The sequence below is a fragment of the Gordonia mangrovi genome (assembly GCF_024734075.1).
In the GTDB taxonomy this organism is placed as follows: domain Bacteria; phylum Actinomycetota; class Actinomycetes; order Mycobacteriales; family Mycobacteriaceae; genus Gordonia; species Gordonia mangrovi.
This window is the reverse complement of the sequence record NZ_CP102850.1, coordinates 1,721,820-1,779,490: the sequence shown is the minus strand read 5'-3', so window position 1 is coordinate 1,779,490 and position 57,671 is coordinate 1,721,820. Positions and strand designations below refer to the sequence as shown.

52 protein-coding genes and 1 tRNA gene (2 of these 53 cut by a window edge) are annotated in these 57,671 nt (G+C 67.7%); 29 read left to right on the top strand and 24 right to left on the bottom strand.

All coding sequences use genetic code 11. The annotated features are described in order from the left end of the window. Positions 1-71, top strand: partial view of a type I DNA topoisomerase gene (gene topA, locus NWF22_RS08115; RefSeq protein WP_160903907.1) — the final stretch only. The gene continues 2,932 nt to the left of window position 1, outside the view; 71 of the gene's 3,003 nt are visible here — the last part of the coding sequence; the start codon falls outside the window, past its left edge; the stop codon is at positions 69-71. Between the two features lie 149 nt (positions 72-220). Here topA and NWF22_RS08110 read toward each other — a convergent pair whose 3' ends face one another. Further along, positions 221-1,678 (bottom strand): adenylate/guanylate cyclase domain-containing protein, encoded by a 1,458-nt coding sequence (locus tag NWF22_RS08110; RefSeq protein ID WP_233751873.1) that lies wholly within the window; start codon positions 1,676-1,678, stop codon positions 221-223. Between the two features lie 171 nt (positions 1,679-1,849). On the opposite strand from NWF22_RS08110, the gene NWF22_RS08105 reads away from it, so the two are divergent. Next, entirely contained in the window at positions 1,850-3,172 is a 1,323-nt protein-coding gene (locus NWF22_RS08105) for a DNA polymerase III subunit delta' (protein WP_160903906.1), read from the top strand. A 40-nt stretch (positions 3,173-3,212) separates the two neighbouring features. Here the strand turns inward: NWF22_RS08105 and NWF22_RS08100 are convergent, their stop codons facing one another. Beyond that, complete coding sequence (locus tag NWF22_RS08100; protein ID WP_160903905.1) at positions 3,213-4,850, bottom strand: acyl-CoA synthetase; 1,638 nt, start codon at positions 4,848-4,850, stop codon at positions 3,213-3,215. 171 nt (positions 4,851-5,021) lie between these two features. On the opposite strand from NWF22_RS08100, the gene NWF22_RS08095 reads away from it, so the two are divergent. From NWF22_RS08095 to NWF22_RS08080, 4 genes are read left to right on the top strand one after another with little or no spacing between them, the layout of a single operon-like run. Beyond that, the gene (locus NWF22_RS08095) at positions 5,022-5,858 is read left to right on the top strand and encodes an ABC transporter ATP-binding protein (RefSeq protein ID WP_160903904.1); all 837 of its coding nucleotides are present in this window, start codon (positions 5,022-5,024) and stop codon (positions 5,856-5,858) included. Beyond that, positions 5,851-6,627 carry an ABC transporter permease gene (locus NWF22_RS08090; protein ID WP_160903903.1) on the top strand — a complete coding sequence of 259 codons (777 nt, stop codon included), beginning with the start codon at positions 5,851-5,853 and terminating at the stop codon, positions 6,625-6,627. The genes NWF22_RS08095 and NWF22_RS08090 overlap by 8 nt, the downstream gene beginning before the upstream one ends. Beyond that, positions 6,624-7,421 carry an ABC transporter permease gene (locus NWF22_RS08085; protein ID WP_160903902.1) on the top strand — a complete coding sequence of 266 codons (798 nt, stop codon included), beginning with the start codon at positions 6,624-6,626 and terminating at the stop codon, positions 7,419-7,421. Before NWF22_RS08090 ends, NWF22_RS08085 begins: the two co-directional genes overlap by 4 nt. Before the next feature lie 38 nt (positions 7,422-7,459). Continuing rightward, positions 7,460-8,536: an ABC transporter substrate-binding protein gene (locus tag NWF22_RS08080; protein WP_160903901.1), complete on the top strand. Its 1,077-nt coding sequence runs from the start codon at positions 7,460-7,462 to the stop codon at positions 8,534-8,536. Between the two features lie 17 nt (positions 8,537-8,553). Here NWF22_RS08080 and NWF22_RS08075 read toward each other — a convergent pair whose 3' ends face one another. The 7 genes from NWF22_RS08075 to NWF22_RS08045 form a co-directional block, all read right to left on the bottom strand. After that, on the bottom strand, positions 8,554-9,462 hold the full coding sequence (locus NWF22_RS08075) for a LysR family transcriptional regulator (protein ID WP_160903900.1): 909 nt from the start codon (positions 9,460-9,462) through the stop codon (positions 8,554-8,556). Positions 9,463-9,468: 6 nt separating this feature from the next. Then, a complete protein-coding gene (locus tag NWF22_RS08070; RefSeq protein ID WP_160903899.1) occupies positions 9,469-9,666 on the bottom strand; it encodes a hypothetical protein in 198 nt (65 codons plus the stop codon). A 352-nt stretch (positions 9,667-10,018) separates the two neighbouring features. After that, on the bottom strand, positions 10,019-11,206 hold the full coding sequence (locus NWF22_RS08065; protein ID WP_160903898.1) for a Fic family protein: 1,188 nt from the start codon (positions 11,204-11,206) through the stop codon (positions 10,019-10,021). 257 nt (positions 11,207-11,463) lie between these two features. Continuing rightward, positions 11,464-11,539: transfer RNA gene (locus tag NWF22_RS08060), tRNA-Thr, on the bottom strand. A gap of 90 nt (positions 11,540-11,629) precedes the next feature. After that, a complete protein-coding gene (locus tag NWF22_RS08055; protein WP_160903897.1) occupies positions 11,630-12,061 on the bottom strand; it encodes a VOC family protein in 432 nt (143 codons plus the stop codon). 60 nt (positions 12,062-12,121) lie between these two features. After that, positions 12,122-12,577 carry a helix-turn-helix domain-containing protein gene (locus tag NWF22_RS08050; protein WP_160903896.1) on the bottom strand — a complete coding sequence of 152 codons (456 nt, stop codon included), beginning with the start codon at positions 12,575-12,577 and terminating at the stop codon, positions 12,122-12,124. Positions 12,578-12,584: 7 nt separating this feature from the next. After that, positions 12,585-13,181: an ASCH domain-containing protein gene (locus tag NWF22_RS08045; RefSeq protein ID WP_160903895.1), complete on the bottom strand. Its 597-nt coding sequence runs from the start codon at positions 13,179-13,181 to the stop codon at positions 12,585-12,587. Between the two features lie 45 nt (positions 13,182-13,226). Here NWF22_RS08045 and NWF22_RS08040 point away from each other — a divergent pair, with 45 nt between their 5' ends. Beyond that, positions 13,227-13,895 (top strand): 4a-hydroxytetrahydrobiopterin dehydratase, encoded by a 669-nt coding sequence (locus NWF22_RS08040; protein WP_160903894.1) that lies wholly within the window; start codon positions 13,227-13,229, stop codon positions 13,893-13,895. A gap of 52 nt (positions 13,896-13,947) precedes the next feature. Here NWF22_RS08040 and NWF22_RS08035 read toward each other — a convergent pair whose 3' ends face one another. After that, the gene (locus NWF22_RS08035) at positions 13,948-14,811 is read right to left on the bottom strand and encodes a type IV toxin-antitoxin system AbiEi family antitoxin domain-containing protein (RefSeq protein WP_258321358.1); all 864 of its coding nucleotides are present in this window, start codon (positions 14,809-14,811) and stop codon (positions 13,948-13,950) included. A gap of 110 nt (positions 14,812-14,921) precedes the next feature. Next, positions 14,922-16,142 (bottom strand): NAD(P)-dependent malic enzyme, encoded by a 1,221-nt coding sequence (locus NWF22_RS08030; protein WP_258321357.1) that lies wholly within the window; start codon positions 16,140-16,142, stop codon positions 14,922-14,924. Between the two features lie 248 nt (positions 16,143-16,390). Here NWF22_RS08030 and NWF22_RS08025 point away from each other — a divergent pair, with 248 nt between their 5' ends. From NWF22_RS08025 to NWF22_RS08015, 3 genes are read left to right on the top strand one after another with little or no spacing between them, the layout of a single operon-like run. Next, the gene (locus tag NWF22_RS08025; RefSeq protein WP_160903893.1) at positions 16,391-17,038 is read left to right on the top strand and encodes a GntR family transcriptional regulator; all 648 of its coding nucleotides are present in this window, start codon (positions 16,391-16,393) and stop codon (positions 17,036-17,038) included. Beyond that, positions 17,035-18,312, top strand: coding sequence for an MFS transporter (locus tag NWF22_RS08020; protein ID WP_160903892.1), 1,278 nt, complete (start codon positions 17,035-17,037; stop codon positions 18,310-18,312). Before NWF22_RS08025 ends, NWF22_RS08020 begins: the two co-directional genes overlap by 4 nt. A 39-nt stretch (positions 18,313-18,351) precedes the next feature. Continuing rightward, positions 18,352-20,388, top strand: coding sequence for a DUF6541 family protein (locus NWF22_RS08015; RefSeq protein ID WP_160903891.1), 2,037 nt, complete (start codon positions 18,352-18,354; stop codon positions 20,386-20,388). 34 nt (positions 20,389-20,422) lie between these two features. Here the strand turns inward: NWF22_RS08015 and galE are convergent, their stop codons facing one another. After that, positions 20,423-21,442, bottom strand: a complete 1,020-nt coding sequence (galE, locus tag NWF22_RS08010; protein ID WP_160903890.1) for a UDP-glucose 4-epimerase GalE — start codon at positions 21,440-21,442, stop codon at positions 20,423-20,425. An 86-nt stretch (positions 21,443-21,528) separates the two neighbouring features. On the opposite strand from galE, the gene NWF22_RS08005 reads away from it, so the two are divergent. Next, a complete protein-coding gene (locus NWF22_RS08005) occupies positions 21,529-22,416 on the top strand; it encodes an alpha/beta hydrolase (protein ID WP_160903889.1) in 888 nt (295 codons plus the stop codon). A 13-nt stretch (positions 22,417-22,429) separates the two neighbouring features. Here NWF22_RS08005 and rfbB read toward each other — a convergent pair whose 3' ends face one another. Beyond that, on the bottom strand, positions 22,430-23,434 hold the full coding sequence (rfbB, locus tag NWF22_RS08000; protein ID WP_160903888.1) for a dTDP-glucose 4,6-dehydratase: 1,005 nt from the start codon (positions 23,432-23,434) through the stop codon (positions 22,430-22,432). A gap of 82 nt (positions 23,435-23,516) precedes the next feature. On the opposite strand from rfbB, the gene rfbA reads away from it, so the two are divergent. Together rfbA and NWF22_RS07990 are read left to right on the top strand one after the other, a co-directional pair. Beyond that, the gene (gene rfbA, locus NWF22_RS07995; protein ID WP_160903887.1) at positions 23,517-24,392 is read left to right on the top strand and encodes a glucose-1-phosphate thymidylyltransferase RfbA; all 876 of its coding nucleotides are present in this window, start codon (positions 23,517-23,519) and stop codon (positions 24,390-24,392) included. A 1-nt stretch (position 24,393) separates the two neighbouring features. Further along, positions 24,394-25,011: a dTDP-4-dehydrorhamnose 3,5-epimerase family protein gene (locus NWF22_RS07990; RefSeq protein ID WP_160903886.1), complete on the top strand. Its 618-nt coding sequence runs from the start codon at positions 24,394-24,396 to the stop codon at positions 25,009-25,011. A 213-nt stretch (positions 25,012-25,224) separates the two neighbouring features. On the opposite strand, the gene NWF22_RS07985 is transcribed toward NWF22_RS07990, so the two are convergent. Together NWF22_RS07985 and ppgS are read right to left on the bottom strand one after the other, a co-directional pair. Then, complete coding sequence (locus NWF22_RS07985; RefSeq protein WP_160903885.1) at positions 25,225-25,566, bottom strand: DUF2304 domain-containing protein; 342 nt, start codon at positions 25,564-25,566, stop codon at positions 25,225-25,227. 7 nt (positions 25,567-25,573) lie between these two features. Continuing rightward, complete coding sequence (gene ppgS, locus NWF22_RS07980) at positions 25,574-26,278, bottom strand: polyprenyl-phospho-N-acetylgalactosaminyl synthase PpgS (RefSeq protein WP_160903884.1); 705 nt, start codon at positions 26,276-26,278, stop codon at positions 25,574-25,576. Positions 26,279-26,327: 49 nt separating this feature from the next. On the opposite strand from ppgS, the gene NWF22_RS07975 reads away from it, so the two are divergent. Then, positions 26,328-27,197 carry a glycosyltransferase family 2 protein gene (locus tag NWF22_RS07975; protein WP_160904000.1) on the top strand — a complete coding sequence of 290 codons (870 nt, stop codon included), beginning with the start codon at positions 26,328-26,330 and terminating at the stop codon, positions 27,195-27,197. On the opposite strand, the gene NWF22_RS07970 is transcribed toward NWF22_RS07975, so the two are convergent. Next, positions 27,140-28,402, bottom strand: a complete 1,263-nt coding sequence (locus tag NWF22_RS07970) for a polysaccharide biosynthesis protein (protein ID WP_160903883.1) — start codon at positions 28,400-28,402, stop codon at positions 27,140-27,142. The two genes, NWF22_RS07975 and NWF22_RS07970, sit on opposite strands and share 58 nt — an antisense overlap. A gap of 52 nt (positions 28,403-28,454) precedes the next feature. Then, entirely contained in the window at positions 28,455-29,810 is a 1,356-nt protein-coding gene (locus NWF22_RS07965) for a M1 family metallopeptidase (protein WP_160903882.1), read from the bottom strand. A gap of 193 nt (positions 29,811-30,003) precedes the next feature. On the opposite strand from NWF22_RS07965, the gene NWF22_RS07960 reads away from it, so the two are divergent. Beyond that, the gene (locus NWF22_RS07960; protein ID WP_160903881.1) at positions 30,004-30,426 is read left to right on the top strand and encodes a DoxX family protein; all 423 of its coding nucleotides are present in this window, start codon (positions 30,004-30,006) and stop codon (positions 30,424-30,426) included. 162 nt (positions 30,427-30,588) lie between these two features. On the opposite strand, the gene NWF22_RS07955 is transcribed toward NWF22_RS07960, so the two are convergent. After that, entirely contained in the window at positions 30,589-34,506 is a 3,918-nt protein-coding gene (locus NWF22_RS07955; RefSeq protein ID WP_160903880.1) for a Pls/PosA family non-ribosomal peptide synthetase, read from the bottom strand. 253 nt (positions 34,507-34,759) lie between these two features. Here NWF22_RS07955 and NWF22_RS07950 point away from each other — a divergent pair, with 253 nt between their 5' ends. The 4 genes from NWF22_RS07950 to NWF22_RS07935 all read left to right on the top strand — a co-directional run bounded on the left by NWF22_RS07950 (position 34,760) and on the right by NWF22_RS07935 (position 36,915). Continuing rightward, positions 34,760-35,734, top strand: coding sequence for an alpha/beta hydrolase (locus NWF22_RS07950; protein WP_160903879.1), 975 nt, complete (start codon positions 34,760-34,762; stop codon positions 35,732-35,734). Positions 35,735-35,837: 103 nt separating this feature from the next. Next, complete coding sequence (locus tag NWF22_RS07945; RefSeq protein WP_309249738.1) at positions 35,838-36,110, top strand: DUF202 domain-containing protein; 273 nt, start codon at positions 35,838-35,840, stop codon at positions 36,108-36,110. A 15-nt stretch (positions 36,111-36,125) separates the two neighbouring features. Continuing rightward, complete coding sequence (locus tag NWF22_RS07940; protein WP_160903878.1) at positions 36,126-36,371, top strand: hypothetical protein; 246 nt, start codon at positions 36,126-36,128, stop codon at positions 36,369-36,371. A 127-nt stretch (positions 36,372-36,498) separates the two neighbouring features. Continuing rightward, a complete protein-coding gene (locus NWF22_RS07935; protein WP_160903877.1) occupies positions 36,499-36,915 on the top strand; it encodes a TIGR03668 family PPOX class F420-dependent oxidoreductase in 417 nt (138 codons plus the stop codon). A gap of 112 nt (positions 36,916-37,027) precedes the next feature. Here NWF22_RS07935 and NWF22_RS07930 read toward each other — a convergent pair whose 3' ends face one another. Further along, positions 37,028-38,935 carry an ABC transporter ATP-binding protein gene (locus NWF22_RS07930; RefSeq protein WP_160903876.1) on the bottom strand — a complete coding sequence of 636 codons (1,908 nt, stop codon included), beginning with the start codon at positions 38,933-38,935 and terminating at the stop codon, positions 37,028-37,030. A gap of 184 nt (positions 38,936-39,119) precedes the next feature. On the opposite strand from NWF22_RS07930, the gene NWF22_RS07925 reads away from it, so the two are divergent. The 7 genes from NWF22_RS07925 (at position 39,120) to NWF22_RS07895 (ending at position 48,829) form a co-directional block, all read left to right on the top strand. After that, on the top strand, positions 39,120-39,563 hold the full coding sequence (locus NWF22_RS07925) for a Fur family transcriptional regulator (RefSeq protein WP_160903875.1): 444 nt from the start codon (positions 39,120-39,122) through the stop codon (positions 39,561-39,563). Then, a complete protein-coding gene (katG, locus tag NWF22_RS07920; RefSeq protein ID WP_160903874.1) occupies positions 39,560-41,821 on the top strand; it encodes a catalase/peroxidase HPI in 2,262 nt (753 codons plus the stop codon). The genes NWF22_RS07925 and katG overlap by 4 nt, the downstream gene beginning before the upstream one ends. A gap of 163 nt (positions 41,822-41,984) precedes the next feature. Continuing rightward, positions 41,985-43,001 (top strand): glucose-6-phosphate dehydrogenase (coenzyme-F420), encoded by a 1,017-nt coding sequence (fgd, locus tag NWF22_RS07915; RefSeq protein ID WP_160903873.1) that lies wholly within the window; start codon positions 41,985-41,987, stop codon positions 42,999-43,001. Positions 43,002-43,131: 130 nt separating this feature from the next. Next, positions 43,132-43,680, top strand: a complete 549-nt coding sequence (locus NWF22_RS07910) for a TetR/AcrR family transcriptional regulator (RefSeq protein ID WP_160903872.1) — start codon at positions 43,132-43,134, stop codon at positions 43,678-43,680. A 122-nt stretch (positions 43,681-43,802) separates the two neighbouring features. Next, positions 43,803-45,425 carry an FAD-binding oxidoreductase gene (locus tag NWF22_RS07905; protein WP_160903871.1) on the top strand — a complete coding sequence of 541 codons (1,623 nt, stop codon included), beginning with the start codon at positions 43,803-43,805 and terminating at the stop codon, positions 45,423-45,425. An 87-nt stretch (positions 45,426-45,512) separates the two neighbouring features. Beyond that, on the top strand, positions 45,513-47,621 hold the full coding sequence (pta, locus tag NWF22_RS07900; RefSeq protein WP_160903870.1) for a phosphate acetyltransferase: 2,109 nt from the start codon (positions 45,513-45,515) through the stop codon (positions 47,619-47,621). Beyond that, the gene (locus tag NWF22_RS07895; protein WP_160903869.1) at positions 47,618-48,829 is read left to right on the top strand and encodes an acetate kinase; all 1,212 of its coding nucleotides are present in this window, start codon (positions 47,618-47,620) and stop codon (positions 48,827-48,829) included. Before pta ends, NWF22_RS07895 begins: the two co-directional genes overlap by 4 nt. Positions 48,830-48,913: 84 nt before the next feature. On the opposite strand, the gene NWF22_RS07890 is transcribed toward NWF22_RS07895, so the two are convergent. From NWF22_RS07890 to NWF22_RS07880, 3 genes are read right to left on the bottom strand one after another with little or no spacing between them, the layout of a single operon-like run. Beyond that, on the bottom strand, positions 48,914-51,451 hold the full coding sequence (locus NWF22_RS07890; protein WP_160903868.1) for a serine/threonine-protein kinase: 2,538 nt from the start codon (positions 51,449-51,451) through the stop codon (positions 48,914-48,916). Positions 51,452-51,478: 27 nt separating this feature from the next. After that, positions 51,479-52,486: a glutamate ABC transporter substrate-binding protein gene (locus NWF22_RS07885; protein ID WP_160903867.1), complete on the bottom strand. Its 1,008-nt coding sequence runs from the start codon at positions 52,484-52,486 to the stop codon at positions 51,479-51,481. After that, on the bottom strand, positions 52,483-53,928 hold the full coding sequence (locus NWF22_RS07880; RefSeq protein ID WP_160903866.1) for a GlnX family signal transduction membrane protein: 1,446 nt from the start codon (positions 53,926-53,928) through the stop codon (positions 52,483-52,485). The genes NWF22_RS07885 and NWF22_RS07880 overlap by 4 nt, the downstream gene beginning before the upstream one ends. A 431-nt stretch (positions 53,929-54,359) precedes the next feature. Between NWF22_RS07880 and NWF22_RS07875 the strand changes: the two genes are divergently transcribed. Continuing rightward, positions 54,360-54,842, top strand: a complete 483-nt coding sequence (locus NWF22_RS07875; protein ID WP_160903865.1) for an NUDIX hydrolase — start codon at positions 54,360-54,362, stop codon at positions 54,840-54,842. A gap of 22 nt (positions 54,843-54,864) precedes the next feature. Here NWF22_RS07875 and NWF22_RS07870 read toward each other — a convergent pair whose 3' ends face one another. Continuing rightward, positions 54,865-55,332: a 2-isopropylmalate synthase gene (locus NWF22_RS07870; RefSeq protein ID WP_309249737.1), complete on the bottom strand. Its 468-nt coding sequence runs from the start codon at positions 55,330-55,332 to the stop codon at positions 54,865-54,867. Between the two features lie 232 nt (positions 55,333-55,564). Further along, the gene (thiE, locus tag NWF22_RS07865; protein ID WP_258321355.1) at positions 55,565-56,239 is read right to left on the bottom strand and encodes a thiamine phosphate synthase; all 675 of its coding nucleotides are present in this window, start codon (positions 56,237-56,239) and stop codon (positions 55,565-55,567) included. A gap of 189 nt (positions 56,240-56,428) precedes the next feature. Between thiE and thiO the strand changes: the two genes are divergently transcribed. Together thiO and thiS are read left to right on the top strand one after the other, a co-directional pair. Then, complete coding sequence (thiO, locus tag NWF22_RS07860; RefSeq protein WP_160903863.1) at positions 56,429-57,550, top strand: glycine oxidase ThiO; 1,122 nt, start codon at positions 56,429-56,431, stop codon at positions 57,548-57,550. 2 nt (positions 57,551-57,552) lie between these two features. After that, positions 57,553-57,671 carry the 5' portion of a sulfur carrier protein ThiS gene (gene thiS / locus NWF22_RS07855; RefSeq protein WP_160903997.1) on the top strand. Its footprint extends 79 nt past the window's final position, so only the first 119 of its 198 coding nucleotides appear in the window; it begins with the start codon at positions 57,553-57,555; the stop codon falls past the right edge of the window.

The following is a 57,671-nucleotide window of genomic DNA, read 5'->3' as shown; positions in this document are numbered from 1 at the left end:
CCGCCGCCAAGAAGACGACCGCGAAAAAGACCGCGGCAAAGAAGAGCACGGCGAAGAAGACCGCCGACTGATCTCGATACGCCTGCTCGCCTAGCGGCTCGCCCGCCACTCGATCAGCGGGGTGGAGTGGCGCAACCAGTCGGTGGTCGAGTAGGTCCGAGCCGCTAGGCGAGGAACGTATCGAGACCACGCATCCCACATGAACCCACCGCCGTGACCCTCAGATGCCGGTCGGTTCGAGCATCGGCCGCGCAAGCAGCGTCTCGATACCGCGTCCGCGCAGTTCGACGCCCTCGCCGATATCCCAATGCTCGGCCTCGGCCTGCGACGAGAGGAACACCGCACGCGCGGAACCGAGCACGCGTGTCGGTTCGTCCTTGGCCAGTTCGGTGAGTCGGGCCGCCTCGTTCACCGGGTCGCCGATCACCGTGTACTCCAGCCGTTGCTCGGAGCCGATGTGACCGGCGATGGCCTTGCCCGCCGACACCCCGATGCCGATGTCGGTGTCGCCCAGGGTGCGGTACAGCTCGGTGCGCAGTTCACGAGCCGACGCCAGGGCGCGGCCGGCGAAGTCGTCGAGATCCAGCGGCGCACCGAAGATGGCGAGTGCCGCATCACCCTGGAACTTGTTGACGAAGCCGCCGTGGCGGCCGACCACCGCGACCACCACGCGGAAGAACTCGTTGAGCAGATTCACCACTTCCCGCGGTGGCCGGTTCACGGCCAGGCGCGTGGAACCCACGATGTCCACGAACAGCACCCCGACGTACCGCTCCTCGCCGCCGAGTTCGGTACCGGTCTCGATGGCACGGCGGGCGACGTCCTCGCCGACGTATCGGCCGAACAGGTTGCGCAGTTCCTGCCGCTCCCGCAGATCCGACACCATGTCGTTGAAGCCGGCCTGCAACAGGCCCAGGTCGCTGCCGTCGTAGATCTTGACGGCGACGTTCAGATTGCCGGCCGAGACCTCGCTCTGCGCCTTGCGTAGCTGTTTGATCGGGTCGTTGATGGCCGCCACCACCCGGACGATGGCGATGACGCTGAACGCCAGCGCCGCGCCCGACATCCACAGGATGGGTCGCTGCAGACCCTCCGGGTCGGTTTCGATCCAGCCCAGACGTTGCAGGATGATCAGTCCGATGATCACCGCGAGCGGAGCGACGACGCTCACCACCCAGAACACCGCGATGCGGGCGGTGACGCTCGGCGCGACCGCCGCATCGGGTTCGTTGGCCATCGCCGCGACGGTGATCGGCCGCAACACCTTCTCGGCCTGCAGGTAGGAGAGCACACAGGTCACCAGCGCGCCGACCGCGCTGGCCATCGCCACGATGAACGCATTTTTGTGCGAGACGGAGAAGTTCACCATCGTGAACAGCACGCCGCCGACCGTCCACAGCCCGAGGTTGACCACCGACAGCACATACGGCAGCTTCAGCGCCCGGCGCCGCGCGTTCGCGTTGTCGAGGCGGGTGCGCCGTCGGTGCCAGATCAACACGGGTAAGGACAGCTGGATGCTGAGGAATCCACCCACCAACATCGCGACCACCAGGTAGATCGCGAAGATCACCTGGTTGAGCGCGGTGATCTCGTCGAGGCTGTAGGAGTCCTCCAACGGCATGCCGAACCGCAGGAACGCGAAGGTGAACAGTGCGCCCACGACGTTGGCGCGCAGCATGTCCAACGCAAGGATCGGCCACGGCGTATGCACCAGCCAACGGGCCAGATGCAGGCCCTTTGACCACCGAGACCGACGTTTGATCACGCTTCAAAGGTAGCGGGATGCTTGCAATTGTTAAACACGCGCGGGTCCGTGGGACGTGTCCGAACTGCGCATTACGCTGGCACTGTGACAAATGTCTTCGATCGGATGATCGGCCAGGCGGCGATTGCCGAGGAACTGCGGTCGGCGGCCCGGGCGGCGCGGGCGGTCGCAGCACGTCTCGACGAGGGCGACGCCGGGGCGATGTCCATGTTCGCGCCGCCCGACGACCCGGACGGTGACACGCTGGCCGGGGCCGTGCGGGCCTCGATGACTCATGCGTGGCTGTTCACCGGCCCGCCCGGTAGCGGGCGCTCGGTGGCTGCGACCTGCTTCGCCGCGGCCCTGCAGTGTCAATCGCCTGATGGTCAGTCGTCCGATGGTGGCGAGGTCGGCTGCGGCGAGTGCCGCGCGTGCGTGACGGTGATGGCGCAGACCCATGCCGATGTGCGCCACGTGGTCCCGCAAGGGCTGAGCCTGTCGGTGCTGGAGGCTCGTGACGTGGTCCAGGCGGCCGCACGCCGGCCTGGGACCGGGCGCTGGCAGATCGTCATCGTCGAGGATGCCGACCGACTCACCGAGCAAGCCGCCAACGCATTGCTGAAAGCAGTCGAGGAGCCGCCGTCGCGGACGGTGTTCCTGCTCTGCGCTCCGTCGGTCGACCCCGACGACATCTCGGTGACGCTGCGCTCACGGTGCCGACATGTCGCGCTGGGCACCCCGGCCGTCGCCGACATCGAGCGGGTGCTGATCGACCGCGACGGCATCGATCCGCAGCGCGCCGCGTGGGCGGCAGGGGTGTGCGGCGGCCATGTGGGCCGCGCCAAGCGGCTGGCCACCGACGACGAGGCGCGCGTACAGCGGGAGAAGGCGCTGGGTCTGGCTCGGGCCGCCACCCGGGATTCGACCGCGTATGCGGCGGCCGAGGCGCTGGTGCGCTCGGCCGAGGACGCGGCCAAGGCGATCAGCGCCGAGCTCAACGAATCCGAAACCGAGGAGATGAAGACCGCGCTCGGCGCCGGTGGCACCGGCAAGGGCACGGCCCGGCCGCCGCGCGGCACCGCCGGGGCGCTCAAGGAACTGGAGAAGCGGCAGAAGTCGCGCGCCACGCGGGTGCAACGCGACATGCTCGACCGTGCGCTGGTGGACCTGGCGGCGTTGTTCCGGGATGCGCTGGTGATCTCGGTGGGTGCGCAGGTGGCCGCGATGCACCCCGACAAGACAGACGACATCGCGATGCCGATGGCCGGTTACGCCGCGCCCGAGCAGTTGCTGCGCTGCGTGGAGGCCGTGTTGGACTGTCGGACCGCCCTCGACGTCAACGTCAAACCCAAGTTCGCCGTCGACGCGATGGTGGCCACCATCGGGCTGGCGATGAACGACCGGCGCCGCGTGGGCGCCGGCCGCTGACACCGGTTGCTGACGCCGGGGCGCCCGGCAGGCGCTCTACTCAGGTGAGCGGGCCCGTCGGCAGTTTCCGGCGGACCAGTTTGCCGGTGGCGTTGCGTGGGAGGTCTTCGATGAAGACCACGTCGCGGGGCACCTTGTAGCGCGCCAGGTTCGACTTCACGTGCAACTTCAGGTCGTCGATCTGCGGGTCGGCTCCCTCGGCACGAACGACGAACGCGCGCAACCGCGTTCCGAACTCGTCGTCCTCGACCCCGACCACCGCGACGTCGGCGACGTCCGGATGTTCGGCGAGCAGGTTCTCCACCTCGAGGGGGTAGACGTTCTCGCCGCCGGACACGATCATGTCGTCGTCGCGGCCCTCGATGAACATGAGGCCGTTGTCGTCGAACCGCGCCATGTCGCCGGTCGACATGTAGCCGTCGATGACCTGCTTGTTGCGTCCGTCGGTGTAGCCCTCGAACGGCGCACCGTTCTTCACGAACAGTCGGCCGCGCACGTTGGACGCGGTGATCCGCTGATCGTTGTCGTCGTACAACGCGAGGTGGCTGCTCACCGGCGCACGACCCACGGTCCCCGGCGCCTGCCGGAGCTCGCTGGGCGTTGCCACCGATGCGATGGCGACCTCGGTGGAGCCGTACATGTTGTAGAGGACATCGCCGAACGCGTCCTGCACGGCCTCCGACAGGGTCGGCGACAGCGCGGAACCGGCGAGAACGATGATCTTGAGTGAGGAGAGGTCGTAGGACTTGATGACGTCGGGTCCGAGCGCCACCATCCGGTGCAGCATCGTCGGTACCGCCACCAGCACCTCGGCCCGGTTGTCGGCGATGGCCGCCAGGGTCTTCTCCGCGTCGAAGCGACGCATGACGACGGTCTTGTTGCCGAGCGCGGTCGCCACACCCCACACCGCGAAACCGGTGGAATGGAAAATCGGCGACACGATCACCGCGGCGCCGTTCTGCGGGATCGGGATGCGATCGAGCAACAGCGCACTCGTGAACGGTGAGAACCGCCCGCGCTGGGCGCCCTTCGGCAGGCCGGTGGTGCCACTGGTCAGGATGACCAGACCGCCCACCTCTTTCGGCTCCGGCGGCAGGCTGGTGTCACCGTCGGCGATCACCTCGTCGAGCGTGCGGACGCCCTCCGGGACGGGCCGGTCGTCGTCGACCCAGGTCAGGTAGCGCGTAAGACTGTCGGGCAGGCCGTCGAGCAGGTCGATGAACTCCTCGTCGTAGAACATCACCTGCACCTTCTCGCGTTCGGCGACCTCCGCGAACTGGGTCTTGCCGAAGCCGGTGTTCATCATCGCCAACCGCACACCCGCGAAGCCCGCAGCGGCCAGCACGGTGAGCAGTCCACGGTGATCGCGGGCGAGCACACCGATGACGCTGCCCGGGGTGACCCCGATCGCGAGCAACTCGTTGGCCAGCGCCTTCGCGTTGTCGTTGAGTTCGCCGAAGGTCAGCGTTCCGCGTTCGTCGGTGAGTGCCGGCGCATCGGGATGCTCTTCCGCGCCGTGCAGCACGATGGTCGCGGGCGCACCGAGCGTCTTACTGCGTTTGACCGCGGTCGCCAGCTCACGCGGTTTGGTGAGGTCGAGGGCGCCGGAGCGTTGCAGGACGCGCACCGCGCCGACCGTGTCGGTCAAGGTCTGAAGATGATCGCGGATCGATGCCATGCTCGGCGGCCTCCCGTTGTCTGTGTTACACACCACGTGCTCTGGTGACACTCTAAGGGGTCTGACAAACGGTGTGATCAGATTCCCCCTGTGAACGGCCGCCGCGGAGAGCGGCCAGTGATAATTCGGCGGTAATCAGCAAGCAACACCTGGCTCCTAACGTCACGCTGCATGAGTGCTGCCGCGTCACGGCCGCCGGGAACCGGCATCGACATCTCCGGCTTGACGAAGACCTTCTCGACACGGGCCCTGCGTGGCAGGTCGACGGTGACCGCACTCGATGACGTGTCGATCGCGACGCCCGAGGGCTCGTTCCTGTCGCTGCTCGGGCCGTCGGGCTGCGGGAAGTCGACCGTGTTGCGGATACTGGCGGGGCTCGAGGAGCCGACTGCGGGGACCGCGTTGATGAACGGCCAGTCGCCGGCCGATCTGCAACGCAATCATGAGCTGGGCATCGCCTTCCAGGATTCGGCGCTGTTGCCATGGCGGTCGGTGGAGGCCAACATCAAGTTGCCGCTGCAGGTCGGCCGGCTGCCGGCCGACGACGACCTGGTGGCCGACCTCATCGATCTCGTCGGGTTGGCGGGTTTCGAGAAGTCCAAGCCGGCCACCCTGTCCGGCGGTATGCGCCAGCGTGTCTCGATCGCCCGCGCGCTGGTGGTCAAACCGACCGCGCTGCTGCTCGACGAACCGTTCGGCGCGCTCGATGACATGACCCGGCAACGACTCAACGTCGAATTGCTGCGCATCTGGACCGAGAAGCCGGCCACCACGCTGATGGTCACCCACGGCATCGCCGAAGCCGTGTTCCTGTCCGATGTGGTCGCGGTGATGAGTCCGCGTCCCGGCAAGGTCGTGGAGATGGTGCGCATCGACCTGCCGCGACCGCGAGTGCCGGAGATGATGCGCACCCCCGAGTTCCACGAGATCCACGATCATCTGTCGGGGTTGCTGTTCGGTGGTGCCGACGACGGCAGGCGAGCGACCGCAGAGGCGACACGTGGCTGATCTCGGCGGTGCCAACCGCTGGTACGCCGGGCTGCTCGGACTTCTCGGGCTGATCGCGCTCTGGTGGACCGCCGGTGCGCTGGATTGGTTCAGTGGCACGATTCCCACACCGGGCGAGGTCATCTCGACAATTGCCGACACCGGTGTCGCGTTCTACGTCGACAACTTCTCGTCGACCGTCGAACTCGCCACACGAGGATTCCTGTGGGGCAACGGATTGGCCATCGGGCTGGCTGTGCTCGTCGTGCTGATCCCGCCGATCGAAGGCCTCGCCACCCAGCTCGCGATCATCTCCTATTGCACCCCGATCATCGCGGTGGCACCGATCATCCAGGTCGCCTTCGCCGAAGTGCAGACCATGATCGTGTTCCTCGCGGCGATCTCCGTGTTCTTCACCACGATGATCGGCACACTGACCGGGCTGCGGTCGCCGCATCAGAGCAGCCTGGATCTGGTCAAGGTCTACGGCGGCGGTCGCGGCGCCCAACTGTGGCGTGTCCGCTCGGTGTCGGCGATACCCAACACGCTTGCGGCGGTGAAGATCGCGGCCCCCGCCGCGGTGCTGGGTGCGGTACTCGGGGAGTTCCTGGCGATGCCCGACACCGGTGCGGGGCCGGCGATGATCGTCGCGCAGCAGCGCGGCGACATCCCGGAGGTGTGGGCGATCGCGCTGATCAGCGGCGCCATCGCGGGTGTCGCCTACGCGCTGATCAGCGTGCTGGCGCGGTTCGCCACCCGGTGGTCGGCGGGGATGGCGGTGCTGCGATGACCGCGACCGGGTTGTGGAGCATCGGCCGATTCCTCGGGTCGTTGCTGATGTCGTTCGTGCTGATTCTGGTCATCTGGTGGCTGTTCCTGCTCGCCTTCCCCGACATCGGTCCGATCATCGGCCGTACCCCGGTGGATGTGTTCGAGTACATGTTCACCGCGCCGGACGCCGCGGAGTCGCGCGCGGAGATCCTCGACAACCTGTGGATCACCTTGACCGACGCGGCGATCGGATTCGTCGTCGGGATGACCGCAGCGATCCTCACCGCCGCGCTGTTCGTGCTGTCGCGGCCGGCGGCGCAGACGTTCATGCCGATCGCGATGCTGCTGCGGTCGGTGCCGTTGGTGGCGATGACGCCGCTGATCACGCTCATCGTCGGACGCGGTGTCGCGGTGGTCGCGGTGATGGGCGGCATCGTGGTGTTCTTCCCAGCCCTGGTGATGATCATGACCGGGTTGGCCAATGCGCCGCGGCAGATCAACGACGTGATCACCGTGTACGGCGGGTCGTCGGCGACCGCGTTGCGGATGGCGGCCATCCCCGCGGCGGTGCCGTCCTTGTTCAGTGCCGCAAAGGTTTCCGTGCCCGGGGCCATCGTCGGTGCGACAGTCGCGGAATGGCTCGGCACGAACAAAGGGCTGGGTGCCACTCTGCAGCAGGCGCTGCCCGCCGCCGCCTACGACGAGTTGTGGGCGTCGGTCCTGGTCATCACGGTGGCCTCGATCGTCGTCTACGCGGTGGTGGGGGTCGCCGAGACGGTGGTGCTCGCGCGGATGGGCATGCAACAGAACTGATCTCCGGATCATCCGGGGGGAACATGGAAAGGGAACAGATGAGCAACTCGTTTTCTCGCGCCACCTTCGACCGGCGGTCGTTTCTGCGGTACACGTTGACCGCCGGTGGAGCTGCCGGCGCTCTCGGCGCGACCGGGGTGTTGGCCGCCTGCAGCAGCGGGAGCAGTGATTCGGGCACCGCGTCGTCGATGAATCCGAAGGTTCAGTTGTCGTGGCAGAAGAACATCGAATTCGCCGGTGAATACTGGGCATTGGAGAACGGCTACTACGAGGCCGAAGGGCTCGGAACCCCGGAGTTGCTGACCGGGGGTGGCGCCGGCACCGGAGTGGAGACCGGCTTGACATCCAACAAGGTGTGGATCGGTATGACCGCCCCGCAGCTCACCGCGCCGGTCATCCTGCAGGGCGCCGAGCTGATGACCGTGGCCGCGACCTTCCAGAAGAACCCCTTCTGCATCGTGTCGTCGGCGGAGAATCCGATCCTGTCGCCGGAAGAGATGAAGGGTCGCAAGATCGGCGTGCAGGCATCCAACGAGAACGTCTTCAAGGCCCTGCTCACCGCCAACGGGATGACCGAGACCGACGTGGAGAAGATCACCGTGCAATACGATCCCACGCCGCTGACCACCGGCGATGTGGACGGGTGGGTCAGCTACGTCACCAACGAGCCGATCACCCTGGCCGCCAGCGGATTCGCCAATGAGAATTTTCTGTTCGCCGACTTCAACCTGCCGCTCGTCGCGGAGACACTGGTGGTGCGTCAGGAGACGATCGACAACGAGCGCGACAAGGTCAAGGCGTTCCTGAAGGCCGACATCCAGGGCTGGTACGACGCCGTGGCCGACCCGGCCGGTTCCGCCCGCCTCGCCGTCACCAAATACGGTGCCGACCTCGGCCTCGAGGAAGGTGAGCAGACCCAGGAGGCCATCGCGCAGAACGGGCTCGTCGTCTCCCCGGACACCGAGGCCAACGGCCTGCTGACGATGACCGATGCGTTGATCGAGGAGAACATCATCGCCCTGGAGAAGGCCGGCTACTCCATCAAGCCCGAGGAGATCTTCGACATGTCGCTGATCGACGAGGTCTACGCGGAGAACCCGGATCTCAAGCGGTGAGGTGGTCGGACGGGCCGTCAGGCGGGTCGGCCGTGCTGGCGGGCGATGTCGAGCAGCTCGCGGGCCGGACCACGCAGCCGGATGTTGGACGACCACACCGCGCGCAGCGGCCGCACCATGCGCAGGCCGGCCACCTCGACGCGCACCAGCCGACCCGCCTCGATGTCGTCGTCGACCGACAGCCGTGACAACACGGCGACGCCCGACGAGGTCAGCACCGACGAGCGGATCGCCGTCACCGACCGTAGTTCGATGAGCGGTTCGGCCGGGCTGACGCCCGAATCCTGCAGGGCCGCTTCGTAGGTGACGCGCGTACCGGAGCCGGGTTCGCGTTGGATCAGCGGTGTGGCAGCGAGTTCGGCGATGTCGACGGTCCGCCCGTCCGACCACGGGTGGCCGGGTGCGACCACCACGACAAGTTCGTCGCGGGCGACCAACGTGTCGGTGAGATCGCCGGTGCCGCCGGGACTCTCGATGAACCCGAGGTCGGCGTCGCCCTGATGGACCGTCTCGATGACCTCGGCCGAGTTCATCGGGCGTACCGAGATCTTCACGTCGCTCTGGTGGGCGAGAGAGGTGATCCAGCGGGGCACCAGGTACTCGGCGACGGTCTTGGAGGCGGCGACCACGAGCGTCGCATGCCGGGCGTCGATCAGGGTGTCCACACCGGTCATGAACTGTGCCGCGCGTTCGACCAGGGCGTTGGCCCATTCGAGCACCGCCATGCCGTTGGCGGTGACGTCGACGCCGCCGGCGGAGCGGATGAAAATCTCGACGCCGAGTTCGCGTTCGAGTCCGCGCACCCGGGCGCTGACCGCTTGCTGGCTGATGCCGAGGTCGCGTGCGGCTGCGCCCATGCTGCCCAGGCGTGCCACGGTGACGACGATGTCGAGCGCCGCGAGGTCGGGCAGTCGACGGGCGACCACGCGGGCCTACTCCTTGGTGGGGGTTCCGCCGCCCTCGGTGTCGTCGGAGGGGGTGTCGGCGTCGGTGTCCTCGGCGTCTGACGCCTCGTCCTCGTCGCGCAGCGGGTCATAGCCGTCGACACCTTCGAGGACCGTCAGTTCCTGATCGACCGCAGCGGAGAAGGCCTTGGCTTCTTCTTTGATCTTGTTGATGAAGTCCGACATGTTCGCTCCTCGCCGCTCGTGCGGTGTACCGCAGAACCGATGGTCTGAGTCCACTATAGGAGAGGACCGGAGTCGTCCGGATGGCCGATATCGCAAGTCGCCCGTGGTCGCCGTCCCAAGACGCTGAACACGGCGCCGAGTGGCTGCCGGGCATGCCGTTGGTGAAGGTGCTGCCGAGGTATCCGTAAGGCGTCTTGCAATAGTTGGTGCGGCCGAGCCACAACGACACCGGATCGTTGCCGTTGCTGACGATGCCACCGAACGTCCTCGGACGGATCTTCGTACCGCCCCCTGGCGGCCCAGAACCTACAGCGGTCCGATGAAATAAGCTAGCGCGCAACGCAATTGCGCTCTATGAGGAACGTGAGGTGATGGCGCGGTGCACCTCCTGTGCGATGTAGACCTTGCGATAGGTTCCGTATGGTCCTTTCAGAACTCCGACCTTCACGAGTCTCTGCACAGCCTGGTCGACTCCTTGGGGGGACTTTCCGAACCGCCGCGCGAGATTGGGCACACGCACAATCGGCGATTCAACCAGTATCTCGACGATGTCGCGTGCCAGACCGCCACGGTAGCCTGAGTCTTGTAGCCGCTGGGAGTAGTCCCGCTGAGCGTCGAGCATGAGGTTGACACGGTTCGCGGTATCGATAGCGGACGCCTCCACGGCAGCGCTGAAAAACTGAACCCACGAGTCCCATTCGCCGGAGATCGATACGTTCGCCAGTTCGTCCTGGTACTCGCTCCGACGTGTTTCGAACCACGGCGACACGCTCAGGAGCGGTTCTTGTAGCAGGCCGTCGACCATCAGTTGCAGGACGATGAGTAGACGGCCGATACGGCCGTTACCGTCGTTGAATGGGTGAAGGGTTTCAAACTGATAGTGGGACATGGCAGCGGCGACCAGTGGGTCGCGTGCGGCAGTGGAATCGTTCATCCATGTGACCAGGTCGCGCACCGATGCTTCGAGATCGGGTCCGGGAGGCATCGGAACGAAGCGCGAAGACTCGATAGTCCCATCGGGGCTGCCGATGGCTACTTGGCAGCGTCGCACCCGCCCCGCATCGCGGGTCTCGGACTCTGTGCCGTCGACAAGCTGTTTGTGGGCTGTTTCGATCAGCGACGTCGTGATAACGCGTTGCTCTGCAACGAAATCGAACGCGTCGTCCGCCGCGCGGATGTAGTTGATCACTTCAATCAATTCTGCGCTGTAGCCCGCGGGGTCGCTCTCGTCCGCCGCCAAGACTTCATCGATCGGTGCAAAGGTCCCTTCCAGCGCCGATGTGCTCTGAGCCTCGCGAGTCAGCGTCGGACGGCGGAGGATGCGGGGGTTCGGTACCTGCCGTGAAGCTTGATCAAGCTGCGCGAGGGCCCTGCTGGCACTGGTGACTGCACGCCAGGTCTGCCCTGATAGAACGGGCTCGGTCGACAGGGGGTGGGCTACATAGGCGCAGTGTTCGTAGGTTCTTCCGTTGCGTCCATCGGTCCCGGAGATCGGTCGCAGGTCCCCGATCGGACTACTAGCGAAGCGCTCTAACTGCACAAACCAATGATAGACGGCTTTGGGTTGAAGTCACATCCATGAAACTCAACGTCTCTTGGTGTTGGCCGCAAAAGATCAACTGAAGGCCGCGCTTGCTTGTCATCACAAGGTGCCATCCCAAAGGCTGAGTTTGCCACAGCACACATGCAGACCGGCCAATGCGGAGCTGGAAAGCCTGTGCGTGCTCGCCGCGCTTTGTGCGTCGGTGTGAGGTGCCGACCTAGCATCAGGAAGAGTACTTGAACTGCACTTATTAGTGGAGCCGCCCAGGGGAATCGAACCCCTGACCTATTCATTACGAGTGAATTGCTCTACCGACTGAGCTAGGGCGGCGTGCTGCGCGAGGCAGCGCCCACGAGTCTAGCGAGCCGGTCGCGCGCGACCAAACCGGGCCCTGGTGGGGGCCCGGTTCGATGCGTGACCTCAGGCGTTGGCCAGTTCCGGGGCCAGCTGCGTCAGTCGGATGCTGTTGCCGGACGGGTCGCGGAAGCCGGCGTCGATCCCGTAGGGGCGCTGCTCCGGTGTCTCGGTGAACTCCACCCCGCGCTCGGCCAGCTCCTCGTAGGCCTTCTGGCAGTCGTCGGTGGTGAGGAAGACGGTGCCGGCGAACCCTTTGGCGGTCAGGTTGGCGATCTCGTCGTGGGTGCCGTCGTCGACCATCGGGGGGCCGGGGATGGCCATCAGGACGAGAGCCACGTCGTCCTGCCCGGGCGGGCCGACGGTCAGCCAGCGGAAGCCGCCCATCTCGGGCAGCGAGACGTCCATGCGGACCTCGAGTCCGACCTTGGTGGTCCAGAACTTGAGTGCCTCATCCTGGTCGTGAACCCACAGTTGGGCTCGTGCGATGCGAATCATGATGTTCACCTTTCGTTTTCGGCGCACTATCCGCGCCGCTCGATGCTGATGACATTCACGCTACGAGCCGCTCAGATGCTCTTCTTCTCCCCGTGTGCTGTGTTTGCCCGTACGTGTCGTGGGGCTCGGCCGGTTGTAGAGCCGCATGACACAGGTGGGCACCGGAACATACGCGCTCGGCGGCGGGTACGACGCCCGATAGGCGGTGGGGGACTGGCCGAATGCCCTGGCAAAACTGGTGGTGAACGAGCCGACACTGCTCAGCCCGACCGCCATGCAGATGTCGGCGACGGATCGGTCGGTGTTGCGCAACATCGCCGCAGCACGCTCGAGTCGCCTGGTCTGCAGGTAGGCGTGCGGCGATTGGCCGAAGGTGGCGCTGAACGCCCGGGTGAAGTGAGCCCGCGACAGCTTGGCGGCAGCGGCCATGTCCTCGACGGTCAGCGGTTCGGCGAACCGCGCGTCGACGAGGTCTCGGGCCCGAAGCAGGTGGCGGGCCGGTGGCGCGCTGGGCATGGCTTGATTATGCGCCGCCCGGTGGGGTTTCATCGAGCAGCGACAGCAGTGCGCGGCCACGCGGCGACAGTTCGTACCCGACGTCCAGACTCCGGGTCAGGCCGAGTTTCTTGAGCTTGCGCACATCGAGCTTGAAATCCGCCCGCGGCCTGCCCAATTCGGCTGCGAGTTCGGTCGAGACGACAGCGGGGCGGCGGCCGATGAGCTGCAGGGTCGCCCGAGTCCAGGGGCCGTGTGACGACCGATCGTCGAGTCGCTGCAGTCGGGTACGCAGGTCGGCGACGTCGTCGTCGGACAGTTCGTCGTAGGCACGCAGCGCGATCCGTGGGTCCGGGCCGGCCCACCTCAGCTCGATCCGAAAGACGGGGTCGTCGGTGCGGCGGAGTTTTCCGATGCTGGCCGCTGCGGTGGGGAACCCGGCGCGGCGCGCCTCGTCGTCGGAGATTTCGTCGACGTCGACCTGCCGGACGGAGCGGATCTCGATCACCCCGACCGAACTCAGGAACGTCGATCCGGCGCGCACCCGCGCGACCTTCCACCGGCGGAAGGCCAGGTCGACCGAACCGTCCGCCACACCCTGCGCCACACGCGCCGGAAGGAGCACCTCGACAGGGTACCGAGCGCGACGCCATCGCCGTAGGGTCGAATCATGACCGGATCCAGCGGAACCCCAGTCAGCGCGGCAGCGGCCACCGAAGCCCTCTCGGACCCGTGGCGGGTTTTGGCAGACACCGTCTACGCCGCCTTCCGGACCAAGAACATGGTGCGCGGCGGCGAGTTCGTCGCCCGGATCATCGAGGCCGCCGAAGCGGCCGGGCATCATCCAGATGTGGAACTGCGGTACGGCTCAGTACATCTGGCGCTCACCACGCACAGCGCGCACCGACTCACCGAAGCCGACGTCGCGCTGGCCAACCGGATCTCGTCGATCGCGGCCGACCTCGATCTGGAGCCGGCGGCCGCCCCGCCGGGACGATTCGAGTTGGGCATCGACGTGCTCGACGCCGACAAGGTCCGGCCGTTCTGGAAGGCCATCCTCGGCTACTACGACGAGCCCGAGCAGACGTCGATCGACCTCTCCGACCCGGCGGGCATCCTCCCCGGGGTGTGGTTTCAGCAGATGGACGAACCGAGGTCGCAGCGCAACCGCGTCCACGTGGACCTGTGGCTCCCACACGACGCGGTGGAGGAACGGATGGCGGCCGCGATCGACGCCGGCGGTCGGCTGGTCACCGACGAGTTTGCGCCGGAATGGTGGGTGCTGGCCGACCCCGAGGGCAACGAGATCTGCCTGTGCACGTGGCGCGGACGGGAGTGACTGAAATCGGCCTCCACAGGCCCATCCGAGGGGATATCCCCTCGGTCGTTGCTCAGGTGTCTGATTTCCGTCGCTTCCGGCGCGGACGGTGCCGATCTGCGTCGGTGACGGCCCGGATGTCGGCGAGAGTCTCCTCCCAGCCGTAGAGCACGTCGTCGTACGTGACCCGGATCGTCAGCAGTTGCTGCGCCAGCGACTTACGGTCGCGCCGCCTGTCCTTGAGGTAGTTCTCTCTGCTCGTGTGATGGAGTTCGCTGTCGCACTCGATGAGAAGGCGGCCGACCTTGAGGTCGACGTACCCGACCTCGTCGACCCTGGGCTGCACCTCGACGTGGAACCCGCGGGCCCGCAGACGCACCCGAACGGCTGTCTCGGTACCCGACTGCGACCTCGGGTCGCATTTCGCGAGCATGGTCTCGATCTTGGCGTTCACCTGCGGAAGCTCGGCTCTCAGGCGCTCGACGGTCCAGCCCCACGTGTTGAGCACCGAGTCGGTGACGATGATCCAGTCCTCGGCGGTCATGCACTGCGCGGCGCAGACCAGTGCGGTCGGGACGGGATCGAGGGACGTGGTGACCGGCAGCGGTCCGCCGGGTGTGGAGCAGAAGTCGCGTCGTTTCGCACGATTGTGTCGGGAGGGGCGAACGTGCAGCTCGTGATATCCGGGCGGCACCCAGAACCCATGCTTGCGTAGCGCGGACACGCAGCTCACGCAGCCGCCGCGGCGAGCCGCCTCGACTGCGTCGTCGTCGGCGGCCGGCGTGGCGTACCAGCCGCGACCCGGCCGCGTCAGTGCACCCACGCGGACCAGCCGGCGTAACGCGGCGTCGCCGTAACCCAGTGCCGACATCTCCGCTGTGCTGTAGACGGCGTCGGCGAGATCGGTGCGATCGAGTTCCATGTGTCTTGGACGCACGGGCAACTCGATAGGCTCCGCGGAAACTGAAATCGGCCTCCTCAGGCCGATCCGAGGGGATATCCCCTCGGCCCGACCTGAGGAGGCCGATTTCAGGAACGGTCGACTGTCTAGGCGACGCCCTCGGCCTTGGCGGCGGCGGCGACGGCCTTGGCGACCGCCGGGGCGACCCGGTCGTCGAGCGGGCTCGGCACGATCTTGTCGGCCCGCAGGTCGTCGGAGACCACCGAGAAGATCGCTTCTGCGGCAGCGAGTTTCATCCGCTCGGTGATGCGACGCGCACCGGCGTCGAGCGCGCCGGCGAAGACGCCCGGGAACGCGAGGACGTTGTTGATCTGATTGGGGAAGTCGCTGCGGCCGGTGGCCACGACGGCGGCGTACTTGGCCGCGACCTCCGGGTGGATCTCCGGATCCGGATTCGACAGCGCGAACACGATCGCGTTCTCGCTCATCGAGGCGATGGCCGCCTCGGCGATCTGACCGGCCGACACCCCCAGGAACACATCGGCGCCGTCCAAGGCCTCGGCGGCGCCGCCGGAGAGGCTGCGCGGGTTGGTGCGCTCGGCCAGTTCCTGCTTGATCTCGTTGAGGTCGTCGCGGTGGAAACTGACGATCCCCTTCGAGTCCAGCACCACCACATCGCTCACCCCGGCGTGCTCGAGGATGTTGGCGCACGCCACCCCCGCGGCGCCGGCGCCGGAGATGACCACCTTGAGGTCGCGCAGGTCGCGGCCCTGCAGCGCCATCGCACCCTTGAGAGCGGCCAGCACGACGATCGCGGTGCCGTGCTGGTCGTCGTGCATCACCGGGCAGTCGAGGGCCTCGATGACACGCCGTTCGATCTCGAAGCACCGGGGTGCGGAGATGTCCTCGAGGTTCACGGCACCGAAGCTCGGCCGTAGCCGGATGAGGGTCTCGACGATCTCGTCGGGATCCTTGGTGTCGAGCACGATCGGAATGGAGTTGAGGCCGGCGAAGGAGCGGAACAGCGCCGACTTGCCCTCCATCACCGGCAGCGATGCGCGCGGGCCGATGTCACCGAGACCGAGCACGGCCGATCCATCGGAGACCACGGCCACCAGCCGCTGGGTCCAGGTGTACTGGTTGACCAGCTCGGCCTTGTCGTCGATCGCCCGCGACACCTGCGCCACGCCGGGGGTGTAGGCGATCGACAGATCGCGCTGGGTGTCGATCGGCGCGCGCAGCTCCACCGAGAGTTTGCCGCCCACATGCGCCATGAAGATCTCTTCATCGGTGATCGGCAACTCCGCGAGCGACGGCTCGTTGAACGGAGTGCGATGGGTGGGGGCGTTGTTTGCCGTGCTGGCCACGGTTGTTCCTCCTGGATCACCCGCATCGAACGGCGGGTTTCTACGGTGGCGCCACAACGGTGGGGCGCCCCTACAACTGCCGGTCCGTGGCGCGGAGTGTGTGCGCTCCGGCACTACGGCGAACCGTCGCGACCCGGATCACTTTTGTGCCCGGGCTGCGGAACCGCCTCAGTGTCGCACCGTGTCCACAGCCCGGGCAAGGTACCCCCCGATTGATCGATCGGGTCGATAAGGTACAACTTGTATCTATGTCGTCCGCAAGCGCCGAATCAGCAGCTGAACGCGTGTATCGCGAGGTCAAGGCGCAAATCCTCACAAACGAGATCGTTGGCGGTGAGCTCATCAGCGAAGGTGAGGTCGCCACGAAGTGTGATGTGAGTCGCACTCCGGTGCGCGAGGCGTTCCTCCGGCTGGAGGCCGAGGGCTGGATGCGCCTGTATCCGAAACGGGGTGCGTTGGTGGTTCCGGTGGCTGATCGTGAGGCCCACGATGTGGTGGAGGCGCGCATCCTGCTCGAGGAGCACGCCGTGCGATCGGTCGCCGAGGACGCCGCCGGCCGCGCCGATCTCGCCGCCCGCCTGGAACGCAACCTGGCTGCGCATCAGGCCGCCGACCCCGGCGACATCGCGGAGTTCTCCCGCATCGACGCGGAGTTCCACCAGCTGATCGTCGCCGCCGGCGACAATCAGCTGCTCGCCGACTTCTTCGTCGGTCTCGGCGAACGTCACCGGCGGATGACCACCACGAGTGTCCGGCGCGACGACACCGTCGCGGCCCGCATCCTCGCCGATCACCGGGAACTGCTCACCGCCGTCGCCCGCGGGGACGCCGCCGCGTTCACCGCCGCACTGTCGGCCCACCTGGCGTCCGTGCACGACCTCGGGCGGCCATCATGACGCTCGACATCACCGACGAGACGTCGGCCGGTCACACCACACCGCTGCGTTCCGCCCGCTGGACGCCGGTGGCGGCGGCGTTGTTCACCGCCGCGTGGGGCGGCAACGAGTTCACCCCGTTGCTGGTGATGTACCGACAGCAGGGGGAGCTGTCGGCCGTCGCCGTCGACAGTCTGCTGTTCACCTACGTGCTGGGCATCGTGCCGGCGTTGCTGATCGGTGGTCCGCTCTCGGACCGGTTCGGTCGCCGGCCGCTGATGCTGCCGGCCCCGGTGTTCGCCGGACTCGGCTCGCTGCTGCTGGCGTTCGGACCGCATTCGCTGGGTCTGCTCAGCGCCGGCCGAGTCGCCAGCGGCGTGGCGCTGGGACTGTCGATGGCCGTCGGTGGCAGCTGGCTGGCGGAGATCAGTCACCGCAACGGCGAACGTGCCGGTGTCGGAGCGCGGCGTGCGGCGATGAGCCTGACCGCCGGTTTCGGCGTCGGCGCCGGTGTCGCGGGCGTCCTGGCCCAGTGGGGACCGTGGCCGACGGTGACGCCGTACGCGGTCAACATCGTGCTCGCGGTGGTCGCCCTGGCGGCCCTGACCGGGGCGCCCGAGACGCGCCGGCGGGTCGCCGGCGGCAGCGTGGTCGACGGCCTGCGCATCCGGGGGGTGAGCAACCGGCGCTTCCTACTGGTCGTCGTCCCCATCGCGCCGTGGGTCTTCGGTGCCGCGGCATCGGCCTACGCCGTCATCCCGGCGCTGATGTCGGCCCGCACCGCCGGTGCGCCGATCGCCTTCGCCGCACTGTGCTGCGTCCTGGGTCTCGGCGCCGGCTTCGGTATCCAGTCGCTCGGCCGGCGGCTCGACGACCCCGACCGTGCGCGCGGCCCCGTCCTCGCCCTGATCGTGCTCGCCGCCGGAATGGCACTCGCCGCCGCAGCCGCCCACACCCTGACCATCTGGGTGTCCCTGGTGGCCGCGATCGTGCTGGGCTGCGGCTACGGCATGGCGATGATCGCGGGGCTGTTGGAGGTCCAGCGCATCGCCGGTCCGCGCAACCTCGCGGGCCTCACCGCCGTCTTCTACTCGGTGACCTACCTCGGGTTCGCCGTGCCGGTGATCCTCGCCTGGATCTCCGAGGCACGGCCGACGATCACCTACACCACGATGTTCGGTGTCGGAGTGATCGCTGCGCTGGTGTGCCTGGCGATCGTCGTCGTCGGACATCGGATCTCCCACCGTGCTCAGCGCGCCACGCCGTCGCAGCCCCGCCGAGAGGCCGCCCGGTAACCTCATCTCCGGTTCGCAGGCGACGGGAGGAATCGGGCGATGATGCTGGGGGCATGGGTCACGGTCGTGACGGCCCTGATGCTGGTGGTTCCCGGCGCCGTCGTCGGACGACGCATGCTGCTGCCGTGGCCGGTCGCGATCGCCGCCGGCCCGCCGATCACCTTCGCGGTGGTCAGCGTCTTCACCGTGACGTACTCGGCAATCGGGTTCGAGTGGAACATCGTGACCGCGCTCCTCGCGCTGGTGATCACGCTGCTGTTCGCGTGGGCGTATGCCGCCGTGCTCGCCACCCGCCGATTCGCGGGACTGGCGCCGCAACCCGCCGCCGACGACCCGCCGCTGCGATGGCGGTCAACGCTGCCGTTGATCGCCGGTGCCGGCGTCGGCGCCATCATCATCGCCGTCACCTGTATCAGGCCGCTGGTCAAGACCGCCTTCGCCGGCCTGGGCAACATCTCGCAGGTGTGGGATTCGCTGTGGCATGCGAGTTCGCTGCGCTGGATCGACGAGACCGGCGTCGGCTCGGCATTGCGCATGGGCGAGCTGATGAACTACGACACCCACGGCTTCAACTACTACCCGAACACCTGGCATGCGCTGGGCGCCATCCTGTTCCCGCTCACCGGCGCCGACCCGGTGGAGCTCTACAACACCTATTCGCCGGCCGTGCTGGCGATCACCGTGCCGTTCGGGGTCGCGTCGTTGGCGTACTGGTTCGCCCGCCACCGCTTCGACACCACCCGTTCGGCGGTGCTGGCCGGTGCCGCCGCGGCGGTCTCGGCGCTGTTCCCGTCGTTGCCGTATGTGGAGGTGCAACTGACGTCGGTGCCCAACGCGGTGGGGGTGTCGATGGCCCCGATCGCCGCCATACTGGTCATCAGCGCCGTGCGGGACCGTCGGCGGGTGCTGGCCGCCGCGGCCGCGATGTCGGGGGTCACCGCGACGCATCCGTCCGGGCTGATCCTCGCCGGCGTCATCGTCGTGTTGTGGTTGCTGTTGGAGGGGCTGTGGCGCCCGGCGTACGGGCGGCTGCGCGATCTCGCGACCCTGGCGGTCACCGGTGTCGTCACCGTGGTGGGGATCGCCCCGGTGGTGTACGGCACCATCAAGGTCGCCGACACCAACGAACTGCCCTTCTTCGACTTCCGCGAAGAAGGTGTCGGGGTGCTGTCCGGTCTGGCGCAGGCCGCGTTCAACGGCACCATTCCACTGGAGAAGCACTATCCGATCTGGGCGCTCATCGTCCTCACGGTGCTCGGTCTGGCGGTCCTGGCCTGGATGCGGTGCTGGGCCGGGCTGGTCGGCTGGCTGGTGTTCGTGCTCGTCACCGCCAACTCGGTCGTCTCGCTGGGTGTGCTGTCCTATCCGCTCGGCGCCATCGGTGGCTATTTCTACAACTCACCCCATCGACTCACCTTTGTGGTCGCGATGTTCTCCGCGGCCGCCGCCGGATGTGCGTTGGGTGCGGCGGCGCTGGCGGTCGCCGGGTGGGTCGGTGGGCGTGACCGGTGGTCGCCGGGACTGCGCCGGTGGGCGTTGCCGGCCGTCGTCGCCGTACTGCTCGCGCTGATAGCCGCCGCCGGCGTGATCCGGTACCCGGCCGACGCGCAGATCGCGTCCAAGGAACGCGGCGGCAAGTACATCGGGCCCGACGACCTCGCCGCCTATCACTGGCTGGCCGAGCAGCCCGACGCCCAGGACGTGTTGGTCCTCAACAACCTGGATCAGGGCACGGGCTGGCTGTATCCGGTCACCGGGGTCACCCCGATGTTCCCGTTCTATCGGGCCAACGACTTCTCCCAGCGGCAGCGCGACCTGTTCTGGGGTGTCTCCGAGATCGGTGCCGACCCCTACCTCGACGGCATCGTGCGCGATATGAACGTGCACTACGTCATCGACAGTCCGCCCAGCTATTGGGAGTTCCAGAACGGTGTGCCCGACCCGGAGAACGGGGTGCAGGGCGACCCGTTCCTGGCGCTGCGCGAGAACGGCGCACCCGGTCTGACCGAGGTGTTCCGGCAGGGGAATGTCACGATCTATCGGGTCAACGAACGGGTCTACACGCCGACCGGCTGATCGTCCGCCGCTCTGCATGGTGGCGGAGTCCGCCTCAGGCGTCGGGGTAGCCGTTCGGGTTCTTCGACTGCCACCGCCAGGTGTCGGCGCACATGTCGTCGATGGTCTTCGTCGCCCGCCAGTCGAGGTCCGCGTTGGCCTTGGACGGGTCGGCGTAGGAGGCGGCGATGTCGCCGGCCCGCCGCGGCGCCACCTCATAGGGAATCGGCCGTCCGCTGGCACGCTCGAACGCCTTGATCACCTGCAGCACCGACACGCCCTGGCCGGTCCCGAGGTTCCACACCGACATCGGCTGGGACCGGCTGTTGACGGTGTCGAGGGCGGCCACATGTCCGGCGGCGAGGTCGTCGACGTGGATGTAGTCGCGCACGCCGGTGCCGTCGACGGTGTCGTAGTCGTCGCCGAACACCGACAGCTTCTCGCGTCGGCCGACCGCCACCTGGGCGACGAAGGGCATCAGGTTGTTGGGGATGCCGCTGGGGTCCTCGCCGATGTCACCGCTGGCGTGCGCGCCCACCGGGTTGAAGTAGCGCAACGCCGCGATGCGCCACCGGTCGTCCGCCGCCGCGACGTCGGTCAGCACCTGCTCGATCATCACCTTGGTCCAGCCGTACGGGTTGGTCGCCGACGTCGGTAGATCCTCGGTCATCGGCAACTGTGGTTCTGCGCCGTACACCGTCGCCGACGACGAGAACACCAGTGTGCGCACATCGTGCCGTCCCATCGCGCGCAGCAGGGAGAAGGTGGAGTCGAGGTTGTTCTGGTAGTAGTCGAGCGGTTTGGCCACCGATTCGCCGACCGCCTTGAACCCGGCGAAGTGGATGACGGCGTCGATCTGTTCGTGGGCGAAGAGATGCTCGGTCTTGTCGGCGTCTGACACATCGAACGCATGCACCGGGATGGGCCGACCGCTCAACGCCTCCAGCCGGCCCACCACGGTCGGCTTGGCATTGCTGAAATCGTCGACCACCACCACATCGTGGCCTGCCTCGACGAGTCGGATGACGGTGTGCGAGCCGATGTAGCCGGCACCACCGCTGACGAGTACGCGCATGCGTCCACCGTATGCGGTGGACCTGGTAGCCGGCCCTTCGGTTGCTGTGTGTTGTCCGCCTCTTGCGCAGCGGATAACGTCGGCGTGTGGCGCGGTCAGATGTGGAGTTCAGATCCGGGGGAGTGGTGTGCAGGGCCTGGCTGTACCGACCGGACGCCGACGATCCGGCGCCGATCATCGTGATGGCACACGGCCTCGGGGCGATCAAGGAGATGCGTCTCGACGCTTTCGCCGAGCGGTTCTGCGATGCCGGCTATGCCTGTCTGGTCTTCGACTATCGGCACTTCGGCGCAAGTGACGGACAACCGCGCCAGTTGCTGTCGGTGCGTCGGCAGTTGGGCGACTGGGCGGCCGCGATCGCATTCGCCCGCAGCCTCGCCGAGGTGGACAACCGTCGAGTGATCCTGTGGGGCACCTCGTTCAGCGGTGGCCATGTGCTGGCGGCGGCCGCCCGCGACGGCGACGTCGCCGCGGTGATCGCACAGTGCCCCTTCACCAGCGGCACCGCGTCGGTGCTCGCGATGGCGCCGGCCACGGCGGTCAAGGTCACCGGACGGGCCATCGCCGATCTCGCCGCCAAGGTCGCTCGCCGTGACCCGGTGATGGTCGCGTTGGCGGGCGAGCCGCACGACACAGCGTTGATGACCGCCCCCGATGTGGTGCCGGGGTACCTCTCGCTGGTGCCCGATGGGCAGCCGTTCACCAACGAGGTCGCGGCGCGGGTCGTGCCGGAGATCGCGCTGCACCATCCGGGGCGGGCGCTGGCCCACCTCACCTGCCCGGTGCTGGTGTGCGTGTGCGAGAAGGACTCCGTGGCGCCGCCGCGCCAGACGATCCGGTACGCGCAGCGCGGCCCGACGACGCAGCTGAACCGCTACCCCGAGGGTCACTTCGACATCTACGTCGGCGACGCCTTCGAGGAGGTCGTCGCCGATCAGGTGGACTTCCTCGACCGGGTGGTGCCGCTGGGGTGAGACCAGCCTCCGCTCAGCCGATGACCCGCTCGGTGCCCGCGTAGTTCTGCTCGACGGCCTGCTTGTGCGGTTGCCACCAGTCGGTGTGCTCGCGGTACCAGTCGATGGTCGCCGACAACCCGGATCGGAAATCCACATACTGTGGCTGCCAACCTAACTCGGTGCGCAGGCGGGTGGAGTCGATGGCGTAGCGGCGGTCATGGCCGGGACGGTCGGTGACGAAGTCGAAGGCGTCGGCGGGTTGGCCGAGCAACTCCAGAATGCTCTCCACGACGGTGCGGTTGTCCACCTCGCCGTCGGCGCCGATCAGATACGTTTCGCCGATCTCGCCGCGGTCGATGATGGTCCACACCGCGTCGTTGTGGTCGTCGACGTGAATCCAGTCGCGCACGTTGCGGCCGTCGCCGTACAGTTTGGGTCGCACCCCGGCCAGCACGTTGGTGATCTGGCGGGGGATGAACTTCTCGATGTGCTGATACGGCCCGTAGTTGTTGGAACAGTTCGAGATCGTCGCGCGCAGCCCGAACGAGCGCACCCACGCCCGCACCAGCAGATCCGAGCCGGCCTTGGTCGAGCTGTACGGACTCGACGGGTTGTAGGCGGTCTGTTCGGTGAACCGGGCCGGGTCGTCGAGGTCGAGGTCGCCGTAGACCTCGTCGGTGCTGATGTGGTGGTAGCGCACGTCGTGGCGGCGCACCGCCTCCACCAGCGAGAACGTGCCGACCAGGTTGGTCTGCACGAACGCCGACGGGTCGGCCAGGGAGTTGTCGTTGTGGGATTCGGCGGCGAAGTGCACCACCACGTCGACCCCGGCGACCAGCCGGTCGACCAGCGCGGTGTCGGCGACGTCTCCGACGACCAGATCGATGCGGTCGGCGACCGGTTCCAGGGTGGCCGGGTTGGCGGCGTAGGTGAGTTTGTCGAGCACGGTGATCTCGACGTCGGGACGCTGCGCCAGGGTGCGCAACACGAAATTGGCGCCGATGAACCCGGCGCCCCCGGTGACCAGAACCCGCATGACTCGACCCTTCCGTCGGACGCCCGTCACTGTACCGTCGGGCGTCTGACCGGGTGAGACCTCATGCCCTACGCTTGGCCCTATGCGCGGCATCATCCTTGCCGGGGGCACCGGGACTCGCCTGCACCCGATCACCCAGGGCGTCAGCAAACAACTCGTGCCCGTCTACGACAAACCGATGATCTACTACCCGCTGTCGACGCTGATGCTCGCCGGCATCCGCGACATCCTGATCATCACCACACCGCACGACAGTGCGGCCTTCCAAGGTTTGTTGGGCAACGGTGAGCAGTTCGGCATCAACCTGACCTACGTCACCCAACCGTCGCCCGATGGACTCGCCCAGGCGTTCGTGCTCGGCGCCGACCACATCGGCGACGATTCGGTGGCATTGGTGTTGGGCGACAACATCTTCTACGGACCCGGACTGGGCAGTCAGCTCCAGGGATTCGAAAACGTGGACGGCGGCGCCATTTTCGCCTATTGGGTGGCCGACCCGACGGCATACGGGGTGGTGGACTTCGACGACAGCGGTCGTGCGGTGGCGTTGCAGGAGAAGCCGCAGCATCCGCGCTCGAACTATGCCGTGCCGGGTCTGTACTTCTACGACAACGATGTGGTCGAGATCGCGCGCAGCCTCGCTCCGAGCGCCCGGGGTGAGTACGAGATCACCGACATCAACGCCCACTATCTCGATCAGGGGCGACTGGCGGTGAAAGTGCTGCCGCGCGGTACCGCGTGGCTCGATACCGGTACCTTCGACTCGTTGCTGGATGCCGGCAACTTCGTGCGCACCGTCGAGCAGCGCCAAGGCCTCAAGATCGCCGTGCCCGAAGAGATCGCGTGGCGGCGTGGGTTCATCGATGACGACGAATTGCGGGTGCGCGCGGAGAAACTCCGCAAGTCGGGCTACGGCGACTATCTGCTCGAACTTCTCGAGCGCGGAAAGGGTTTCTGAGATGAAGGTGCGGCCGCTGACGATCGACGGCGCATGGGAACTCACGCCGGTGCAGCACGGCGACGAGCGCGGGCTGTTCGCCGAGGTGTTCAAGGGCGATCTGCTGGCCGAGGTGATCGGGCATCGGCTCGACCTCGCGCAGGTGAATCTGTCGGTGTCGGCGGCCGGGGTGCTGCGCGGTGTGCACTTCGCCGACGTCCCACCCGGGCAGGCCAAGTACGTGACCTGTCCGTCGGGCGCGATTCTCGACGTCATCGTCGACATCCGGGTCGGGTCGCCCACATTCGGCACCTACGACACCGTCCTGCTCGACGACGTCGACCGGCGCGCGGTCTATCTGTCCGAGGGGCTCGGGCACGCGTTCTGTTCACTCGCCGACGGTTCGACGGTCACCTACCTGTGCTCCACCGGCTACAACCCGACCGCCGAGCACGGCATCAACCCGCTCGACGAGGAACTCGGCATCGACTGGCCGACCAGCGCTCGTGACGGCAGTCCGCTGAAGTACGAGTTGTCGACGAAAGACACTGCCGCGCCCGGGTTGTCGGAGGCACGCGACTCCGGCCTGCTTCCGACCTACGACGACGTCACCCGGTACCTGCGCACCCTGGCGACCTAACCAGCCAAGTCTTGGCTCGGTAGTCGACAGAACCCCAGAATTCGCCGACAGAACCCCAGAATTCGCCGAGAGAACCCCGTTTCGCGTCGACAGAACCCCAGAATTCGCCGAGAGAACCCAGAGGTTGAGTCTTACGGCACGATGTGACGGAGGCTTGGGTTCTCTCGGCGAATTCTGGGGTTCTGTCGACTACCGTGCTGGTGACATCGAGCGCTAATCTTGCGACTGATTGTCCGCGTCGCGTAGGGCCACGGCCCGCGCGAGTCTCGCGTATTTGATCTCGAGCTCGCGGAATCGTAGGTAGGTCGAGACCGTGGTGAAGGCGAAGGCGACCACCAGGAGGAACAGCACCAGGTCCAGGCCGCGCTGGATGCCGACTTTGTTGGCAAGCCAGGTGATGTCGTCTTGGCGCAGCATCGCATAGAGGCCGAATGCGACGAAGGCGACGAACAGTATCTTCACGCCCGCCGACGCGCGCGCCGTGCCACGGTTGACCACGAAGAAGGCGACCAGCGCCACCAGGCCGACGATGGTCAGGATCTGAAACCAGATCATCGGGCACTCACTTCCTCATCCGCGGGTGCAGCAGACCGTCGGCGACGATGTTGACGCCGTTGATCAGCGACTGCCCCTTCGCCCGGGAGTAGTCGGTGTACAAGATGGTGACGGGCTGCTCGGCCACCCGCCAGTCGTGGTGGTCGATGAGTGCCACGAACTCCGAGGCGTGACTCATTCCGGCCATCACCAGATCCAAATCGTCTGCCACCGTCTTGTTGAAGGCACGTAACCCGTTGTGCGCGTCGGTGAGTCCGAGTCGACGAGTGCGTGGGCTGAAGAACACGATGGTGCGCAACGCCATTCGCCGGACCAGGGGTACCGACTCGCTGCGTCCTTCGGCGAATCGGGTGCCGACGATGATGTCGACCGGTTCGGTACGCAGGCGGTCGATCATCGCGACCACGTCGTCGACCTGATGTTGTCCGTCGGCGTCGAAGGTGACGAAGAACCGGGCACCCGGCTGCGCCCGCGCGTACTCCACCCCGGTCTGGATGGCCGCACCCTGCCCGAGATTGACCGGGTGGCGGACCAGCCGCGCACCGGCGGCATGGATCTCGGCGGCGGAATCGTCGCGGCTGCCGTCGTCGACGCAGACGATGTTGGGGAAGGTCTTCGCCGCATTCGCCGCGACCTCGCGGATCACCTGCGCCTCGTTGAAGACGGGGATCACCAGCCACACGTCATCGTTGCTGGTGGCGCCGGAGGTCATGCCGGTAACCCTAGCCGAGCGAAGTGTTGCCATGACCTACCCTGGTCGGGTGCCGATCGACGTGATGATGCCGTTCTACGGCGACGTCGCCCAGTTCCGGCAGGCCGTCACCAGCGTGCTCGAACAGACCGACGGTGACCTGCGCCTCGTCGTCATCGACGACTGTTATCCGGATCCGGAGCCGGCCGACTGGTTGACCTCGCTCACCGACCCCCGGGTGCGCTACCTGCGAAACGAGACCAACCTGGGCGTCAACGGAAACTTCCGGCGATGCGTCGACCTGGTGGAGGCCGAGCACTTCGTGGTGATGGGTTGCGACGACGTGATGGCGCCCGACTACGTGTCCACCGTCCGGTCACTGGCCCGGCAACACCCGGACGCGGCAGTGATCGCCCCCGGTGTCGAGGTCATCGACGACCGTGACCAGGTCGTCCGCCCGCTCGGCGATCGAATCAAGACCCTGCTGACGCCGCGGGCGCGACCCGGCGCCCCGGCCGTACTGAACGGCGAGGCGATGGCGGCGAGCCTCTATCACGGGAATTGGACCTACTTCCCGTCGCTGCTGTGGCGGACCGGTCCGGTCCGCGACGTCGGGTTCCGGCCCGGTCTCGAGATCGTGCTGGACCTCGCGCTGCTCGTCGACCTCGCCGCACGTGGTGGGTCGCTGGTACACGACCCGCGGGTGGTGTTCCGGTACCGCCGCCATCAGGCATCGGTCAGCTCGGTGCAGGCCGTCGACGGCCGACGCTTCGCCGAGGAGAACGCCTTTTTCGCCGACGAAGCCCGACGCTGCGCCGAACGCGGCTGGCCGCGCGCCGCCCGAGCAGCGCGGCTGCACGCGACGTCGCGGCTCAATCACGCTCAGTCGCGTGCGCTGGCCGCCGCGGGCCGACTCCGCCCGAGCAGCGCCACACCGTGAACCGCCATGCCCACCAGCGGGCCGCCGATCAGCGCGATCGCCACGCGGACCGTCACGTCGGCCGGTAGCAGCAACAATCCGATCGAGGCGAGGGTGGCCAACCACCATCCGGCCGCGTACCAGCGGTGTGCGCCGACCGCGATGGTGGCCGCCCCGGTCACGGTCAGCAGGGCCAGGGTCGTGGCGCCGAGGGTGAATGCTGCTACCGCTGCGCCGCCGAGCCGGAAGTCGGCGCCGAACACGGTCGACAGCAGCCAGGGGCCGATCAGCCAGGCGACGCCTGCCCCGGCGACACCGATCGCGGCGACCGCAGCCAGGGGCACGCGCAAGGCGGCACCCACCTGCTGTCGGCCGTCGACGAAACGGGTGATCAACACACCCTGGAAGCTGTTCAGCGGCACCAGCAGCGGCGCTCGTGTCAGTGTGACCGCGAGCACCACGGCACCCACGGCGGCGGTGTCGGCGTCGCTGCCGGTGGCGGTGATGAGCACCGGGAAGCCCATCACCAGCACCGCGCTCGCCGCGGCGGCGGTCATCGCGGTCAGCGTGTGGGCGGTGAAGCGGCGCGCCGCGACGTCGGCGGGCAGCCCGACCGCCGCACGCGCCGACGACGAGGCGACCAGCAGGATCATCCAGGACGCCGAGCCGATCACCGTGATCACCAGGAAGGCGGTCACATCGCCACCGAAGGCCACCGCGAGCACGGCACCCACGAGGCGGATCATCGCGTCCACCGACAACAGCGTCGCGAACGCGCCCCAGGACACCGACCCCGACAACGCGCCGGCGAGATGGGCGTACACCCCGAACGACGCCACGCCGGCCGCCAGCAACAGCACCGACAGTCCGCGCTGTTCGTCGAAGACCAGCCCACTCCACAGCGGCGACGTCGCGGCGACCAGTGCGCCAAGCGTCACGCCGATGGCGCCGTTGACCAGCCACGGCCGCAGACCCGTCGCGGTGCGCTTGTCGATGCCGGCGCGGATGGCCCGGGTGGTCTCCTGCAACTGCCCGTTCTGGGCGCCGGTGACCATCCCGTAGGCGGCCCAGAACACCGCGAATACACCGTAACCGGCAGCACCGAGATGCCGTGCGGCCAACAGCAACACCAGATAGCCCGACCCCGCGGCGATCAGCGTGGCGATGGTGACCCGCCCGATGGCTCCGGATGACTGCTGTGTCGCGCCGGCGTCGTCGTCGGTCATCGAGTCGGGTGCATCGGTCGGGTTCGGCGCCGCGGGTTCACGGAGCAGCCGGTCAGGACGGACCCGGAAAGGCCGGCAGCTCCGCGGTGAACAGCCACTCGTCCCACAGGTGGGTCAGCGACGTCGTCGAGTAGTTGGCGGCCAGCGCGATGAAGTCCTCGGTGGTCGCCGAGCCGTATCGGTACTTGTCTGTCCACCGCTTGAGCAGGGCGAAGAAGTTGCCGTCGCCGATGGTCAGGCGTAGTGCGTGGAGCGTGAGCGCACCGCGTTTGTACACCCAGTCATCGAACATCCGGCGCGACCCGGGGTCGGCGAGTGTCGCACGCACCGGATTGGCGGCAAGTTTGTCGTAATAGTGGCGAGCCCATTCGGCCGCGCTCTTGCTGCCGGAGCGTTGACTCCACAACCATTCCGCGTAGCACGCGAATCCTTCGTGGAGCCAGATGTCTCGCCAGCGCGCCAGGGTGACCGAGTTGCCGAACCACTGGTGGGCGAGCTCATGGGCGACGAGTCGCTCCGCGCGTTGCGAACCGTCGCAGTGGTTGGCCCCGAAGGTGGAGAAGCTCTGTGCCTCGATCGGGATGTCCAGATCGTCGTCGGTGACGACGACCGTGTAGCGCGGGAACGGATAGGGCCCGAACATCTCGACGAAGGTGTCGATCATCTCGACCTGCCGGCCGAAGTCCACGTCGAGGTTGGACACCAGGCGCTGGGGCAGCACGGCGTCGACCGGAACCGGTTTGGTGGCCAGCGTCTTCTTGACGTACGGACCGATCTGGATCGAGGCGAGGTAGGTCGGCATCGGTTCGACCTGCTGGTACACCCACGTCGTCTGCGCGGCACGTGAGCGTTTGGATTCCAGTACCCCGTTCGCGAGCGCGTAGTAGGGGCTGTCGGTGGTGATCGAGATCCGGTAGGGCGCCTTGGCGCTCGGGTGATCGTCGCAGGGGAACCACGACGCGGCGCCGTTGGGCTGATTGGCGCACAACGCGCCTTCGGTCAGTTCCTCCCACCCGACCTCACCCCAGGCGCCCCGGATCGGGCGTGGGGTGCCCGCGTACCGGATCACGATCGTCATCGCGCCGCCGGGCGGAATCGGGGCGTCGGGCGTGATCGACAGTTTGCGGTTGCGGTGGCTGTAGCGGGCTCGCTTGTCGTTGACGGTCACCCGCGACACCGACAGCGACGACCCCAGATCGAGGGTGAACTTGCGCAGCGCGACAAACGACGTTGCGGTGAGCGTTGCCGCCCCGGATAGTCGGTTGGGTGACACCTTGTACTGGAGGTCGAGGTCGTAGCGCGAGATGCGGTAACCGAGGTTGCCGTTGTCGGGCAGATACGGGTCGAGTGCATCCAGCGGGGCGCCCAGCAGCGGTTCGCGTGGACCCTTCGCCGACTTTCCCGGCACTGACTCTCCGATCTGCTGAAACGCGGCACATGTGTCACAGCACGCGAACCGGGTATCCGAATCCGGTCGCGTGTGTCGCGGAGACTCAGGTTACCTGCCGGAGGTCGGGTGCATGCGACGGCAATGACGTGAGAAGCTGGTAGTTAATCGGACCGCGGTCCGGTTTTGGTTGTCGGGACGACAAGGGAGAGCAATGTTCGGCATTCGCAGTGTGACGTTTTTCTTGGCACGACTGATTCTCGGCATCATCTTCATCATGCACGGGTGGCAGAAGCTGCACACCAACGGAATCGGCGCCACTGAGCGCGGGTTCGACGCCATGGGCATCCCGTGGCCGAATCTGGCAGCGCAGTACGCGACCTGGGTGGAATTCATCGGCGGCATCCTGTTGATCCTCGGTCTGTTCCTGCCGATCGTCGCGATCCTGCTGATCGCCGACATGATCGGTGCGATCTACTACGCGCACTGGGATGCCGGGTTCTGGAACTCGGATGGCGGCTACGAGTTCAACCTGGCGCTGATCGCAGGCCTGCTCGCGGTCGGCTTCGCCCAGGCCGGCTCCGCTGCCGCCGACCATTACGTCTTCCGCCGTCGCCGCGGCGCGGCCGCCGACTGACACCCTCCTGCTGATCGAGTAGCCGAGGCTGACGTCCCTCCTGCTGATCGAGTAGCCGAGCCGCTGGGCGAGGCGTATCGAGATCCGGTGACGGTCTCGATATGCTCGCTCGCCTGGCGCTCGCGGGCTACTCGATCACCGGGTTCGGGCCAGAACCGGCGGCTACACGTTCCAGGGCGCGATGGGGTTGCCCTGCCAGCGGGTGTGCGCGGGCACCACGTCGCCGCGCATCACCAGCGAGGCGGGGCCGACGGTGGTGCTCTCGCCGAGCCCCGACGCGGGCAGCGCGACGCAGTGCGGCCCCAGCGTGGAACCCGCCTCCAGGGTGACCTGGTCGATGGCCATCACCCGGTCGTGGAACAGGTGCGTCTGCACCACGCAGCCGCGCTGCACCGTAGCCCCGTCCCCCAGGGTCACCAGGTCGGCCTCGGGCAGCCAGTAGGTCTCACACCACACGCCGCGACCGATCCGGGCACCGAGCATGCGCAGCCAGAGGTTCAGGATCGGTGTACCGGTGGCGGCATTGGCGAACCACGGGGCCGCGACGGTTTCCACGAACGCATCGGAGAGTTCGTTGCGCCACACGAATGAACTCCACAGCGGATGCTCCGACACCCGGATGCGGCCCACCACCAACCACTTCGCGGCTGCCGCGATGCAGCAGGCCGCGGCGCCGGCCACCAATAGCAGCACGCCGCTGAGCAGCGCTGCCGCCCACCAGCTCACATGCTGGCCGAGGTATTGCAGCCCGAGCAGCATGAACAGTCCGAGTCCGAACGACACCATCACCGGGATGATGCGCAGCGTCTCCACGACCGCGCGGGCCACCTTGAGTCGGGTCGGCGGGTCGAAGGTGCGCGAGGTGTCGGTGGCGGCGGCCGTGCGCCGCAGCCGGACCGGGGGACTGCCCAGCCAGCTCGACCCCGACTTCGCGCGATCCGGCGTCGCCGACAACACCGCGACGAGGCCGTTCTTGGGGACCTTGCGGCCCGGCCCGGTCATCCCGGAGTTGCCCAGGAACGAACGCTTGCCGATCTTCGCCTCGTCGATGTGCAGCCATCCGCCGCCGAGTTCATAGGAGGCGACCATGGTGTCGTCGGCGAGGAACGCGCCGTCGCCGACCGTGGTGAACTTCGGCAGCACCAACGCAGTCGAGATCTCCGTCCCCTCGCCCACCGTCACCCCGAGCAGGCGGAACCACCACGGCGTCAGCAGGCTCGCATACAGCGGGAACAGATAGGTGCGCGAGGCGTCCATCAACCGCTCGGTCAGCCACACCTGCCACCCGACGCGTGATCGCACCGGGTGATAGCCCTTGGTCAAACCGATCGACAGCAGCCGCACCAGGATCGCGGTGATCAGCACGAACACGAGCAGACTGGTCACCGTCGCGGCCGGCAGCAGGGCTCCGCAGCGCAGCGCGACGCTGCGCAGCCGGTCGGCGTGAATGGCCCAGGATCCCATCACCGCCAGGCCGGCGGCCAGCGCGATCAGCGGGATCGCGGCCAGGACCATCGAGGAAAGACCGAAGATCGGCACCCAGAACGAACCCCGCGGCGGCCGGTGCTCGGGCCAGGGATGGTCTGCCTTGCCCACCTTGATGGCCGGGGAGCCCGCCCAGTGCTGGCGTGCCTTGACCCGCCCGCGGACGGCGGAACCGGCGGCCACCTCGGCGTCGCGGCCGATCACCGCGCCCGGCAGCAACGTCGACCGCGCCCCGATCGACGCGCCCCGTTTGATGACGATCTCCCCGATGTGGACGATGTCGCCGTCGATCCACCAGCCGGCGATGTCCACCTCGGGCTCCACGGACGCGCCCTCGCCGATGGTGAGGAATCCGGTGACCGGTGGGATGGTGTGCAGATCGACGCCCCGGCCGATCGTTGCGCCGAGCGCGCGGGCCAGATAGATCATCCACGGTGCGCCGGACAGGTTCGCGGCGCCGCTTGCGACGAGCAGCCGTTCGGCCACCCACAACCGCACATGCGTGTTGCCGCCGCGCGGATAGCTGCCGGGTTCGACCCCGGCCAGCAACAGACGCGCTCCGGCCGCTGCGATCACCATCCGGCCGGGCGGCGTGATGAACAGCAGGAACGCGACCAGCAGCACCCACCAGTCCACCGGCACCAGCCAGGGGACGTCACGGTCGGCGCGCTCCACCACCTCCACCGCGAGGTTGTTCACCACACCCAGCCAGGTCGCCCACTGCAGGCCGGTCAGGGTGGTCAGCGGCACCGTCAGCAGGATCTGTGCCCACCCGGTGCTGCGCGGAGTCGGTGTCACGTCGCGCGGTTGCACCACCGTCGCCGGGGTCCGTTGGTCGAGCATCTCGGCCAGCGAACCCAGCCGGGGATGGTCGTAGAGGTCGGCGACGGTGATGTCGGGATAGCGTTCGCGCAGCGCGGTCACCAACTGCGCGGCCGCCAGCGAACCGCCCCCCTCGGCGAAGAAGTCGGCCTTCGAGTCGTCGACGGTGACGCCCAGGACATCGGTCCAGCGTTGCGCCATCCATGCCTCGGTGTCGGTGAGGTCGTCACCGTCATCGCCTTTTTTTGCAGTACCAGAGCTCCCCGGCAGCGGCCACGGCAGTGCGTTGCGGTCGACCTTGCCCGAGGTGCGTGTCGGCAGTTCGTCGACCAATGCCAGGCGCGGAACCATCGGCGCCGGAAGCTGTTCGGTGAGGTGTCGGTGCGCGGCGGCGACATCGAAGTCCGGCTGCGGGGACACCAGGTACCCGACGAGCAGGCTGTTGCCGGCCGCCGACTTGCGGACCGCCGCCGCGGCTCCGCTGACCCCCGGGAGTTGTTGCAGTGCATTGTCGATCTCGCCGAGTTCGATGCGCCGTCCGCCGACCTTGACCTGATCGTCGGCGCGGCCCTGGAACAACAGGCCGGCCGGATCGAGCCGCACCAGATCGCCGCTGCGGTAGGCCCGTTCCCACCCCAGCGTCGGCATCGGGGCGTACTTCTCGGCGTCCTTGGCCGGGTCGAGGTAGCGGGCCAGGCCGACGCCGCCGATCACCAGTTCCCCGATCTCGCCCTCGCCGACGGGGTGACCGTCGGCGCCGACGACGGCCAGATCCCAGCCCGGCAACGGTAGTCCGATGCGGACCGGTCCCTGTCCGTCGAGCGGTGCCGCGCAGGCCACCACGGTGGCCTCGGTGGGGCCGTAGGTGTTCCACACCTCGCGTCCCTCGACGGCGAGCCGTTCGGCGAGTTCCGGTGGGCAGGCCTCGCCGCCGAAGATCAACAGTCGCACGGCCTCGAGGGCTTCCGGCGGCCACAGCGACGCCAGGGTGGGCACCGTCGACACCACGGTCACGTCGCGCTGCACCAACCACGGGCCGAGGTCCATGCCGCTGCGCACCAGCGACCGGGGTGCGGGCACCAGGCAGGCGCCGTAGCGCCAGGCCAGCCACATCTCCTCGCACGACGCGTCGAAGGCCACCGAGAGCCCGGCCAGCACCCGGTCCTCCGGGCCCAGCGGGTCGTCGAGCAGGAACATGCGTGCCTCCGCGTCGACGAAGGCGGCGGCATTGCGGTGGGTGACGGCCACGCCCTTCGGCGTGCCGGTGGAGCCGGAGGTGAAGATGATCCACGCGTCGTCGTCGGCGGTCGGGCGCCCCGCCGGGATCGGCATCGGTGTCCCCGCCGGGATCGGCGTCGGTGTCCCCGCCGGGATCGGCGTACGCGTCCCCGTCGGGTGGATGCCGTCGGCGTCGATGATGGCGTCCACCTGTGCCTCACCGAAGACGAGTTCGGCCCGTTCGGCCGGGTCGTCGGCGTCGACGGGTACGTAGGCGGCGCCGGCGTAGAGCGTGGAGAGGATGGCCACATAGAGGTCGCGGCTGCCCGAGGGCATCCGGATTCCGACACGCCCGCCACGGCCGACGCCCGCTTCGCCGAGGCTTTCGGCGCCGCGACGCACCAGCGCGAGCAACTCGGTGTAGGTGAGAGTCAGATCACCGTCGTCGATGGCTGGTGAATCCGGGTACGACCGTGCGGTCTGGTCGAGGACGTCGCACAGCGTTCGTGGTGCGCTGGCCTGCGACGACAACAGGAACTGGGCCGGTATGACCACGGATCACCACCATCGTTTCGGCATGAAACGCAGAATATAGCCGACAGCTCGGGCAGTGTCTGTGACGCAGGTGAACGTTGTGTGGCGCGCGTCTCGGCCGGTGTGCACGAACGATCCTGCGGTACTCGCCGCACGAAACCAACATCGGCTGCTGAGATCCGTGTATTTTTCGCACTGACGAAACTCAGCACGCGAGTGACCACTGCGCCGTGTCGTCGTGTGCCGCCGATCGCCGGACGACGAGGAATGAGCTATGCCGATCGTGCACCACCGCAGTCCGAGCCTGCTGTCCTACGCGATGTGGGTCGGCAGTCGTGGTCTCCTGCGGCCGACGTTGTCGATGTGGCCGTTGAGCAGGCCCGGGATGGCGGGGCTGTTCCTGATCGACCGGGTGCTCGCGGTGGGTCCGAGACCGGCCGGAGTGGTGCACGAGCGGATGAGACTCGCGGGACGGCCGGTGGAACTGATCCTGCCCGCCGGTCCGTCGCGCCGCGATGCGGAGACCGCGGTCCTGTACCTGCATGGCGGTGCGTTCGTGGTGTGCGGTCTCGGGTCGCACCGATCGATCGCCAGCCGGTTGTCGCGGACCTGTGAACTGCCCGTGTTCTCGGTGGAGTACCGCCAGCTGCCGTCGGCCGGGGTGGGAACGTCCGTGGCCGACGCGGTGGGCGCGTATCGCGAGCTGGTGACCGAGCGCGGCTACCGCCGCATCGTCGTCGCGGGTGACTCCGCAGGCGGTTTTCTCGCGGGCAAGGTCGTCGAGGCCGCCATCGACGAGGGTCTGCCGCTGCCGACCGCGTTCGCCGGTATCTCCCCGCTGCTCGACCTCGACGTCGGCACCCACCCCGACCGCTCCAGCCGCTCCGACGCCTACATCCCGCGCAGCAAGATGGCCGAACTGGCAACGCTGTTCGGTCGCGGTCCGGTGGCCTTCAACGGGGTGCGGCGCCTCGCCGACATCGCCGGCGAGGCCTTCCCGCCAACGGTGATGGTCACTGCCGAGGGGGAGATGCTCGAAGCCGACGTGATCGATCTCATCGAGACGCTCGACGATGCCGGTGTCCAGGCGGCGGCCCATAGTTACGCTTGGCAGGTACACGCATTCCCGGTGCTGACCACCCGGCACCCGGAGAGCACGCACGCCATCGATGTGATCGCGGCATTCGCAGCCGACGCCATCCGAAAGGCCAAGGACGCTGACCACCGAGAGAACCAACGGGCCGGCTGAGCCCGACACCCGCCCGTCGAACGCCGGCGGGGCCGCCCCGACGGTTCCCGGCGCCGTCGACGCACGGTTCACTCTGGCGGCCGAACGTACCGTGCTCGCGTGGGTGCGCACCGCGCTGGGATTCATGGCCGCCGGGGTGGCGGTGGTCTACGTCGCCGCCGACATCGAACATCCGGTGCTGGAGACCGCCCTGGGCCTGGTGATGGTGGGGTTGGGATGTCTCATCGCGCTGCTGGGGGCGTGGCGCTGGCGTAAGACGATGCGTGCCCTGCGTGAGGGCGGCGAGATGCCCGGCCCCTCGCACGTCACATTTCTGGTCGTTGGGATAGTGGTGGTGGCCGTCGCGATCGCGGTGGTGATCGTGATCAACACCTGAGATGAGCATTTTTCGATGATCAACAACGAGTTCGCACGCGGAGCACAGACCTTCTCCCGCGGGATGACCATCGTCGGATCGGCGATTCTGCTGATCTGCGTGGCGTTGTTGACGATCAACTGGTGGCAGGAGGGCCGCTGGGTCTGGGTGGGCCTCGGGATCGCCATCGTCGTGGTCAACATCGGGTTGATCGTGTTGCAGTTCCGCCGCCCCAAGGGGCCCCGGCCGACCTCGGACACCGACAGCGGCCCCACCGCGTGATCCGCCTCTCCCCGCCGACAGAACCCCAGATCTCGCCGACAGAACCCGGTTTCTCGCCGACAGAACCCCAGATCTCGCCGACAGAACCCGCTCTGGCGTCGAGAGCATCGTCGCCTGACGACCTCCGATGACATCCGCACGAGATCGGTTCGCCTCGGCCCGCGTGGCGCGGTTGGCCACGGCGGGCGCCGATGCCCGTCCGCACCTCGTGCCGGTGGTCTTCACGCTGGTCGACGATGTCGTGGTCTCGTGCGTCGATCACAAACCCAAGCGCACCCAGCGGCTACGACGCCTTGCCAACATCGCGGCGAACCCGGTCGTGTCGCTACTCGTCGACCACTACACCGAGGTGTGGGCCGACCTCTGGTGGGTTCGCGTGGACGGCCGCGCCGAGGTGGTCGACGCCGAGACCGAGGCCGGCGCAACAGCCATCGACCACCTGGCCGCGAAATACCCCCACTACCGTGCCGACCGGCCCGACGGCCCGGTGATCGTGGTCCGAGACCTCACTTTTCAGAGTTGGGCGGCAACTCCGGAGCCCTGATCCGCGACGATCCCGCGTACTCAGCGCCCGGCAGGGTTCCGTGGACGACTTCTCGGGTTCCGTCGGCGATAAACCGGGTTCTGTCGGCGAGATTGTGGGTTCTGTCGGCGGGTCAGGCGGTCAGTTCGCCGGCCTTGTCGTCGGCGTCGCCGGCATCGTCGGCGAACTGGGTGCGGTAGAGCTCCGCGTAGCGGCCGTTGCGGGCCAGCAGGGTCGCGTGATCCCCCCGTTCGACAATCCGGCCGTCTTCCAGGACCGCGATCTCGTCGGCCGCGCGAATGGTGGAGAGCCGGTGGGCGATCACGATCGACGTCCGACCCACCAGCGCCTCGGCCAGCGCCTCCTGCACCGCCACCTCCGACGTCGAGTCCAGATGCGCGGTGGCCTCGTCGAGGATCACCAGCGACGGCTGGGCCAACAGGATGCGCGCGATGGTCAGCCGCTGACGTTCGCCGCCGGAGAGTCGGTAGCCGCGTTCGCCGACCACGGTGTCGAGGCCATCGGGCAGGGCTGCGACCAGCTCGTCGAGCCGCGCTCGGCGCAGCGCATCCCAGATCTGTTCCTCGCTCACCGAGGGATCGGCGAGCGCCAGATTGGCCCGCACGGTGTCGTGGAACAGATGCCCGTCCTGAGTGACCAAACCGACGGTCCGATGTACCGATGCGCTCTGCAGGTCACGCAGGTCGACGCCGTTGAGCGACACCGATCCGGAGTCGACGTCGTAGAGCCGGGTCGCCAGGTTCGCGATGGTCGACTTCCCGGCGCCGGAACTGCCCACGAGCGCGGTCATGGTGCCCGCCCGGATATCCAGATCGATGTTGTGCAGCACCGTCGTCCCGCCCCGATTGTCGAGTTGGGCGACCTCCTCCAGCGACGCCAACGACACCTTGTCGGCCGACGGATACGCGAACGAGACGTCGTCGAAGCGCACCGACACGGGGCCGTCGGGGACCGGTCGGGCATCGGGTTTGTCGGCGATCAGCGGTTCGAGATCGAGCACCTCGAACACGCGCTCGAAACTGACCACCGCACTCATGATCTCCACCCGCGCATTCGCCAATGCGGTCAGCGGCGCATACATCCGGGTCAGCAGCAAAGCCAATGACACCACGGCACCCGCGGACAGATGTCCCGCCACCGCGAGCCAGCCGCCCAGGCCGTAGACCAGCGCCAGCGCCAGTGCCGACACCAGGGTCAACGCGGTCATGAAATAGGCCTGCAGCATCGCCCGCCGCACTCCGATGTCGCGCACCCGATCGGCGCGGTCGGCGAACTCCGACGACTCCACCTCGGGCCGGCCGAACAGCTTCACCAGCGTGGCGCCCGGCGCAGAGAACCGCTCGGTCATCTGCGTCGACATCCGCGCGTTGTACTCGGCGGCCTCCCGCGACAGCGCCGCCATCCGTTTGCCCATGCGTCGTGCCGGCACCACGAACACCGGCAGCAGCACCAGGGCGAGCAGCGTGATCTGCCAACTGATCGCGAGCATCACGCCCAAGGTCAGCACCAGTGTCACCGCATTGGACACCACACCGGACAGCGTGTCGCTGAACGCACGCTGGGCGCCGATGACGTCGTTGTTCAGCCGGCTGACCAGCGCGCCGGTGCGGGTGCGGGTGAAGAAGGCGACCGGCATCTTCTGCACGTGGTCGAACACCGCGCTACGCAGGTCCAGGATCAGACCTTCACCGATGTTCGACGAGAACCATCGGGTGAGGATGCCGGCACCGGCCTCGACGACCGCGATCACCGCGATCAGCAGCGCCAACCTGACGATCGTGCCCTGGCTCCCGCCGCCGGTGATCAAGTTGACCACCCGGCCGGCCAGCAGCGGCGTTACCACCGTCAACAGGGCCGTGAGGACGGACAGGGCGAGGAAGATCGCGATCCGCCGACGATGCGGTCGGGCGAAACCCGCGATGCGGCGCAGCGTGGCTCGCCGCGCGCCGCGCAACGATCGGCCGGGCGGAGCGCTCATCGACCTGTAGATGGTGTTCCAGGCCACCGATTCCATGCTCATGCGTCCACGGTAGGACCTCAAGTCCGCTTGAAGTACAGTTGAGCGCGTTCGCCCTGGGCGGTCGTCGTCCGCATTGCGTCGGTGCGCTGTCCCGCGGTCGCCGAGGTGGTGTGGCCCCGCGGTGTTCTCCTGGCCGACTCCAGAAGCCCTGACATCGGCCGACCTGTGTGTTTACAGTTGGCAGGTGGCTTCCACGCCCGACTTCCCGGCGCTGCTGCGGTCGACCGACCTGCGGGTGACCCGACCGCGGGTCGCCGTACTGGGTGCCGTGCACCACCATCCCCACGCCGACACCGACACCATCTACGGTGCGGTGCGCGCCGAGTTGCCCACCGTGTCGCGGCAAGCGGTCTACGACGTCCTGCACGCCCTCACCGACGCGCGGCTGCTGCGGCGCATCCAGCCCGCCGGCCACGTCGCGCGGTATGAGACCCGCGTCGCCGACAACCACCATCACGTCGTGTGCCGGACGTGCGGTCGCGTGGCCGACGCCGAGTGTGCGGTCGGTGCGGCGCCCTGCCTCACCGCCGACGACGACCACGGATTCATCCTCGACGAGGCCGAGGTCACCTACTGGGGCCTGTGTCCCGAGTGCGCACAAACTTCTGTCCGACACAGAAATGAATGAGTTCATCCCCCGAAGATGTGAGAGGAATCGTCGTGACATCCGACAGCCGCCCGCCCAGTCCAGACACCGGCACCGCCAGCGCCAGCGAGAGTGAGAACCCGGTGATCCCGTCACCGGAGCCCAAGGCCCACGCGCCCATGAAGAATCAGGACTGGTGGCCCGAGCAGATCGACCTGTCGGTGCTGCACGCCCACTCGTCGAAATCCAATCCGCTCGGTCCGGACTTCGACTACGCCGCCGAGTTCGCCAAGCTCGACGTCGACGCCCTCAAGGCCGACCTGACCTCGCTGATGACCACGTCGCAGGACTGGTGGCCGGCCGACTACGGCCACTACGGCGGCCTGTTCATCCGGATGAGCTGGCACGCGGCGGGCACCTACCGCATTTACGACGGGCGCGGCGGCGGCGGGCAGGGTGCGCAACGATTCGCGCCCCTCAACAGCTGGCCCGACAACGCCAACCTGGACAAGGCGCGCCGACTGCTGTGGCCGGTCAAACAGAAGTACGGCAACAAGATCTCCTGGGCGGACCTGCTGGTGTTCGCCGGCAATGTCGCCCTGGAATCGATGGGATTCCAGACCTTCGGATTCGGCTTCGGCCGCGAGGACATCTGGGAACCCGAGGAGGTGTTCTGGGGCCAGGAGGACGAATGGCTCGGCACCGACAAGCGCTACTCGGGGCAACGTGAGCTGGCGCGTCCGTTCGGCGCCACCACCATGGGCCTCATCTATGTGAATCCCGAAGGCCCCGAGGGGCAACCGGATCCGGTCGCCGCCGCCCACGACATCCGGGAGACCTTCGGCCGGATGGCGATGAACGACGAGGAGACGGCCGCGCTGATCGTCGGCGGCCACAGCTTCGGCAAGACCCACGGTGCCGGTGACGCCGACCTGGTGGGCCCCGAGCCGGAGGCCGCGCCCATCGAGCAGCAGGGGCTGGGGTGGAAGAGCGGCTACGGCACGGGTAAGGCCGAGGACGCCGTCACCAGCGGACTCGAGGTGGTGTGGACCACCACTCCGACCCAGTGGGGCAACGGTTTCCTGCAGAGCCTGTACGGCTACGAGTGGGAACTCACCAAGAGCCCGGCCGGTGCGTGGCAGTACACCGCCAAGGACGGTGCGGGAGCGGGCACGGTGCCCGATCCGTTCGGTGGTGCCGGACGCGCCCCGACGATGCTCGTCACCGACATCTCGATGCGCGAGGACCCGGTGTACCGCGAGATCACCAGCCGCTGGTTGGAGCATCCCGAGGAACTCGCCGAGGCGTTCGCCAAGGCCTGGTACAAGCTGCTGCACCGCGACATGGGCCCGGTCACCCGCTATCTCGGTCCGTGGGTGCCCGAGCCGCAACTGTGGCAGGACCCGGTGCCCGCTGTCGACCACGAACTCGTCGGCGCCGACGACGTGGCCGCCCTCAAGCAGAAGGTGCTCGATTCGGGGCTGTCGGTGGCGCAACTGGTCAGCACCGCATGGGCGTCGGCGGGCAGTTTCCGCAGCACCGACAAGCGTGGCGGCGCCAACGGTGCCCGCATCAGGCTCGCACCGCAGAAGGATTGGGACATCAACGAGCCGGCGGAGCTCTCGAGCGTGCTGTCGACACTGGAACAGATCCAGCAGGACTTCAACGGCTCGGGCGGTGCCACGATCTCGTTGGCCGACCTGATCGTGCTGGCCGGGTCGGCGGCGATCGAGAAGGCCGCCGCCGACGCCGGGCACGACGTGACGGTGCCGTTCACCCCCGGCCGGACCGACGCCACACAAGAGCAGACCGACGTGGAGTCCTTTGCGGTGCTCGAGCCGCGCGCCGACGGCTTCCGCAACTTCTCCCGCGAAGGCGAGAAGGTGCCGCTGGAGGCGTTGTTGCTCGAACGCGCCTACATGCTCGATCTGACCGCGCCGGAAATGACCGTGCTGCTGGGCGGCATGCGCGTGCTGGGCACCAATGTCGGCGGCAGCCGTCACGGCGTGCTGACCGACCGGCCTGGCCTGCTGACCACCGACTTCTTCGTCAACCTCCTCGAAATGGGCACCGAGTGGCAGACGTCGACGTCGGCGGAGAACGTCTACGAGGGCACCGATCGGGTGTCGGGGTCGGCCAAGTGGACGGCCACCGCGGCCGATCTGGTGTTCGGTTCGCACTCACAGCTGCGAGCGCTGGCCGAGGTGTACGCACAGAGCGATGCCGGCCAGAGGTTCGTCGACGACTTCGCCGCCGCCTGGGTCAAGGTGATGAACAACGACCGCTTCGACCTGAAGTAGTCCCCTCGGGTCGTCTCCGCAGGGTTCGTCCCCCGGGCAGCCACCTCCTCCCACGTCCCGCCGGAGGAGCACACGGCACCCGGGGGACGAACCGTCCGTGCCGGGCCTGAGTAGGTTGGAGACAGAGTGATCGATCGGTGATGGACGAAAACGAGGTAACAGCGTGGCAGCAGAACTCAAACTCGGGCTCAAGGCGTCGGCGGAGCAGTTCGACCCACGTGAACTCGTGGAGATCGCGGTTCTGGCCGAGGAGCACGGTCTGGACTCGGTGACGGTCAGCGACCATTTTCAGCCGTGGCGTCACAACGGGGGTCACGCCCCGTTCTCCCTGGCGTGGATGGCGGCCGTCGGCGAGCGGACCAAGCGCGTGCAGATCGGGACGTCGGTGATGACGCCGACCTTCCGCTACAACCCGGCCGTCATCGCGCAGGCCTTCGCGTCGATGGGATGTATGTATCCGGGGCGGATCATGCTCGGCGTGGGCACCGGCGAGGCGCTCAACGAGTACGCGACCGGTTTCCAGGGCGAATGGCCGGAGTTCAAGGAGCGTTTCGCGCGGCTGCGCGAGTCGATCAAGTTGATGCGCGCACTGTGGACCGGCGAAGAGGTCAACTTCGACGGCGACTACTACCAGACGAAGGGCGCGTACATGTACGACGTGCCCGAGCAGCCGATCCCGGTCTACGTCGCCGCGGGCGGCCCGGTGGTCGCGCGGTATGCCGGCCGCGCCGGTGACGGATTCATCTGCACCTCGGGCAAGGGCGCCGAGCTGTACCAGGAGAAGCTGATCCCGGCGGTCAAGGAAGGCGCGGAGAAGGCCGACCGCGACTTCGAGACGATCGACCGGATGATCGAGATCAAGATCTCCTACGATCCGGACCCGGAACTCGCGCTCGAGAACACCCGGTTCTGGGCGCCGCTGTCGCTGACCGCCGAGCAGAAGCACAGCGTGAACTCCTCGACCGAGATGGAGCGGCTCGCCGACGAACTGCCCATCGAGCAGGTCGCCAAGCGCTGGATCGTCGCCTCCGATCCGGACGAGGCGGTCGAGAAGGTGAAGTTCTACACCGACTCCGGGCTCAATCACCTGGTGTTCCACGCGCCCGGCCACGATCAGCGACGCTTCCTGCAGAACTTCGAGAAGGATCTGGCACCCCGGCTGCGCGAGCTCTCGGTGTAGCGCCCCGTCCCCATCGCGCGTCCGGTGAGTTCTGGCCGCAGCTTCCCATTCCGGCTTGGAACGGGAACTGCGGCCAGAAGCCGCAGGTGCGGCCGGAATCGGCGTGCAGGGTCCGATACCGTGTTCGACCATGGAACGTGACCGCATGGTGGACGTCGGCGTGGCGCTGGTGTCGCGCTTCGGGGCGAAGGCACTGAGCCTGACCTCGGTGGCACGTCAGGCCGGTGTCGCGCGGGCGACGGCGTACCGGATGTTCGGTGGCAAGGACGCGCTGATCGCCGCGATCGTCGAGCGCGAGGTGGTCACCCTGCGGGTGAAACTGCGCGAATGGGCCGACACCGAGCCCGACGCGGCGGGCAAGGTGCGCGCTCAGGTGCGCAACGTGCTGCCCTACATTCGGGAACACGAGGCACTGCAGTACGTGTTGCGCAATGAACCCGAAGAGGTGGTGCGGGCGCTGGTCGCGACCAAGGGTGCGGCCGGCCCGACGCTGATCCACCAGATCGTGGAGCAGGCGCTGCCGGATCTCCAGCCGGAGATCGCCGACGAACTCCGCCCGGACCCGCGGGGTGCCGCGGAATTCCTGGTCCGCACCATCTACTCGTTGATGCTCATCCCGGACAGCGCGCTCTCCGACGACGAGGTCGCCGATCTGGTGGTCCGTGCCATCGTGAAGTAAACGGCCATCGTGAAGTAAACGGCCATCGTGAGGTGAACGGGCATCGTGAAGTCGTGAGGTGACTGCCGCCAACAACCGCGTGACAGTTACGCTGAATGTGTAACGCGTGAGGAGGTGGGTCGATGTCCGACGAGGCGAGGCGGCCGAACACATCCGACGACGAGACCGCGCTGCCGGTCGTGACGATGCACCGGCCCCGGTGGGGTGACCCGACGACACCCGCCGAACTGCCGGCCGCGGCCGCCGCGCTCGCCGGGTCGGACGCGGTTGCTGATCCCGGTGTCGATCCCGCCGCCGTCGTGCTCGCCCGCCCGTCGGTCCCCGACGCGCTGCACGCGGCACTCCGGGGATTGCTCGGTGCGGCCAATGTCAGCGCCGAACACCGCGATCGCATCGAGCACACCCGTGGCTACTCGACGACGGATCTGCTCGCCCTGCGCGGCGGCGACGGCGGCGACGCGCCGGATCTCGTCGTCACACCGGGGAGCCACGACGAGGTGGTGCGGCTGTTGGCCCTGTGCGCCGAGCACCGCGTCGCGGTGGTGCCGTTCACCGGGGGAACGTCGGTGGTCGGGGGTCTCACCCCGCAGCGTGCGGATGTCGTCGGAGTGGTGTCGGTGGACCTGCGTCGACTCGACCGGCTCGTCGCCGTCGACGAGATCTCCCGCACCGTCACGCTGCAGGCCGGTCTGCGTGGTGTCCGAGCCGAGGAACTGTTGCGCGCCAAGGGATTCACGCTCGGGCATTTCCCGCAGTCCTACGCGGGTGCCGGCATCGGCGGCTATGCCGCCACCCGATCGGCCGGCCAGTCGTCGGCCGGCTACGGGCGCTTCGACGAGATGGTCGAGCATCTGGTGCTCGCCACCCCGCGCGGCACGATGGAACTCGGCACCGCACCGCGATCGGCGGCCGGCCCGGACCTGCGTCAGCTCGTTCTCGGCTCGGAGGGGGCGTTCGGGATCATCACCGAGGTCACCGTCCGCATCCACCCGGCGCCGGCCTGCCGACTGTTCGAGGGCTGGCGGTTCGACGACTTCGACGCGGGGGCGGCCGCGCTGCGCCGACTCGCCCAGGACGGGCCGATGCCCACCGTGTTGCGGCTGTCCGACGAGGTCGAGACCGCCATCAACCTCGCCGACCCCGACGAGCTCGGCGCCGCTGCCGGCGGCTGTCTGGCGGTCGTCGGCCATGAGGGCGTTGCGGCGGAGGTCGACCGTCGGCGCGACGCGACTGCCGAGGTGCTGCATGCCGCCGGCGGGCGCTGCGTCGGTCCCGGGCCGGGGGAGGCGTGGCGGACCGGCCGGTTCCGTGCGCCGTACCTGCGCGACCCACTGCTCGACGCCGGCGTCCTGGTGGAGACGCTCGAGACCGTCACGTACTGGTCGCGGCTGACCGAGGTGAAGGGTGCGGTCACCGCCGCAGTGACCGCCGCACTGACCGCGATGGATACCGAGCCGTTGGTGATGTGTCACGTCAGCCATGTGTACGCGGCCGGGGCCTCGCTCTACTTCACCGTCGTCTGTCCGCAGGCCCGGAACCCGATCGACCAGTGGGCGGCGGCGAAAACGGCCGCCAACACCGCGATCCGCGCATCCGGTGCCTCCATCACCCACCATCACGGAGTCGGCCGCGACCATCGCGACGCCTATCACGACGAGATCGGCGACCTCGCGCTCGAGGCGTTGCGGGCGGTGAAACAGACGCTGGACCCCGACGGCATCTGCAACCCGGGCATTCTGCTCTGACCCCGAGAACCGGTGTCGCCAGATCAGCGACTGGAATTCACCCGCTACCGGTCGCTGCGGTCGCTCGATCGCCGATAGGCTGAGGCCATGGGTGCAGACACCGTCGAGTCGCGCAGCATCTACCTCGCCTCCGCCGAAGGGGACACCGGCAAATCGACCATCGCCCTCGGGCTCCTGTCGCTGCTCTCGGCACGTGGCGGGCGCGTCGGCGTCTTCCGGCCGATTTCGCGGGCGACCGCCGGCGAACGGGATTACATCCTCGACCTGCTGATGCACCGCGACTCGGTGGATCTGCCGTATGAGGACCGCATCGGGATCACCTACGACCAGGTGCACGATGACCCGGAGGCCGCGATCGGCGAGATCGTGGCGCGGTTCCACGCCGTCGAGGCGTCGTGCGACACCGTGCTGATCGTCGGCTCCGACTACACCGACGTCGGCAATCCGTCGGAACTGAGCTACAACGCGCGCATCGCTGCCAACCTGTCGGCACCGATAATCCTGGCGATCAAGGGTTCCGGCCGCAGCGCGGTGGAGTTGCGCGGGATCGCCGACCTGCTGCTGGCCGAGATCTCGGCGGCGCACGCGACGACGGCCGCGATCGTGGTCAACCGCAGCGAGCCCGAGCTGCTCGCGGTCAACAAGAGGGAAGTGGGCAAGACCGGCGTGCCGACCTGGTGTCTGCCCGAGAATCCGGTGTTGTTCGCGCCCACCATGGGTGAACTCAAGCAGGCTCTCGGCGCACACATGTACAGCGGGGACGAGGCCCTGCTCGACCGTGAGGCGCTCAATGTGATGGCCGGCGGCATGACCGTCGAACACATCCTGGAGCGACTATCCGACGGGATGGTGGTGATCACCCCCGCCGACCGCTCCGACGTGCTCCTGGCGCTCGTCAACGCCAATACCGCCCAAAGCTTTCCGCGGTTGTCGGGAATCATCCTCAACGGCGGGCTGCGGCCGCATCCGATGATCGAGGCCCTCGTCAAAGGTCTCAAACCGACGCTGCCGATCATCGCGTGCGGTCACGGCACCTACGAGACGGCGCGCACCGCCGCGCACACTCGCGGCCGGGTGCGGCGTGATTCCGTGCGCAAGATCGATGCGGCACTGGCATTGATGGAGCGTCACATCGACCCGGAGGCCCTGCTCAAGGTGCTCGACGTGCGCGCGCCGTCGGTGGTCACCCCGCAGATGTTCGAGTACGGACTCGTCGCCCGCGCCCGATCGCAGCCCAAACACATCGTGTTGCCCGAGGGCAACGAAGACCGGATCCTGCGCGCTGCCGGACATCTGTTGCGGCGCGACGTCGCCCGGCTCACCCTGCTCGGACCCACTGATCGGATACACACGCGGGCACAGGAACTCGGCGTCGACCTGAACGGTGTGGACGTGATCGATCCCGCATCCTCGGAGCTGCTGGACGAGTTCGCCGCCCAATACGCCGAGATCCGCAAGCATCGCGGGATGGATGTCGAGCGGGCCGCCGAGATGATGCACGATGTCTCGTACTTCGGAACCATGATGGTGCACACCGGGATCGCCGACGGCATGGTGTCCGGGGCGGTGCACACCACCGCGCACACCATCCGGCCGGCCTTCGAGATCATCAAGACCAAACCCGGCGTCAACACGGTGTCCAGCGTGTTCTTCATGTGCCTGGCCGACAAGGTGCTCGCCTACGGCGACTGTGCGGTGGTGCCCGACCCGACCGCCGAGCAACTCGCCGACATCGCCATCTCGTCGGCGCATACGGCCGCTCAGTTCGGTATCGAGGCCAAGGTCGCCATGCTCTCGTACTCCACGGGCGAATCCGGGTCCGGCGCCGATGTCGACAAGGTGCGGGTGGCCACCGATCTGGTCCGTAAACGCGCCCCGGAGATCCTCGTCGAGGGACCCATCCAGTACGACGCGGCCGTGGAGCCGAGCGTGGCGGCCACCAAGATGCCGAAGTCTCCGGTGGCGGGGCAGGCCACCGTGCTGGTGTTCCCGGACCTCAACACCGGCAACAACACGTACAAGGCGGTGCAGCGCAGCGCGAATGCGGTGGCCATCGGACCGGTGCTGCAGGGGCTCAACAAGCCGATCAACGATCTGTCGCGAGGTGCGCTGGTGTCCGACATCGTGAACACGGTGGCCATCACCGCCATCCAGGCGCAGGGAGAACCTGCCGGCACCGCCGAGGGCCCGGCGTGAGCGCGGGTGCCGAGGGCGCCGTACTGGTCCTCAATGCCGGCTCGTCATCGCTGAAATATCAGCTGCTGCATCCGGATACGCAGCAGGTGGTGGCCGATGGCATAGCCGAACGGATCGGCGACCATGGCTCATCGATCACCCATGAGCAAGACGGTGACGTCGAGAAAGTATCCGTGGAGTTGCCCGATCATCATGCGGCCATCGAGCGGGCGATGCAGTTCTTCACCGATCACGGTACCGATCTGCGCAGCGCGGGCCTGCGTGCCGTGGGACACCGAGTGGTGCACGGTGGGCGCACCTTCTTCCGGCCGACCCTGATCGACGACGAGGTCATCGGGGAGATCTCCCGGATCTCCAGTCTTGCGCCACTGCACAACCCGGCCAATCTGATCGGGATCACCGCAGCTCGCACCTTGCTGCCGGAGGTCCCGTCGGTGGCGGTGTTCGACACCGCGTTCTTCCACGGTCTACCCGACGCCGCAGCGACCTATGCGATCGACCGCGGTGTGGCGAGTATGCACGCCATCAGGCGCTACGGATTCCACGGAACCAGCCACGAGTACGTGTCGGAGCAGGTGGCGCTGTTCCTCGATCGGCCGCTGGACGAGGTGAACCAGATCGTCCTGCATCTGGGGAACGGGGCATCGGCCTCGGCGATCGCCGGTGGTCGGCCGATGGACACGTCGATGGGCATGACCCCACTCGAGGGGCTGGTGATGGGCACCCGCAGCGGCGACATCGACCCAGGGATCGTGTTGCACCTGCACCGGGTCGCGAAGCTCGAGGTGGATCAGATCGATACGTTGCTCAACAAACAGTCGGGGCTCAAGGGATTGTGCGGCGAGAACGACTTTCGGACCATCACCGAGAAGGTGGCCGATGGTGACCAGTCGGCCCGACGGGCCTACGACGTCTACATCCACCGTCTCCGCCGCTACATCGGTGCCTACATGATCGAGCTCGGACGGGTCGACGCGATCACCTTCACCGCCGGCGTCGGTGAGAATGCGGCGAGTGTGCGAGCCGACGCGTTGGCCGGCCTGGAGAACTACGGCATCGTCGTCGACGCGGAGCGCAATGCCCTGCGCGGCAAGGACGCCCGACGGATCTCCCCCGACGACGCGGACATCGCAGTGCTGGTGGTCCCCACCAACGAGGAACTGGCCATCGCCCGCCAGTCCGCGGAAGTGGTCACCCGACCCCGTTGAGTGGGCGCCAATTCCGTTGGCGGGATACCGCGCCCACTCGACGACATCAACGTGGTCGGCGGAGTGGCGGACCGCGGCGCGGCGTCAGAAGAGCGTGTCGGGGCGCACATAGTTGGCGAGATCCACGAGCATGAACCGGTGGCCGCGGTCGGACCGTGTCTGTCGCGCCAGCGCGCGCAAACTGCGTTCGGTGCCGGCGCGCAGTCCCGCTTCGGTGAACGGATAGCCCAACAGCGTGGCCGGTTGGAGCGAGGGATCGGTGTCGGGGTTCTCGTGCACCCAACCCAGGGCGGTACCGAGCACGATGAGCAACAGACGTTGTTTGCGGGGTTCACCCTCGGGCATCACGCCGACCCGTCGGGCGGCCTCGACGACCTGCTGACGTGTGATCTCGCTGGTGGGTCTGCCATGGACCAGCGCGATCACCGCGGTGGCGCGGGCGGTGTTGAAATGCCTACTGGTGGGTGGCACCTCGTCCAGGGGTGCGATGGCCGAGGCGACGTCACCGGTGGCCACCGCCAGCCGTGCCAGCCCGAACGCCGCGGTGACGATGCCGTGGTCGGTGAGCCACAGATCGTGATAGTGGTGTGCCGCGACGTCGAACAGCTCGGCGATCCGCCGGTCCTGACTCTCCGACGGCATCCCCTCATCCGAGAGCCACCGGCCGATGAGTTCGGCGGTCCCGGCAACCGCCAGTTTGGGGGCGACCTCGCCGGGCATCGCCTGCAGCACGTCGCTGAATCGCTCGTAGGCGAGCTCCGGTTCGTCGTTCATCAGCGCGCAGATGGCCAGATACCACTGCACCCGCCACGAATCCCCGTGGTGGACCGAGACGTCGCGCAGCAGTGCCAGCGCGGTGTCGACATCATCGAGTTCCAGATGCGCCCGCACTTCCGCGAGGTCGATCTCCAGGGACGGATGCTTGCGCTTGTCGGCTCGCCCCAGCAGCGAAGCGAAGCCGTCGGCGCGGGCGGCGTGGATGGAATCCAGCGTCTGCCGCGGATCGGAGAACGCCGCCGAGGTGAGCATGCCGGCGGCAGGATCGGCCGGGTTCACCAGCGGCAGTGGCAACGCCCGGGCGATGTCGACAGGATCGTAGAACGCCGCTTGTTCGGGATCGAAGAATCCGTCGACCGGCGCGAGCATCAGATCTGTGCCGAACGTCGAACGCTGCGGGGTGAACACCGTCGACAACGACGGCCGCGGTACCCCCGTGTGCACGGCGACGATCTCACGCAGCACATTGAGGACCTGTGTCGTCATCTCGTCGGTGGAGGCGAAGCGATCGGCCGGGTCCGTGGCCGTCGCACGTTGCAGCAGAAGGTAATACGACGGGTTATCCCGGAACACCGGGGTGTCCTCGGGGGAGGGTAGGCCGTCGAGGTAGCGTCCGTTGCGTTTGGGTATGTCCACGGTCAACGTGGCGAGGGTGCGGCCGATGCTGTAGATGTCGGTGGCCACCTGCGGGCCGGTCCGGACGATCTCCGGAGCCTGGAATCCCGGTGTGCCGTAGAGATGTCCGTACCCGTTGATCGCGGACACCGCGCCGAGGTCGATCAACTTCACCTCGTCGCTGCCGACCATGATGTTCTCGGGTTTCACGTCGTTGTAGACCAATCCGACCGAGTGCAGATAGCCGACTGCGGGCAGCACCTCCAGCATGTATGCCATCGCATGCTCGACCGGCAACAGCCCGGTGCTGCCCTCCCCTTCCGAGGTGATCTGTTTGAGGGTCTGACCGCCGATGTACTCCATGACGATGTAGCCGAAGCGTTCGCCGTACTCGTTGACGTGCTCGACGAAGTTGTAGATCTTGACGATGCCGGGATGATTGACCGACGCCAGGAACTGCCGCTCGGCGACCGCAACTGCCTGGGCCTCGGAATCCGACGAGTTGAGCAATCCCTTGAGGACCACGGGACGGTCGGAGACGTTGCGGTCGATGGCCAGATAGATCCAGCCCAGGCCGCCGTGCGCGATCGCGCCGGCGATTTCGTATTGGTCGGCGACCAGCGTGCCCTGTTCGAGGCCGGGAACGAACGAATAGCGCACCCCGCAGTGTGGGCAGTTGCCGGTCAGATCACCCTTGCCGGGACCGGCGGTGCGCCCCACCGGTTTGCCACATTTCCAGCAGGTCCGTTTGCTCTCGGCGATGACCGGGTGGGCCAGCACCGCATCCGCCGGTTCGATGTCGGTGATCTTGGGCAACTCGACGAGTCCGCTGCCCAGGCGTCGGTCATGAACCATCGACCGGTTGCGCGGTACCAGACGTCGGCCCGAGCCGAGTGCGGAGATCACATCGGTCGGGATCGTCGACGCGGACCGGCCCGACACTCGATCGGTGAGTTCGTCGTCCTCGTCATCTTGTTCAGCGGGAGCGGGCGTGTACTGGGTACCGACCTCGAGGTCGTCGACCGAGGCTGCTTGGGTGCCGATGTCGAGGTCGTCGACCGAGGCTGCTTGGGTGCCGATGTCGAGGTCGTCGACCGAGGCTACCTGGGTGCCCACGTCGGCCTCGTCGCCGCACAACTCGTCGCGGCTCACCGCCTCCGTGCCCACCTCGACGCCGCCCGCGTCCTCTGCGGACACCGGCGCGTCCGGGCGATACTCGTCGTTCGTCATCTCAGTTCGTCATCTCGTCGGCCATCGTCAATCTCGGTAGACCGGTTGGGGAGGTCCGTTGCTGGGCCCCAGGATCGACAACCAGCGCTCGTACATCTGCTGCCACTGCCCGCTGCTGCGGAGTTGATCGAGCACCCCGTTGACGAAGCGCACCATGTCGTCCTGGCCCTGCGGGATGCCGACGCCGTAGTACTCCGCACCGAGACTGGGCCCCACGAGTTCGACCCACGGGTCCTGCTCGGCAAGTCCGGCGAGGATGGCGTCGTCGGTGCTGACCGCGTCGGCCTGGCCCTGCTGCATCATCACCAGACAGTCGGCCCACGTGGTGGTGGTGACCATTCTGACACGCGGCACGATGGCCTGAATGCGGCCGATGGAGGTGGCACCCCGAGCGGCGCAGACCCGTTTGCCGATGAGGTGGCGCGGGCCGGTGACCCCGGAATTGCGGGTCGACAGAATCCGCTGATACGCCACGTAGTACGGGGTCGAGAACGACACCTCCTCCAGCCGGTCGCAGGTGATGCTCATCGTCTTGACCACCACGTCGACGGAATGGTCGGCGAGGGCCTCGGTGCGGTCGGCGGAACTGAGCACCCGGAACTCGATGGTGGCCTCGTCACCGAAGATGGCCCGCGCGATCGCGCGGGCGATGTCGACGTCGAACCCCTGGATGTCGCCGCTGATCGGGTCGCGGAAACTGAACAGGTTGCTGCCGATGTCGAGCCCGACGATGAGTCGTCCGTTCTCGAGGATGTCGGCCATCGTGCTGCCCTGCGGCATCTGGGCGGGCGGCGGCATCGGGCCCGGACGCAGACTGACCGTCGCGTCGCAGTTCTGAAAGCTCGGCACCGGTTCCTCGGGCACGTCGGTTTGCGCGCCGGGCGGCAACGGACGCGCCCCGAATGCCACCGGAGGCGGCGATTCCGGGGCAGGGAAGCGGGCGCATCCGATGGCGGCGGCGCCGACTGCGAGGATCAGCACGGCCGACGTCGTCAGCCGCTTGATCCGCACCCGAACCCCACACCGATCGTTCATCGGTACTCCCGGATTCGAGGGATCAGTCCGATCACCACTGCCGCGGCGGCGAACAATGTCAGTCCGAGGATGCCGGCGCCGGTGAAACCGAGGACACGTTGGGCGGTGTTGATGTCGTCGCGGAACGCCAGCCGAGTCGTGGTGATGCTGTCGACGAGCGCGCGGTCGAGATCGCGGTAGGCCTGCGCGGTGGTGTTGCGTCCGTCGCCCACGGTCATGGTGCGTGCTCGGGCGAAATCGCCTGCCGCCATCTCCTGGCGGACCTGCGCGTCGACTTCGCGCCAGCGGTCGAGCACGTAGTTGGCGTTGTAGAGCTGCGCGTCGGTGACGACGCTGGAATCTCCGCGCTCCTGTTCCACCCGGTCGATCAGTCGCTCGATCGCGGCGGTGGTGTCGGTGAATGTGCGGTCCTGATCCTCCTGGTCGCCACGCCGGACCAGGGACAGCGTCTCCGCCGACCGGGCCTGCTGGGTCAGGATGCGCGCGGAGGTGAGTTCGCGTAGCGGAGCGGCACCGTCGACGCGCGCGTTGTTGGTCGCCGCCACCGACATCAATCCCGAGATCAGCAGCCACACCGTCCCGACGACGACGGCGATCAGCGCCGACAGCACGCCGACGTTGAACCGGCGTCGGGTTCTCTTCACCAGGTAGCGGCTGGTGGCCACTAGCCCGACGATCAATGCGAGCAGCGCGATGTACACACCCCACGGTGGTCGGGTCAGTGCGCTCTGCGGGTCGGCGATCGCCATCGAACGCCGCTGGTACAGGCGCTGGGCGGCCGGCAGGATCTCCTCCTGCATCATCGTCGAGGCCTCGCCGAGATACGCCGAGCCGACCGGATTGCCGAGTCTGTTGTTGGTCCGGGCGACCTCCACCAAACCGCTGTAGACCGGGATACTGATGGCGAGGGTGTTGAGATCCGAGTCGATCTCGCGGGCAGCGGCCGCACTGGTGGTCTTCTCGATCTCCTCCGACGAACCGGCCGCGATGATCAGCGACGACGACGCGGTGGCCAGCGCATCGGCGTACCGCGTGCGCAGTTCCGGTGACTCCAGGCCGCCGGAGATGAATGCCGAGTTCGCCGACGCGTCGGCGATCGACAGAGAGCTGTAGAGCACCTGGGAGGCCTCGGCGAGTGGTTCGGTCCGATCGATCATCAGTCGAAGCGTCTGGGTGCGATCCTCGAGCGTTGTCGAGGCGTACAGGCCGGTCGCCACACACGAGACCGCGAGCACCACCAGGATCAGAATGAGTTTCCCCGGACTGGTCACCGCGTAGTGCCGCAACGTCGTCAGCGGCGACTGGGCCCGTGCGCGTGTCGACGTGCCCAGGCTGCGACGATCGGAGAGCACCTGACGGATCGGAGGCGCCGTGGGACTGGGCCGGATCGTCCGGCCCGCTCGCGTGAGCGCGGTCCTCATGTGCGAGACGTCGCCGGTCACGTCAGGTTCCTTCCGAACTCTCCATAATTCCGGCGTCACTCTCCGATCGTGCCGGTCGCGCCGGCGTCGGGTTCACGGGTCTCCACCTTGTCTGTCGGAGCGGGCAGTGCAGATGTTTCGCTCCCCGTCGAAGACGCGGAGCGCCAAGGCTGCCGGTGCCGTTCCAACGAGGTCGCCCGTTGCGGTCGCCCCCATGGCGAACGTCGGTCCGACGGTCCCACCATCTGCCTCAACCCTAGTCCCCGGCCGCAGGCCCGGCTCGTCGTGGGACGCCGTGTCCTCGCACTTCTCGATGTGTTGGCACATCGGGTCATCGGCGGGGTGAATTCCGCGTTCGCGCTCTGGCCAGTCCAGCCGGGCTCACATACGGTGGACGACGTCCGGGCGGCACGTTTGGAGTGTCGGGGTGACGACGAACAGCAGGAGGCAGGGTGCGGGGAGACGGCGACGGTTGGGTGGTCGATCCGGACGGTTCGCGCTACTGGGGGCGGAACGGTGCGGCGGGCTTGCTGCTGCGCGCGCCGCTGGCCGACGGTTCCACCGGGATCCTGCTGCAGCACCGTGCGGTGTGGTCGCACCAGGGGGGTACCTGGGGTCTGCCCGGCGGCGCCCGCGACAGCCACGAGAGTGCGATCGACACCGCGATCCGCGAAGCCGACGAGGAAGCCGGCATCGGTGACAGCGAGCTGCGGGTGGTCGCGGCGATCGTCACCCATCAGGCCCCCAGCGGCTGGACGTACACCACCGTGATCGCCGAGGTCGATCATCCGATCCACACCATCGCGAACTTCGAATCCGCGGAGTTGCGGTGGGTGCCCGAAGGTGACGTGATCGGACTGCCGTTGCATCCGGGTTTCGGGAACGCCTGGCCGATGTTGCAGGAACGCATCAACGTTCTGGATCCGCGCAGCTGACGTATCCGATGCCATCGCCGGTTCACCGGGCCAGCCGTAGCCGGTTCGCCCCGGCGACCAGGGCACGGACGTTGGACTCATCGGGCGTCGGACCGGTGCCGTAGGCCCAGCAGCGGCGATCGTCGTGTTCGCACAGCAGGAATGTGGTGACGGTGCCGGCGATCTCCCGTTGGTGGAGCCCGACGATCTGCACCGGCGCACCGATGTCGTGCAGCATCGACGTCATGGCCCCGATCGTGCCGGCCGCGGTGGCCTGCAACGAGATGATGCGGTCGGTGTGGGCGAAGGTTGCCTGACAGGTGACCATGTCCTGCCGGGCGCGGCGGACCGACCAGGTGCCCAGGCGGATCGCCCCCGTCGGGGCGTACTCGTCGAGAAAGTCTTCCCAGCTCAGGCCGGCTGCCTCCGCGCGGATACCGGGGGGCAGCGGGCGGCCGAAACGGGCCGCGAACGGGTCGGATGGTGGGGTGGTGGTGCTGAGGGTGTGCATGGTGTTCGCCGAATCGGTCGAAGGGAGACCGACGGGCAGATGGCGCAACGACCCCGCAGCGGGGGGTCGGTCAGATTCAGACCCCGCTGCGGCGGGCTACGAGCGCGTTCTGCATGCACAACATGATGGCGACAACCATAGACCGCCCCGATGGGACGCGGCAACCGAGTTGTCGGCGCAACGGAGCGGACTCCAGGGTGGGGACTACCGCACGGGGACTACAGCACGGGGACTACAGCGTGGCCCGCAGCTGCGTGGCTGCTGTCCGCGGATCGTCGGCGCCCGTGATCGCCCGGACCACCACCACCCGGCGCGCCCCGGCGTCGGTCACCGCCGCGATCCGGTCTGCGTCGATACCGCCGATGGCGAACCACGGTTTCTTCGGCGCCGTCGCGGCGGCTTCCCGCACCAGGTCGAGGCCGGGCGCGCTACGGCCGGGTTTGGTCGGCGTGGGCCAGCACGGGCCGACACAGAAGTAGTCGACGTCGTCGTCGGCGACGGCGGCCCGCAGCTGTGCCGAGTCATGGGTGGAGATGCCGATCGCGATGTGGTCGCCGGCGACCTGACGGGCCAGGGCCGCGGGCAGATCGCCCTGGCCCACGTGCAGGACGTCGGCACCGGCCAGGGTGGCGACATCGGCGCGGTCGTTGACCGACAACAACGCGCCGTGAGCGTGCGCGATCTCGCGCATCCGGGCCAGGATCTCGAGTTCCTCCCGGGCCTCCAGCGAGCCGAAACGCGCCTCCCCGGGCGAGCCCTTGTCACGCAACTGGATGATGTCGACGCCGCCGGCGACTGCCGCGGACACGAAGTCGACGAGGTCGCCACGTTCGCGGCGGGCATCGGTGCACAGGTAGAGACGGGCGTCGGCGAGTCGCGCGGTCGTCGCGCGTCGGATGTCGGTCACGGTGGTCACGCTAGTGGTCCCGGCGCAGGGCTTCGTCGCCACCGCTGTGCGAGAGCCGCCGGTGCGGCGGTAGCCTGGTGTGGAACGACACGGGAGCCCCGGGGTACGCCGGGCTGAGAGTGCGGATCGATCCTCGGCTGACCGTTTGACCTGATCCGGGTAATGCCGGCGAAGGAAGGATGATCTGACGTGAGTGCCGACAATCCTGATCGACCAGGCCTGCTCGCCGTCGTCGGTGGCGGTGTGATCGGTCTGACCTGCGCATTGGCTGCCGCCGATACCGGATGGCGGGTACGGGTGTTCGACTCCGGCGCCGACCGGCGCGCGGCGTGGGTGGCTGCGGGCATGCTCGGGTCTCTCGGCGAAGGACACCCGGGCGAGGACGAGTTGCTGGCGATGTCTACGGAGTCGGTGCAACGCTGGCCCGGTCTGCTGGACCGGCTCGGTGCCCCCGACGTCCTGGCCGCGTCGGACTCGCTGTTCGTGGCGGCGTCGTCGGCCGACGCCGAGCATCTCGACACCCTCGCCGACTTCGTCTGGGCGCGGCAGCCACGCGCCCACGACGACCTGCGTCGGGTCCGGCCGGCGGAGATCCGGCGTCTCGAATCGGCACTGAGTTCCCGGTTGCACAGTGGCTATCTGGCCACCGGCGAGGGAGCGGTCGACAACCGTCGATTGCTGGATGCGCTACGCACGGCGCTGCTGGCCGCCGGCGGTGAGGTGATCGACCGGCCCGTCGACGACCTCGCCCACGTCGAGGCCGACACCATCCTCGTCGCGGCCGGTGTGGGGACGTCCGCGCTGATACCGGAGGTGTCGCTGCATGCGGCCAAGGGGGAGATCCTGCGGCTGCGTCGCACCCGATGGTCGGTGCCGCCGCCCGCGCATGTGGTGCGCGCGCGGATGCACGGCCGGTCGGTGTATCTGGTGCCGCGCCATGACGGAGTGGTTGTCGGTGCCACCCAATACGAACCGTTCGACGCCACCCGTACGGACCCGGAGGTCGGCGGCGTGACGGATCTGCTGTCCGATGCGGTCGAGCTCATGCCTGGGCTGCGTACCTACGAGCTGGTGGAGGCCGGCGCCGGCATGCGGCCCTGTTCGGCCGACGGGCTGCCGATCATCCGGCGGATCGACGAGCGAGTGGTGGTGGCCACCGGCCACGGACGCAACGGAATCCTGTTGGCGCCCTACACCGCTGATGCGGTGATGACCTTGCTCGGCCGCGGCGGCGTGGGCCGCTCTGCGGGTGCGACGACCCACACCGGTGTCACGACCCCCATCGGCATCACGACCGGAGGAGAGAGCTGATGATGACAGTCACAGTCAACGGTGAGGTCACCGATCTGCGGACCGATGCGTCGGTGGCCGATCTGGTGACCGCCATGGGCCTGCCGGACCGGGGTATCGCGGTCGCGGTCGACGGTGTGGT

Excerpts from the sequence above, each read along its gene's own strand:
- NWF22_RS08015 (WP_160903891.1), top strand. The coding sequence starts at position 18,352 with ATGATGCTGGGGGCATGGGTCACGGTCGTGACGGCCCTGATGCTGGTG.
- ppgS (WP_160903884.1), bottom strand. The coding sequence starts at position 26,278 with ATGACCTCCGGCGCCACCAGCAACGATGACGTGTGGCTGGTGATCCCC.
- NWF22_RS08025 (WP_160903893.1), top strand. The coding sequence starts at position 16,391 with ATGTCGTCCGCAAGCGCCGAATCAGCAGCTGAACGCGTGTATCGCGAG.
- NWF22_RS08020 (WP_160903892.1), top strand. The coding sequence starts at position 17,035 with ATGACGCTCGACATCACCGACGAGACGTCGGCCGGTCACACCACACCG.
- NWF22_RS08055 (WP_160903897.1), bottom strand. The coding sequence starts at position 12,061 with ATGATTCGCATCGCACGAGCCCAACTGTGGGTTCACGACCAGGATGAG.
- NWF22_RS08100 (WP_160903905.1), bottom strand. The coding sequence starts at position 4,850 with ATGGCATCGATCCGCGATCATCTTCAGACCTTGACCGACACGGTCGGC.
- NWF22_RS08085 (WP_160903902.1), top strand. The coding sequence starts at position 6,624 with ATGACCGCGACCGGGTTGTGGAGCATCGGCCGATTCCTCGGGTCGTTG.
- NWF22_RS07950 (WP_160903879.1), top strand. The coding sequence starts at position 34,760 with ATGCCGATCGTGCACCACCGCAGTCCGAGCCTGCTGTCCTACGCGATG.
- NWF22_RS07930 (WP_160903876.1), bottom strand. The coding sequence starts at position 38,935 with ATGAGCATGGAATCGGTGGCCTGGAACACCATCTACAGGTCGATGAGC.
- galE (WP_160903890.1), bottom strand. The coding sequence starts at position 21,442 with ATGCGCGTACTCGTCAGCGGTGGTGCCGGCTACATCGGCTCGCACACC.
- NWF22_RS07870 (WP_309249737.1), bottom strand. The coding sequence starts at position 55,332 with ATGCACACCCTCAGCACCACCACCCCACCATCCGACCCGTTCGCGGCC.
- NWF22_RS07970 (WP_160903883.1), bottom strand. The coding sequence starts at position 28,402 with ATGACCGACGACGACGCCGGCGCGACACAGCAGTCATCCGGAGCCATC.
- NWF22_RS07990 (WP_160903886.1), top strand. The coding sequence starts at position 24,394 with ATGAAGGTGCGGCCGCTGACGATCGACGGCGCATGGGAACTCACGCCG.
- NWF22_RS08070 (WP_160903899.1), bottom strand. The coding sequence starts at position 9,666 with ATGTCGGACTTCATCAACAAGATCAAAGAAGAAGCCAAGGCCTTCTCC.
- NWF22_RS07960 (WP_160903881.1), top strand. The coding sequence starts at position 30,004 with ATGTTCGGCATTCGCAGTGTGACGTTTTTCTTGGCACGACTGATTCTC.
- NWF22_RS07885 (WP_160903867.1), bottom strand. The coding sequence starts at position 52,486 with ATGAACGATCGGTGTGGGGTTCGGGTGCGGATCAAGCGGCTGACGACG.
- NWF22_RS07910 (WP_160903872.1), top strand. The coding sequence starts at position 43,132 with ATGGAACGTGACCGCATGGTGGACGTCGGCGTGGCGCTGGTGTCGCGC.
- NWF22_RS07890 (WP_160903868.1), bottom strand. The coding sequence starts at position 51,451 with ATGACGAACGACGAGTATCGCCCGGACGCGCCGGTGTCCGCAGAGGAC.
- NWF22_RS08040 (WP_160903894.1), top strand. The coding sequence starts at position 13,227 with ATGACCGGATCCAGCGGAACCCCAGTCAGCGCGGCAGCGGCCACCGAA.
- NWF22_RS08110 (WP_233751873.1), bottom strand. The coding sequence starts at position 1,678 with ATGCTGCGCGCCAACGTCGTGGGCGCACTGTTCACCTTCGCGTTCCTG.
- NWF22_RS08050 (WP_160903896.1), bottom strand. The coding sequence starts at position 12,577 with ATGCCCAGCGCGCCACCGGCCCGCCACCTGCTTCGGGCCCGAGACCTC.
- NWF22_RS07940 (WP_160903878.1), top strand. The coding sequence starts at position 36,126 with ATGATCAACAACGAGTTCGCACGCGGAGCACAGACCTTCTCCCGCGGG.
- rfbB (WP_160903888.1), bottom strand. The coding sequence starts at position 23,434 with ATGCGGGTTCTGGTCACCGGGGGCGCCGGGTTCATCGGCGCCAATTTC.
- NWF22_RS08080 (WP_160903901.1), top strand. The coding sequence starts at position 7,460 with ATGAGCAACTCGTTTTCTCGCGCCACCTTCGACCGGCGGTCGTTTCTG.
- katG (WP_160903874.1), top strand. The coding sequence starts at position 39,560 with ATGAGTTCATCCCCCGAAGATGTGAGAGGAATCGTCGTGACATCCGAC.
- NWF22_RS07985 (WP_160903885.1), bottom strand. The coding sequence starts at position 25,566 with ATGATCTGGTTTCAGATCCTGACCATCGTCGGCCTGGTGGCGCTGGTC.
- NWF22_RS08095 (WP_160903904.1), top strand. The coding sequence starts at position 5,022 with ATGAGTGCTGCCGCGTCACGGCCGCCGGGAACCGGCATCGACATCTCC.
- NWF22_RS07905 (WP_160903871.1), top strand. The coding sequence starts at position 43,803 with ATGTCCGACGAGGCGAGGCGGCCGAACACATCCGACGACGAGACCGCG.
- NWF22_RS07935 (WP_160903877.1), top strand. The coding sequence starts at position 36,499 with ATGACATCCGCACGAGATCGGTTCGCCTCGGCCCGCGTGGCGCGGTTG.
- pta (WP_160903870.1), top strand. The coding sequence starts at position 45,513 with ATGGGTGCAGACACCGTCGAGTCGCGCAGCATCTACCTCGCCTCCGCC.
- rfbA (WP_160903887.1), top strand. The coding sequence starts at position 23,517 with ATGCGCGGCATCATCCTTGCCGGGGGCACCGGGACTCGCCTGCACCCG.